Source organism: uncultured Serinicoccus sp., assembly GCF_947500995.1.
Classification (GTDB): domain Bacteria; phylum Actinomycetota; class Actinomycetes; order Actinomycetales; family Dermatophilaceae; genus Ornithinicoccus.
The window spans coordinates 1-57467 of the sequence record NZ_CANMUA010000012.1 but is presented as its reverse complement, the minus strand read 5'-3'; the positions used below and the strand labels follow the sequence as shown (position 1 = coordinate 57467).

Sequence of the window (57467 nt, the reverse complement as noted above, 5' to 3'; positions counted from 1 at the left end):
TGAGCAGCGAGCACTGCGCCGGTGTGGCGCAGGTCATGCCAGCGGAGATCAGGCCTGCCGGCGACCTCGCGCGCCCGGTAGAACACCGTGTAGAGCGAGGCGGGGGCCAAGTGTTTGGAAGGGTCCCCAGCAGCCGGAAACAGCAGGCCGTCCTGGCCCGTCACGTTCGCGGCAAAGTGCTCACGCACAGCGGGCAGCAGGTGCGGGGGGATCGCCACGTCCCGGATGCCTGCCTGAGACTTTGGAGTGCCAACGACAAAGTTCCCACCAACGCGGGTGACGGCACGGCGCACCTTGACAACGCCGCTCGTCAGGTCGACGTCCTTGCGGCGCAGTTCCGTCAGCTCCCCGAATCTCAGTCCGCACCACGCGGCGAGCAAGGTCATGACCTTGTATCGCTCCGGCATAGCGCCCACCAGACTGGCGAGCTGTTCGAGGGTTGCAGGCTCGGTCTTGGTGGCGCGCTTGGCGTTCCCGGCACCCCGGATGTGCACGGGGTTTGCCGCGATCTTCTCGTCCAGCACCGCGGTGCCCATGATGGTGCGAAGCAGGCCGTAGGCGTGTGCACGAATCGTCGGTCTCTGGGGATCGAGGTCTGCATACCAGTCGCCGACCACTTCGCGCGTGATCGCCGGAAGTGGAAGGGCGCCAAGGGCTGGGAGGATCTGCCGCTCCAAGAGCTGCGTATAGTGCTCGCGGGTGCGTGGCTTGAGCTCGCGATGCCTCAGCCATCTCTCGACGTAGGCTGCGAGGGTGGTGGCCTCGCGCTGGTGTCGGAGGCTCACGCGCTCCTTGGGCGACGACCACTCATCGCCCGTTGTCAATCGACGCTCGGCGGCCAGCCATGCCTCGGCGTCTTCAGCGGTCTCGAAGGTGGTGGGGGCGTAGTGCAACTTGCAGTCTGGCCCCGTGTAGAACGCTTGCCATCGCTTACTGGGGAGACGGCGCAACTGGCCGAAGCCGCGCTTCTTGCGACCAGGCATGTGCTTCCTCTCGTGCAGGATACGTGCAGGATCAGAGTACATCGGTGTCGATTTATGTCCTCCCACGTCATGCGATACTGTTCTCCGAACACGCAGGTCAGAGCCCCTTTCCGCAGGTCAACATCAGTATCGGGGTTTGGCGGTGGAACTTATTCGATCCCAGTATCGTCCACCAACTAGCCCCTGACCAGCAGGTATGCCGGTCGGGGGCTTTGGTGTTCCCGGCGCGCCCATCGACGCGTCGGCACCAAGCGCGAGGCCGTCCCACGGCCCCGTCCGCCGCACCGAACCGAGGAGATCCGTTGAGCCATCCGCACCCCGAGCTGGGCGCCCCGCCCTCCCTGCCCCGCAACGGCCTGAGGGTGGTGGCGCTCGGCGGCCTGGGCGAGGTCGGCCGCAACATGGCCGTGCTGGAGCACCGCGGCAAGCTGCTGATCATCGACTGCGGCGTGCTCTTCCCCGAGGAGCACCAGCCCGGTGTCGACGTGATCCTGCCCGACTTCACCTTCCTCCAGGACCGGTGGCAGGACGTCGTCGGCGTCGTCCTCACCCATGGTCACGAGGACCACATCGGAGGGGTGCCCTACCTGCTCAAGGAGCGGGGGGACATCCCCGTCGTCGGCTCGCGCCTCACCCTGGCCTTCGTGAGCGCCAAGCTCAAGGAGCACCGGATCAAGCCCCGGACCACCCAGGTCGCCGAGGGTGACCGGCTCAGCCTGGGTCCTTTCGACTGCGAGTTCGTCGCGGTCAACCACTCCATCCCCGACGGGCTGGCCGTCATGGTCCGCACCGCGGCCGGGTCGGTGCTGCATACCGGGGACTTCAAGATGGACCAGTTCCCCCTGGACGACCGCATCACCGACCTGCGCGCCTTCGCCCGTCTGGGCGAGGAGGGCGTGGACCTGTTCATGGTCGACTCCACCAACGCCGAGGTGCCCGGCTTCACCACCGCGGAGAAGGACCTGTCCCCGGCCATCGACACCGTGTTCCGCACGGCGCCGGGGCGGATCGTGGTCTCCAGCTTCGCCAGCCACGTCCACCGCATCCAGCAGGTCATCGACGCCGCCGCGGCACACCGGCGCAAGGTCGCCTTCGTCGGCCGCTCGATGGTGCGCAACATGAAGATCGCCCAGGACCTGGGATACCTCGAGGTGCCGCGCGGGCTGGTCGTGGACGTCAAGGAGCTCGACAACCTCCCGCCCGAGAAGGTCACGCTCGTCTCCACCGGCTCCCAGGGCGAGCCGATGGCCGCGCTGTCGCGGATGGCCAACCGCGACCACCAGATCCGTATCGGCGAGGGCGACACCGTGCTGCTGGCCAGCTCGCTGATCCCCGGCAACGAGAACGCCGTCTCCCGCATCATCAACGGCCTGACCCGCTGGGGCGCGAAGGTCGTCCACCAGGGCAACGCCAAGGTGCACGTCTCCGGCCACGCCAGCGCCGGCGAGCTCGTCTACTGCTACAACATCATCCGGCCGCGCAACGTCATGCCGGTCCACGGTGAGTGGCGACACCTGCGCGCCAACGCCGACCTGGCCATCGCCACCGGGATGGACCCGGACCACGTCGTCGTCGTCGACGACGGCATGGTCGTGGACCTGGTCCAGGGGCGGGCCACCGTCAGCGGCAAGGTCCGCGCCGGCTACGTCTACGTCTCGGCGGGCAACGTCGGCGACGTCACCGAGGACGAGCTGCGCGACCGGCTCACCCTCAGCCAGCAGGGCACCGTGACCGTCGTCGCCCTCGTCGACGCCGACACGGGCAGGCTCACCGAGGCGCCGGACTTCCTGGCACGCGGTCTGGGCACCGACGAGCGCATGTTCGGCGCCTCGGTCCCCGCGATCGAGAAGGCGCTCGCCGAGGCCGCCTCCCAGGGGATCGGGGACGTCCACGAGCTCGAGCAGCGGATCGCGCGGGCCGTCTCGCGGTGGGCGTTCCGCACGCACCGTCGCAACCCGTTGGTGGTGCCGGTGGTCATCGACGCCTGAGGGGCCTCTCCCTGCTCGTCCTGCGACCGTGGCAGACCGCGGCACCCGCCGCGCCACCCGTGGGGGACGCACCCGCTCACCCCGTGACGCCTCGGACGACCCGCACGCCTGTTGGCACCGACGCGAGCAGGGGGAGGGCGATGACGGTGCAGCTGAGCGCAGCCACGGTGACGGGATGGACGACGGGAGCGGTCGCACCCAGCAGGCCGATGCTGACTCCCAGGACTCCCGGCAGGACCGTCACGGCGCCGATGAGCCAGGCCGCGGTCCCCGTGGCGAGGGACTCGAGGAGCACCATGGCCACGAGCTGCCGAGGGGTCGCACCCGTGCGGTGGAGCAGGGCCAGCTCACGGCGACGGCCGGCCGTCGTGAGCACCAGGGTGTTGGCCGCCCCGAGCGCCACGAACGCCAGCAGCATGAGCAGCAGCCACGTCCCCAGGCGTTGCTGAGCCGTCCCTGGCGCGGTCGACGTCGCGACGACGTCCTCGGTGGTCGCCACCGGCAGGTCCAGGGCCTCGATCTCGGCGGCGAGGCGCTCGGTGCTGGTCGGCCCGCCCGACGGTCCGCCGACGAGGAGGGTCGTCGGTTGCTCCGGTGCGCCGTGGTCCCGGGCGGTGGACCCACCGATGAGGTACGGGCCCAGGCCCAGCCCCCGGTCGAAGACCGCGACGACCCGGAACGTGTGCTCACCGTCGGGAAGGCGCACCTGCAGGTCCTCGCCGACGCGGGCGCCGGTCTCGAGCGCGGCGTCGGAGCTGACCGCGATCGTGTTCGGGGCGGAGAGCGACACCAGCGACCCGTCGGACACCCCGGGGTCCAGCAAGGAGGCGGGCGCGTCCGGGGAGACCACGCGCATGGTCACCGTCTCCCAGGCCAGTCCGGCGAGGTCCTCGTCGTCGGTCCGGACCTGGGCCGGGGTGCTGGACAGCGCCGTGGTCTCGTGGACGCCCGACATCGCGGCGACGCGCTCGGCGGTGCCCGCGGGCAGCGGCGACCCTGCGCCGACGACCAGGTCTCCGCCGAGCGAGGCGGCGAGCTGACGGTGGGCGGCCCGCTCCACGGCGGTGTCCGTGCTCGTCTGGATGACGCCCGTCGACATGACGAGGGCGAGCGGCACGACGACCGCTGCGAGCCGTCGCGAGAAGCCCCGCAGGTTGTCCATGGCCAGCTGCGTCGGTGGATGCCGGTGGCCTCCCAGCAGGGGCGTCAGGGCGTCGACGGACCAGGCCACGAGAGCCGGGCCGGCGAGGGCGGCGGCGCCGAGGAGGAGGAGGGCCGACGAGGCCGCCACCGCGCTGCCGATCACCCCGGGGAGGACGAGGGGCGTGAAGGCCGTGGCCAGCCCGAGTGCCGCGGTGCCGATCGCAGCGATCCGACGTCCCGTTCCGAGCGGGCCCTCCTCGACGGCGGAGTCGCGGACGGCGGAGGTCGCGGTCTGGCGGAGGGTCTCGCGCGCCGCCAGCCATCCCGCGGCCAGTGCGGTGGGCAGGAGCACCACCACGGCGCCGAGGACCGGCAGCGGCGAGAGAGCCGGCCGCGAACCCGGCACCAGCAGCCCGGCGTCCACGAGGACAGGAGTCAGAGCCTGGGCGAGCGCCAGCCCGGGCAGGGCTCCGAGGGGCACGGCCAGCAGGCCGACCTGGAGGGTCTCCCTGGCGATGATGCCCCGCACCTGTGCGCGGGTCGCCCCGACGGCACGCAGGAGGGCGAACTCCGGTCGGCGCTGGCGCAGGGCCAGGGACACGGTCGTGGCCACGACGACGAGGACCACGACGAGCGCGGTTCCCGCGAAGGAGGAGGCGAGGATGGTGAGCTGGGCTCCGGCGAGCGCCCCGGGCGACAGCGGGTCGCCCGTGCCGGCGCGGACGCCGGTCTCGAGGAGGACGCCCGTGAGCGTGAGCAGGGTGGCGGCGAGTCCGAGGGCGAGAGCGGTGCCGATGAGCCCGCCGCGATGCGCGCGGGCGCCGGCCCTGGCGAGGGTCCACATGGCGCTCACCGGCCGATCGCGAGGAGGCGGGAGGTGACCTGCTCGGCACTGGCGCCGGTCTCGTCGTGGACGACCAGGCCGTCGGCGAGGTACAGCACCCGGTCCGCGGTCGCCGCGACCTGGGCGTCGTGGGTGACGATGACGACCGTCTGGTCGAACCGGCGCGCGGTGGCAGCGAGCAGGCCGAGGACGTGGGCCCCGGTGCGGGAGTCCAGGGCGCCGGTGGGCTCGTCGGCGAACACGACGGCGGGACGGGCCACGAGGGCCCGGGCGATGGCCACCCGTTGTGCCTGTCCACCGGACAGCTCACCAGGGCGCCGCCCCACGAGGTCGGCGAGCCCCAGGGCGTCGACGAGCTGGCCGATCCAGTCCGGGTCGGCCTCCCGGCCGGCGAGGACGAGGGGGAGACCGATGTTGTTCAGCACGCTCAGGTGGGGGATGAGGTTGTAGGACTGGAACACGAACCCGATGTGCTCCCGGCGGTACCGGGTGAGGTCGTCGGCGGAGAGGCCGGTGGTGTCGTGGCCGCCGATGACGACCCGTCCGGAGGTCGGCACGTCGAGGCCGGCGGCGACGTGGAGGAGGGTGGACTTGCCTGACCCGGACTGGCCCACGACGGAGGTCATGGTGCCCGACGCGAGGTCGAGGGTGACCCCGCGCAGGGCAGCCACGGGTCTGGCGCCGCCCGGATAGGTCTTGTGCACGTCGACGAGACGAAGCGCTGTGGAGGTGGTGACGTCGTACGGAAGGGTGGGCATGGCGGTGATGGCTCCTGGTCGAGGGGGATCGGTCACCATCGACGGTAGGGAGCGGGGGAGGGCGGGACGAGCCGCTAAGGATGGAACCGCGGGGGTTCATCCTTTGGATGGAGGGCCGGCCGGTCCGGGGTGCCGCCCACGGTGACGAGCCCGGTCTGGTAGGCCCAGACCACCGCCTGGAGGCGCGAGGTGACACCGAGCTTGGGCATCATCCGGGCGAGGTGGGACTTCACGGTGGAGATCTCCAGGACGAGGGTGCGAGCGATGTCCTCGTTGGACAGGCCCTCGGCCAGCAGCAGGAGGATGTCGGTCTCACGGGGGGTGAGGACGTCGCTGGCCCGCGCCGCGGTGACGGGGAGGGTGCGTCGGCGTCCACTCAGCTCGCCGATGACGCGGCGGGTCAGACCGTCGGCGATGGTGCCGTGCCCGGCGGCGACCGAGCGGACGGCCGCGATGACCTCGTCCGGCTCCGCGTCCTTGAGGAGGAAGCCGGAGGCGCCCGCGTCGAGTGCCCCGAAGAGGTGCTCGTCGGTGTCGAAGGTCGTGAGGATGAGGACGGGGATGGGGGGCGAGGCGTCGGGTCCGGCGAGCTCCCGGGTGGCGGCGACGCCGTCGAGACGGGGCATCCGGATGTCGAGGCACACGACGTCCGGATGCTCGGTCCGCGCCCGCTCCACCGCCTCGACGCCGTCGGCCACGGCTGCGACGACGTCGATGTCCGGCTCGGAGGAGAGCAGCGCCGAGAGACCGGCCCGCACCAGGGGCTCGTCGTCGGCCACGAGGATGCGGATCATCCTCCGTGCCCCGGGTCCGGGTGGTCGGTGCCGGCCTGCGCACCGGGAAGGGACAGGTCGACGCACCACCCACCGTCCTCGGTGGGGCCGTAGGAGAGGTGGGCACCCGTGAGGCTGGCACGCTCCCGCATACCCACGAGACCGTAGCCCGTGCCCGGCGATGTCGGAGCGTCAGCCGGAGCCGGGTGGTTGACCACGCGGACGCGGGTCGTCCGTGCGTCCCGGGTGTCGAGGACGACCTCGCACCGCGCGCCGGGGGCGTGCCGGGCGGCGTTGGCCAGCGCCTCCTGCACGGTCCGGTAGGCGCCGAACTGAGCGAGCGGACCCGACCGGCCGTCGAGGACGTCGCCGGGCCCGGGTCCGAGCACGGTGAGCTCGACGTCGGTGCCGGCTCGCCGCGCGTCCTCGACGAGGGCCGGGAGGGAGGAGAGGGTCTCCGGGGCGGTGGCGCCCGTCGGACCGCCGTCCTCCCGCAGCAGGGTCACGAGGCTGCGGAGGTCGCGCAGCATGGCCTTGCTCTGGTGCCGCACCTGCTCGACGGCCCGCTTCGCGCCCTCCGGATCGGTGTCGATCTGGCGGCCCAGGGCACCGGTCATGACGGTGATCCCGGAGAGATGGTGTGCGGCGATGTCGTGCAGCTCACGAGCGGTCGCCGTCCGTTCCCGTGCGACGGCGACCTGCACCAGGGCGTCGTGCTCGCGGACGACGGCCTGGGCCTGCTCCGCTCGGGCGGTGACGACGTCGCGGCGGGCCCGGACGAACACGGCGGTGGCCAGGGGGAGGCCCACCGTCCCGACCCCCTGCACCACCGACGAGCCCAGGACCGCGAGGACGGCGCCGGCCTCGCTCCAGGACACGAACGCCTGGGCCGAGCCCACGAGGAACGCCGCGGCAGCGGCTGCCGGCAGCGCCCGGACCACCCCCATGAGCAGGACGGCGGCGAACGCCGCGACGATGACCGCCACGGAGGTGACCCCGGTGCCCGCGTCCATTCCCGCGAGCGCCGCCGCCGGGGCGCCGGCGGCGACGAGCACCAGGACGGACCGGGGGGCCCGTCGCCGCCACAGCAGGACGAGCGCCTGGACCGACACGAGTGCGAGTCCCGCCCACCAGGCCGCGCCTGCCACCGCCGGGAGCGAGTCGGCGGAGGCCGGCTCGCCCGCAGCGAGGAGCGGGAGGCAGAGCAGCACCGTCACGCTGAGGCCCCAGGAACCTGCGGCGACGAGGGCGTCGACGGTGCGGACCGGGTGCCTCGTCATCTCAGCGCATCCCTCCCCGGCGGGGGCGCGCCCGGGGCATCGACCGCCACCAGAGTGTCGTCGTCACGACCTCCAGGGTAGGGGACGACGGTCCGGGGAGACCGGACGGCGCCGGCACCTGCAGGCCGACGCACACCGCGCCGCATCACCCCTCGCGCCGTCGATGGCGGGCCCGACCGGCTTCGCGCCACCGGGGCACGACGCGCACGGCCAGGATCGCGGCACCGGGGAGCGTGGAGAGCAGCGCGAGGATCCCGTAGCCGATGGAGACGGTGACCCCGGTGCCCATGTCGAGCCCCCGCACCATGAAGATCCACCCCGCGGCGGCCTCACGCGTCCCCCACCCGCCGACCGTGACGGGGACCGACATCGCCGCGACGGACACGGTGGCGAGCCCCGGTGCCAGGGACACCTCCACGTCGGGTGCCACGACGACGACGGCCAGCACGAACATCCCGACGAAGGCGGCCCACCCGGCGACCGACAGCAGCAGGACGAGGGCGAGGTCCCGCAGCGGCAGCACCCGCAGCCACCTCCAGGCCACGGCCGCGGTGACGACGCCGCCGGCCAGGCAGGCGACCCCGACCAGCGGGACCGGGCCCAGCAGGGCCACCGCCGCCGCGACCAGCACCACCGTGGTCCCCACCAGGCGCTCGGCGGCGACGGCGGCGAAACCGCTGGCCAGCGCGCGCCGGGCGTCCGGCGCCTCGGCGTCGCTGCTGTCGTCGGCCGCCCGGAGCGCGTCGCCGGCGACTCCTCCGGGCAGCACGCTGTTGAGGAAGGCGGCCTGCCAGCAGCGGGCGACGGCCGGACCCACGGGGAGGGAGATCTGGAGGTGCCGGGCGACGAGCCGCCAGCGCAGCGCCTGGAGCACCACGCCGGCCGCCCCCAGGCCGAGGCCGGCCACGACCGCCCACCAGGGCAGGGCACGGGCCGCGGAGGTGAAGGGGCTGAGCCCCCACTGCGTGACGACGAGGCCGAGCAGGCCCAGGGTGAGCCCGACCTGCAGCGTCGCACCGACCACGAGGCGGACGCGCCGGGGCCGTGGCCGGCTGGCGACCAGGGTGTCGCTCACCGGCTCCGCGGCGCCGCCCCGGCGCCCTCGTCGACGGGCTCGGGCGGCAGGCTCAGCAGGTCGAGGTGGCCGACGCGCGCCCGGAGCGAGCCGGCCTCGAGCTGGAGCGACCGCTCCTCGAGCCACCCCTGCACCACGGGAGCGAGCCCGGGGTCGTGCTCCACCGCCACCGCGGCGCGGTCGTGGAGATACCGGCGCAGGAGCGGCTCGTTCTCGGTGCCCAGGAGCCAGTCCGTCGCCCGCAACTCCACGCGGGCGCCGCGACGGCGCAGGGCGCGGGCCATCACCTCCGCGGCGTCCGGCCCGGGCCGACCCTCCCTCCGCTGGTGCGCGTCGAAGGCGGTCGTGACGACCGCGTCGGCGGGGTGGCCCGGCGTGAGCACGACCTCGCCCGTGACGGTGAGGCTCAGCAGTGCAGCCGCTCCGGGCGCCGCGTCCGGTGCGACCACGTGGGCGAGCGTCTCGATCTCTGCCGCGGACAGCAGGTCGAGCAGGGCTGCGCACGCGAGCAGGGCCGTGCCGTCCTGCGGGACCAGGGAGGGCAGGTCCTCCACGGTCGCGACGGCGCGCTCGGTCGTGATGCGGTCGTCGGCCCCGGTCGAGGTCTCGTGCTCGAGCAGGTCGGCGTCGTGGTCGACCAGGACCCACCGCTGGTGTCCGGGCAGGCGCGGTGCGAGCCAGGCCTGGTTGGAACCGGTGCCGGCCCCCACGTCGACCACCACGAGCTCGTCGACCCCGCGGGCGCGCAGGTGGTGGGTCAGCAGCTCCAGCAGGTCGAGGGCGTCCTCGCGGGCGCGGTGGTCGGCGCGGCGTCGCAGCGCCAGCCAGTCGGCCGGGACGGGACGGGCTACCACCGCAGAGCCCGGGTGAAGTCCGTCGCGGTCGTGGCCCACCCACGGAGTCTATCCCGGTGGGCCGACGCGCCCGCCCGCCAGGCGCGCCTCAGGCCCTCGTCGTCGAGCCACCGGGCCAGGGCCGTGGACCAGGCCTGCGGGTCGGCTCCGTCGACCGTGGCTCCGGCCGGGGGCAGACCGTCGCGCTCGCCCGACCCGTGCAGCGCCTCGACGGCCCCCGTCCGCGCAGGGACCAGCGCCGGTATGCCGTGCGCCAGCGCCTCGGTCACCACCATCCCGTAGGTCTCGGCGCGGGAGGGCAGGGTCAGGAGGTCGGTGGCGCCCCAGATCTCCTCGAGGTCCTCGCCGCGGCACGGGCCCAGCGCCCGGACGCGGCCCTCGAGCTCGGCCGAGCGCTCCCGTACCGTCGCGACGTAGCCCTCGTCCGGGCCCGGAGGCCCGACGAGGGAGGCGGTCCAGGGGCGGTCCATCAGCGTCCGCAGCGCGTCGAGCAGGACGAGCGGGTTCTTGCGGGCGGTGACCGCGCCGAGGAGGAGCAGGTGCGGGGGAGTGCTCCCGGCCGCCGGCGGCGCCAGGTCCACGCCGGGAGGCACGGAGCGCACCCCGGCGAGCCCGTAGCGGCGCAGCAGGTCGTCCCGGGCCCAGTCGCTGGTCGCCACCACCGTGTCCGCGGCGTGCAGCGCGGCCCGCTCCGTCTCCTCCAGAAGTCGGCGCTCCGGGGCGCTCGTGCCGCCCTCGGCGGGCAGCGGCAGGTGCACCAGCACCGCGACCCGGACGCCGTGCGCACGGGCCCACGCGAGCTCCTCGGGTGCGGCCGACCCGATGATCCCGTCGACCACCACGTCGGTATACCGTCCCAGCGCCTCGCGCAGCGCCGACCGGTCAGGCTCGGCCGGTCGGGGCCACGCCCCGGGCAGTCGCTCGACCGCCACCGCGAGCCCTCGGGCGTCGAGCTCGCGGACGACCCGGTCGTTGTAGTGGTTGCCCCCGCTGGGCCCGGCGAGGTCTCCGGGCAGGATCAGCGCCCGCGACGGACCCCGCTCACGAGCGGAGGTCGAGGTCATACGTCACCCAGGCCTGCGGATGCTCGCGCACGACGACCCCGATGCCGTCGATGGCGGGGTCGGCGCGGTCGGCCAGCGCGTGCGCGACGTGGGCCGCGACGGCCTCGGTCGTGCTGAGCCGGCCGGCGAACGCGGGGTGCTCGTCGAGGTTCTGGTAGCGCAGCGGGTCGAGCACCGCGGCGAGGTGGCCGCCCGCCTCGCCGATGTCCACCACCACCCCGTGCTCGTCCAGCTCGCGTCGGCGCCAGGTGGCCTCGACGACCAGGGTGGCGCCGTGCAGCCCCTGGGCCGGCCCGAAGAACGGGTCGGGCAGGCTGTGGGCGATCATGACGTGGTCGCTGACGGTCAGTCCGAACATCGTGCTCCTCGTGGGTCAGGGGTGTCGGGCGGGGGCGTCGGTCTCGGGGTCCTGCGCGTCGGGGTAGGACAGGACGACGCACCCGGAGAGGTCGTCGTCGTGCTCCAGCTCCTCGAGCGCTGCGGGCATGGCCGGGAAGGGTCTGACCCCGGCGAGGAGGGTCTCGAACGCGGGGTCGGACAGCAGGTCGAGGGCCGTGGCGAGCCGGGCCGCCGGGTCCCGCCGGTGGCGGCGGGCGTCACCGACCCTCGAGACCTGGCTGGCGACCAGCCGCAGCCGGCGGGAGTGGAAGTCCTCGCCGAGCGGCACCTGCGGTGCGGGGGAGCCGAACCACGACAGCTCGACCACGTCGGCGTCGTCCCCGGCGAGGGCGAGCGCCAGCGCGAGGCCCGGCTCGCTGGCCGAGGCGTGGAAGACCAGGTCGCAGTCGTCCAGCGCCTCCTCCGGCGGCACCGCGTCCAGGCCCGCGTCGACCAGCTCCCGGCGCCGGGTGGCGTCGGCCTCCACCACCTGGAGACGGCTCAGCGGGAAGCGGCGCAGGAGCAGGGCGAGGGCTCCGCCGATGAGCCCGGCGCCCACGACGGCCACGCGGTCGCCCACGCAGGGCGGGGCGTCCCAGAGGGCGTTGAGCGCCGTCTCGGTCGGGCCGGCGAGGACCGCGCGGGACGAGGGCACGTCGTCCGGGACCCGGGTGAGGGCCGACACGGGCACGACATACCGGTCCTGGTGCGGGTGCAGGCAGAACACCCGCACCCCGACCCACGCGCGCGGGCCGCGCTCGACCACCCCGACGGAGAGGTAGCCGTACTTCACCGGGAAGGGGAAGCCTCCTTCCTGGAAGGGCGCCCGCATCCGGTCGACCTGCGAGTCGGGCACGCCGCCGCGGCGCACGAGCAGCTCGGTGCCGCGGCTGATGCCGCTGAACGACGCCCGCACGAGGGCCTCGTCCGGGCCCGGCTCCGGCAGCTGCTCCCGGCGCAGCTCGCCCCGACCCGGCGCGGTGGCCCAGTAGGCCAGGGCCGTCCCGGCTCCGCCGCTCACCCGCGCGCCTCGAGGTCGACGACGTCGTGCGCGAACGAGGCCGTGAGCGCTGCCAGGGCGACGGCGGTGCCCGCTGCGGCGAAGGGGGCGGGCACGAGCGGCACGAGGGCGACCCACAGGGCGATGCCCTGGACGGCCGCGACGGTCCGTCGCGCCAGGCTCGGGGTCAGCTCTCCCCGCAGGGCCGGCCGCACCCAGGAGGCGAGCACGAAGAGGTAGCGCATGGCGCCGATCGCCACGACCCACCAGCCCAGCGTCACGGCCGCCAGCACCGACAGCACGAGGAGCAGGGCCGCGTCGGACTCCATGTCCAGCCGAGCCCCGGCCGCGCTCGCGGTCCCGGTCGCGCGGGCGAGCCACCCGTCGACCGCGTCCAGCAGCAGCGCGGCGCCGACGACCAGGGCGACGGCCCAGGTGCGGGCCGGCAGCTGGCCGGCGAGGACGAGCACGGTCGCGGTCCCGACCACACCCGTCAGCGCGACCCGGGCGAGGGTGACCACGTCCGGCGGGCTCACCGCCGCGGGACGACGCCGCACCAGCGCCCCGGTGGCCACGACCGGCACCACCAGGCCGGCGGCCACCGCGAGCACCCCCACACCGACACCGGGCCCCACCCGGGTGACCAGGCCCACGCACAGGGCCAGGGGGAGGAGGACGACGGCCGAGCCGACCACCCCGCCGCCGCGGAGCCGCGTGGCGGGCGCCTGCGCCGACATCAGCTGGCGTCCGGGACGTCGGCGGCCAGCGCCGAGGGCACGGCGCCCCGGCGCCGCAGCTCCAGCTCGGTGACCATGTCGTCGCCGAGCTGGTAGCGGCGCGCGGGCGGGCGCAGGGCGTCCGAGAGCAGGTCCTCGCCGGCGACGCGCAGCCCCGGTACGCCGTCCCCGATGAGCACGGGTGCGGTGGTGAGGTAGAGCCGGTCCACGGTTCCGGCCCGGACGAAGGCCGACACCAGCCGCCCACCACCCTCGACGAGCACCCGGTGGAGACCGCGCGAGGCGAGCAGGTCGAGCACGGCTCGGGGCTCCATCGGCCCGTCGTCGGGCCAGCGGAGCACCTCGACGTGCTCACCCACCGGGCCGAGGGGGGTGTCGCCCCCGAGGACCCACAGCGTCGGCGCCGCGCCGTCGGTGAGCACCGAGGCGTCGGCCGGGGTCACGCCGCGCGGGTCCAGCACGACGCGGACGGGGTTCGACCCGCGCACCGCTCGGACCGTGAGGCGGGGGTCGTCGCAGGCCACGGTGGCCGCGCCCACGACGACCGCGTCCACGAGGGCGCGCAGCCGGTGGAGGTGCTCCCGGTCCTGCTCGCCGGTGACGAACGCGGCGTCGCCGGTGCGGCTGGCGATGAAGCCGTCGAGGCTCTGGCCGAGCTGGGCCAGGACGAGGGGGCCGTCGGCCCGGTTGAGGTCGCCGTAGCGGTGTCCGAGCTCACCGGACGCCGGGATCCGCCCGGCGAGCAGCTGCTCCCACTCGTCCTGCTCCCACTCGTCCTGGTCCGCCTCGTCGTGCCCCATCCGCGTCCGCTTGGTGGCCAGGTAGAAGGCGTTCTCCTCGCGGTCCGGGACGACGAGCGGCACCCGCTCCACGACCTCGATCCCGAGAGCGCTGAGCGCCAGCTCCTTGGCCGGGTTGGACGACAGCAGCCGGACGCGTCGCATCCCGAGGTCGAGCAGCATCGCGGCGCAGTGGTCGTAGGTGCGGGCGTCCGCGGGGTGCCCGAGGGCGAGGTTGGCGTCGACGGTGTCGACCCCCCGGTCCTGGAGGGCGTAGGCCCGCAGCTTCTCGCCGAGGCCGATCGCCCGGCCCTCGTGCCCGCGGGCGTAGACGACGGCGCCCCGGCCGGTTCGGGCGAGGAGGTGCAGCGCCTGCTGGAGCTGCTCGCCGCAGTCGCAGCGGCGGGACCCGAGGGCGTCCCCGGTGAGGCACTCGGAGTGCACCCGCACGAGGGGCGGCGGGAGGTCGGGGCCGTCGTCGTCGCTCACGCCGAGGCTGAGGACGACGTGGTCCATCCCCGTGTCGTCGCGGTATGCCGTCATCCGGAAGGTCGCGTGGTCGGTCGGGAGCCGGGTGTCGGCCACCCGTTCGACCCGCCGCGGTGCGGTCCTCGCCTGCTCACCCATCCTCCACATTATGGTCGTGACCGGCGATCTTCTCCTGCGGAGGGGGGAGCAGGGTGTTGACGACAGGTGACGGAGGTGAGACAGGTGACTGGCTGGGTCCGTCGGAACCCCGAGGGCCGGAGCCGGCGAGAGCCGGCGCCGACGGCCGTCACGGACGAGGTCGAGTCCCTCGCGGGCCGGGCCGTGGGCGGTGTCTCGGACGCGTGGGCGCTGCTCGTGGTGCGCATGGTCCGTCGGCTCTGGATCCCCTGCCTCATCCTGGGCGTGGCGTGGGTGGTGTGGACCGGCACGACCCAGGACGTCTCCCAGCTGCACCTCGCCACGGTGCCGGAGATCGTCGCCGCCCTGCTGAGCCCGTTCGTGGGGGTGGTCCTGGCCCTCGGTCTGCGGGTGGCCTCCACCGCGCTGGGCGTGGTGGCGGCCCTGCCCGTCGCCCGTGCCGACCTGCACCACGCGCGTCGACGGATGAGCTCGGGCGTGCCGCACATCGTCTCGGTCGCCATCGGGCTGCGCTGGCTGCGGGCGACGACCGCCGCGAGGGACGTCGCCCTGTCGCGGCTGCGGCCCGCGGTCGCCCGCACGCTGCTGCTGGTCGACAGGGTGCAGACCGCGCTCATCCCGGTGGCGGCGCTCGTGCTGGTGGTGGTGGTCGCGGTGGCGCCGGGCTAGGGTCGGCGCGGCTGCCGCGCGGGGAGCAGGGCGTCCACCCCGGCCACGGCTCCCACCGCGCCCGCGGCCAGGAGCTCCTGACGACGGCTCTCCTCCTCGGCCACGCCGACCACGGGCACGCCGGACGCCTGCCCGGCCTGCACGTCGGTCACCGAGTCCCCGAGGAAGACCGACTCCTCGGGGCGGGCGCCGAGGAGGCGCATCGCCCGCAGCAGCAGGTCCGGCTCCGGCTTGAGGTCGCGGACGTGGCCGGCGGAGCGTCCGACCACGTGCAGCCGGCCGCTCGTGCCCGGTCGGGCACGGTCCAGCACACGCGACACCACCTCGGGGGTGTTGTTGGTGACGATGGCGAAGGAGGCGCCGCGCTCGAGGGTCCGGTCGATGAGGGCCAGCGCCCCGGGTCGGGGGGACACCCGGGAGGCGGCGTCGAGCTCGAGCTCGGTGACCAGCTCCTCCAGGGGGGCGAGCAGCCGGGGGGACTGCTCGTCGACCAGGCGCAGGCACTGCACGTGGTCGGCCTCGCCCTCCAGCCGCTGAGCCAGCTCCGCTCCACCGAGCCGGTGCGCCTCCGCCCGCACCCGCTCGCCCAGCTCGGCCCACGACGCACCGGGGAACAGGCGGGCGAGCGGGCCGTCGAAGTCGACGAGCAGCGTCCGGGCGTCCTCCACGAGGCGGCGTGCGGTCATCACCCGAGCGACCCTACCCAGGCCGCAGCGGCGCCCCGCCGCCGGCAGAGCCGACCACTCTGCGCGCCCTCGCACCCCGCCGTGCCGCTGCTAGATTCTGCGGATGGCTGCGGCGCCGCCAGAGGGTGCGCCGTCAGGTGGTCGTCTCCTGACGGGGGCCTTCGTCGCACTCGTCCTCGCCGAGCTCGCCTACTTCATCGGCATCGGGGCGCTCATCCCCCTCGTCCCGCTCTACGCCGCCGACCGGCTGGACGCGGGGCCTCTCGCCGTGGGCCTCACCGTCGCGGCCTTCAGCATCACCGCCCTCGTGCTCCGGCCGGCGGCAGGACGCGTGGTCGACCGCTGGGGCCCCCGTCGACCCTTCGTCGCGGGGGCCCTGCTCCTGGCCGCGGTGCTGCTGGCCCACACGCTGGTCGGCTCCCTGGCCGGCCTGCTGGCGCTGCGGGTGCTCACCGGGGTGGCCGAGGCGGTGGTCTTCGTCGCCGGCATGGCGGCACTGCTCGACATCACGCCCTCGACGCGCCGGGGGGAGGCGCTGAGCTACAGCTCGCTCTCGCTGTTCGTGGGCGTGGCGGTGGGGCCGGCCATCGGTGAGGGGCTGCTGGGGCTGGGCGGGTACCGGGCCGCGTGGCTCGGCGTCGCCGGGATCGGCCTGCTCGCCGCCGTCATCGGCAGTGCCCTGCCCAGCCGACCGGCAGACGCGGCTCCGGCGGGCTCGACGGCCCTGTTCCCACGCTCCGTGCGTCTGCCGGGGTTGGCGTTCGCAGGGGGCGTGGCCGGCTCGGCCGGTTTCCTCGCCTTCGCGGCGCTGCGCGCTCGCGACGTGGGTCTCGACGGTGCCGCGTGGCCCTTGGCCGTCTACGGCGGTGTGGTCGTCGTCGGCCGTCTGCTGCTCGCCAGGCTCACCGACCGGTGGGCCGCCACGCGCCTGTCCGCGGCCGCGCTCGGCCTCACCGGTGCCGGCCTCCTGCTCCTGGGTGCGGCCCGAGGTGCCCCGGCCTTCGGCGTCGGGACCGTGGTGCTCGCGCTCGGTGCCGTCCTGCTGACCCCGGCCTTCTTCCGGATGCTGACCGAGCGGATGCCGGCCGACCGGCCCGGGGCGGTGGGAGCGACCTTCGGGGTGCTCGTGGACCTCGGGCTGGGCGCCGGCCCGGTGGTCCTCGGTCTGCTGGCCCAGGGCCTGGGACTGCGCGGCGCGTTCGCGGTGCTCGGGGCCGGTGCACTCCTCGGCGTCCTGCTCCTGACCGGCGGCGGGCGAGGCACGATCGCCGCGAGGTGACCGGCGCGAGGGCCTGACGGGCCTCCGGACGTAAATTCACGCAAACCCTTGTACGGCCCCGTCGCGGTGACCTATACCTGTCAGGGCACGGCAACGCAAACGTTTACGCACCTTGAGGAGAGACAATGACGTCACGGCTCCGACCACTCCGGTCCCGGAGATGGACAGCCCTCACGCTCGCGACGACGGTCGGTGTCACCGGCCTCGCACCTGCCGCCCTGGCGGTCCAGCCGGCCACGCAGGAGGCCGGCGGGACGGACCAGCAGGCGGCGGACTTCACCGCCCTGCTCGACTTCGAGACCTACACCCCCGGCCCGCTCGACGGCCAGGACGGCTGGGTGGGTTCGGCGGCCGCCTCGGTGGTGCAGGACCCGCTCAACCAGAACAACTTCGTCGGCCGGCTCAACGGACCCGGCGAGAAGACCTACCGGGAGATCCCGCCCATCGAGGAGGGTGACACCGGCACGCTGTTCTTCCGGTTCCTGCGCACGGAGACGGTCGACACCTCCTTCGGGATCACCGACGTCGACGTGCCCGGCACCTACACCGACAGCCGGGCCTACGTGAACAACCAGAACGACGACATCCTGCGCGCCCGCGACGGAGGGGCGTTCGAGTCCGTCGGCATCTGGGGCAAGGACTCCTGGCAGTGCGTGTGGATCGTCGCCGACAACGACGCCGACGAGGTCGCCGTCTACAGCCAGGGCGGCCCCTACGAGGAGCAGACCCGCCTGCCCGACGGCGCCGAGGAGCAGTTCGACTTCCGCGCACCGGTCTCCGGGGCCCTGGACCGCTTCTTCTGGATCAACGGCTCGCGCAGCCCGGGTGACCTCTACCTCGACGACGTGGGCATCGACACCGCGGGGGAGAACCTCGCCATCCCGAGCGGCAACCCCGCCGACTGCGAGGCCGGGGAGGTCCCCGAGCAGCCGCTGCTGAACCCGCTGCCCGACCCCGAGCCCTCCGTCCTCGGCATCGAGGTGGAGGAGCTCGTCCAGCTCCCGGAGTCCTCGACCACCCCGGCGGCCAGCGACCAGCGGCTCATCCGGCACAACCGCATCACCCACCTGGACGAGGTGCCGGACGGCTCCGGCCGGCTGGCGATCCCGGACATGAACGAGATGCTCTACATGGTGGACAAGGAGACGGGGAACTACACCCCCTACCTCAACGTCCGCGACCAGTTCGTGGACAACTTCCACAACCACGCGGGGCTCGGCACCGGCTTCGGTTTCGTCGAGCACCACCCGGAGTATGCCGAGAACGGCATCTTCTACACCGTGCACACCGAGGCGGGCAGCGCGCTCACCGAGGACGAGCCGGACTTCCCCGCCTTCGGGGGCACCGGCTACCACAGCGTGGTCACCGAGTGGACCGCCGACGACCCCGCGGCCGAGGTCTTCTCCGGCACGAGCCGCGAGCTGATGCGGGTGCCGTTCGCGGGCCGCGTGCACACCCTGCAGCAGATCGCCTTCAACCCGACCGTGAGCCCCGGCGACCCCGACTACGGGATGCTCTACATCCTCTCCGGGGACGGCGGCAACGGCGTCGGCAACGACAACCCGCAGGACCTGGCGACGCCGCACGGCAAGATCTTCCGGATCGACCCGATGGGCGACGACAGCAGCAACGGGCAGTACGGCATACCCGCCGACAACCCGTTCGTGGACACCGAGGGAGCCCTCGGCGAGATCTACGCCGTGGGCCTGCGCGACCCGCACCGCATCAGCTGGGACCCCGAGGGCGAGAACACGATGTACCTCGGGCACATCGGCGAGTGGCAGGTCGAGTCGGTGTATGCCGTGGAGCCGGGCGACAACTTCGGCTGGTCCGACCGCGAAGGACCCTTCGTGGCGCAGAACCGGCAGATCTTCCCGCTGCCCGAGGACGACGCCGAGCAGTTCGACTTCACCTACCCGGTCGCGGCCTACGACCACAACCGCGACCCTGGGCAGACCGGTGACGCGGGGGTGGCGCTCAACGGCGGCTTCGTCTACCGCGGTGAGATCGAGGAGCTGCAGGGCAAGTACCTCTTCACGGACCTGGTCCGGGGCTGGGTGCTCTCCACCGAGGCCGACGAGATGAACCGCAACGACGGCGACCTCGAGGACCTCGCCGACATCGAGCAGCTCAAGGTCTTCGCCGACGGTGAGGAGACGACCTTCGCCGAGCTCGTCGGTGACAGCCGGGTGGACCTGCGCTTCGGCTCGGACGCGGACGGCGAGCTCTACCTCGTGTCCAAGGCCGACGGCAAGGTCTGGGAGGTGACCGGCGCCCGCGAGGACGTCCTGTCCTCGCCCTACGTCCTGGAGGGCATCGCCGCCGACGTCGTGGCCCGCTACGACTTCGCCCACCCGGTCGCGGGCGACGCCACGAAGGAGGCCGACCAGGGCCCGTCCGGGACCGACATCGACCTCGTCAACGGCGGGGTGGAGATGCGGGTGGCCGACGCGGCATACCCGGGTGCCGGCGAGGCGCTGCAGACGCAGCAGCTGAGCCCGGACCAGGCCTCCGACGACGACTGGAAGGCCGGGATCTACGACGCCGACGGCGTGCAGAGCCTGTCCCGGTTCGCCGGGGCCGAGCAGACCTCGGTCATGGGGTGGTTCAAGCCCACGGGTGAGCTGCCGGCACCGAACTCCAACACCAGCGACCCGGACGACCGCTACAACGCGATCGGCCTGGCCGGCGTCCTGTCGGGCGACTCCGACGGGCACGGCGTGCGCGCGCTGCTGGAGGTCATCGACGTGGGCGGCGAGCAGAAGCTCGTGGCCCTCGGCCGCCGGGTCGACGGGGCGAGCTCGTGGACCTATGCGGCGGACCTGCCCTGGGACGAGATCCTGGAGCAGGGCGAGTGGGTGCACCTGGCGGCCACCTTCGACTTCGTCGAGGGCGAGATGGCGCTCTATATGAACGGCGAGCCGCTCGAGGGCGACTACACCGCGTCCAACCGCTGGGGCTCGGGCGCCACCTCCGACACGAACCCCGCGGGGATCAAGATCGGTGGGAGCTTCCCCCAGGACACCCAGGAGCGGAACCCCTGCGACTGCCGGATGGACGACCTGATGTTCCTCGACACCGTGCCCAGCGCCGAGCAGATGGCGGCGCAGTACGCGCTGTTCGAGGTGCCGGAGGAGCAGCCGGTGTTCGACCCGGGTTGCACCCCGGGTGACACGGTCGTCACCGATGTCATGGACGCCTCGAACTGGGCGCCCCGGACCCCCGAGAAGTGGGAGTTCCCCGGTGACGCGGTGGTGCTGGCCGAGGCCGGCACCAACCCGGACGACGGCATCCGCCGGCCGTTCGAGTACGCCGTGCTCACGGAGGGCCCCGAGCTGGGCTCGGTGGTGATGGACGCGCAGGTGCGGCTCGACGAGCCGGTGTCGGTCAACAACAGGGACGTGATCCTCGTCTTCGGCTACCGGTCGGACACGGAGTACTACTACGCGCACCTGTCGCAGGACAACACCATCTACGCGCACAACGGCATCTTCAAGGTCGACGGCGCCGACCGGGAGCGGATCGACGACCAGTGGGACGGCACCATCGGTGCCCCGCCCGCGGTCACCGACGACGCCTGGCACGACGTCCGCCTGGTGCACTGCGCCGACACCGGCAGGGTGGCCGTCTACCTCGACGGGCTGGAGCGTCCGCTGCTCACCGCCACGGACGACACCTTCGACTCCGGCCGGGTCGGCTTCGGCTCGTTCGACAACGTGGGTCGCATCCGCGGCGTCACCGTCACCGGTGACAGTGCCGAGGTCCCCGTGGTGCAGCCCAGCGTCACCATCACCGGTGGTGGTGGTGAGGTCTCGACCGACGAGCCCGTCGAGGTGACGGGTGAGGCGACCCCGGGCAGCACCGGGTGGCGCAAGGACGTGGAGGCCGTGTATGCCGAGCTCCAGAACGCCGAGGGCCGCAAGGTCGTCGGTCGGGAGGTCCCGGTCACCGACGGCACCTTCGCCACCTCGTTCGACGTCTCCGGGTTCGCGCCCGGCGACTACACGATCAAGGTGTCGGTCCGGTCCAAGGGCCACGGGAACGTGTCGGACACCGCGGCGCTGACGCTGGTGGCTCCGGCAGCCCCCACCGACGAGGTGGACCTGCGGATCTCGACCAACGCCCAGTGCTCCAACAGGACCGCCGTGGTCGCGGTGCACGTCGTCAACGAGGACGGTCACCGGGTGGACATCCGGGCGACGACCGCCTTCGGCGACAAGAAGTGGACCAACGTCAAGGACGGCAAGGCCGTCTACCACGTGTTCCGCTCCGGTGAGGGCTCCATCGAGGCCGGGACCGTCACCGTGGCGGGCTACGCGTTCTACGACGGCGTGGGCCACTACGAGCGCTACGAGGTCGACCATGAGGCGGTGAGCTGCTCCTGAGTCGCGCCTGACCCGTCCTGACGAGGCCCCCCGGTGGTGGTGCTCCGCCCACCACCACCGGGGGGGCCTCCCGCGCGTGCGCCACCGGCGGTCCCCGCTCGGGGTGGATCGGGAGGTCCCGTCGAGCAGGCAGGATGGGGGGATGACCGATCCAGCTGCCCAGGACCGCACCCGATGAGCTCGCAGGACGGCGACCTCGACCAGAGCACCGAGCCGGAGGCCGGCGGCCAGGGCAACGAGTACGAGACCGTCGAGGTCGGGGGAGTGGAGCGCCGGCTCGAGGAGGAGCTGCACGAGGAGTTCAACGCCACCGTCTCCGAGGGCGAGGAGCGGCTCAAGCGCACCAACCGCGGACTGGTGGTGACCGGCCTCTTCGGCGGGATCGACGTCGGGCTGGGCATCATGGCGATGCTCGCGGTCATGCACGCCACCGGTAGCACGCTGCTCTCCGGTCTGGCTTTCGGCATCGGCCTGCTCGCGCTGCGGCTGGCGCACTCCGAGCTGTTCACCGAGGACTTCATGCTCCCGGTCAACGCCGTCCTCGCCGGCCATGGCACCTTCGCCCAGCTGGTCCGGCTGTGGTCGGTCACCCTGGTGACGAACCTGGCCGGGGGATGGCTGTTCATGTGGCTGGTGGTGTATGCCTTCCCCCAGTTCCACGAGGACCTCGTCAGCTCAGCCGTCGCCTATGTGACCGCCGGGTTCACCATGGAGACGATCGCCCTGGCGCTGCTCGCCGGGAGCACCATCACCCTCATGACCCGGATGAACCAGGGCACCAGCTCCGACGTCATGACGGCCGTCATCTCGCTCATCGGCGGGCTTCTCGTGGTCGGTCTGCAGATGCACCACGGGGCGCTCTCTTCGGTCCTCATCTTCGGCGCCATGGAGGCCGGTGCCGACATCTCGGTGGGCCAGTGGTTCGGGTGGTTCTGGTGGGTCACCCTGCTCAACATGGTCGGTGGCCTGGTCATCATGACCGCGCCACGGATCGTCCGGACGTGGGAGCTGGTGCGCGAGGAGCGCGGCCGGCGGCTGTCCGAGGGGCACGCCCGCTAGTCAGGACGGCACTCCGGGCGGTCTCGCGCCGTCCCGTGCTGCCGCCCGGACGGCTCAGGAGCGGCGCGGCGGCCCGCTGGAGTCCCGCTCCACCAGGGTGGCCGGCATGACGACCCGGCGGGGCCGCTTGGTGGCCGGGCGCAGCGCGAGCTCCAGCGCCTTCTCCCCCATCTGCTGCATGGGCAGCCGGACGGTGGTCAGCGAGGGGGAGAGGTCGGCGGCCACCGGGACGTCGTCGAAGCCGGTCACCGACATGTCGTCCGGCACCCGCAACGACCGGGACCGCAGCACGGACAGCGCACCGATGGCCATGTCGTCGTTGAGCGCGAGCACGGCGGTGCTGCCAGGGTGCTCCTGGAGCACCTCCAGGGTGGCCGTCTTGCCCCCGTCGCGGGTGAAGGGGGCCTCGACGACGGGCACGTCCTCGCGGGCGATGCCCGCCTCGGCGAGCGCCCGCTGCACGCCGGTGAGACGGTCCGCGACGGTGGTGAGCCCCAGCGAGCCGGTGACGACGGCGACGCGGCGGTGGCCGAGCGCCAGGAGGTGGCGGGTGACGGCCTGCGCCCCGTCGGTGTTGGCCGGGAGCACGGCGTCGGTGGCGTGCTGGTGGCGGCCGATCGCCACCACGCGGCCGCCCGCCTGGGTGAACCGGGTGAGCTCGCGGTGGATGCTGCGCTCCGCCTCGGGGTCGAGGTAGCCCGACCCCGCCACGACGATGACCCCGACCCGGTTGGCGATGAGGGTCCGCAGCTGCCGCAGCTCGATCTGCGGGTCCCGTCCGCTGTGGCACATCTGGACCGACAGCCCCCGCTGGCCGGCCACCCGCATGACGCCGCTGGCGATCTCGGAGAAGTAGGGGTCGGCCACCTCGTGGACGACCAGACCGACGCTGGAGCTCGTGCCTCCCGCGAGCGACCGGGCGTGGACGTTGCCGATGTAGCCCAGGGACTCGGCGATCTCCTTGACCCGCTCGGCGACGGCGGTGCTGACGCCCTGCCTGCCGCTCAGCGCACGGGAGGCCGTGGCCACCGAGACACCCGCTGACTGCGCGATGTCCACCAACCGTGGTGCCGCCGCTCCGGTCATCATCGACTCCTCGTCCTCGTGGTGCGCCTGGTGGTCCGCGGGCCCGGTGCGCGGTCAAGACCCGCACCGGTACCTCCTTGCCAACGCCCAGGACGCACGTTATCGTACAACGCAATCGTTTGTGCAAACGTTTGCGTAATCGGTTGACCTTCCCCCGTGGGCCGCAAAGGAGCGCCAGATGAAGCACAGCACCCGCCGATCCGTCCTGATGTCCGTCGACCAGGCCGGGGGGACCTCGACCAGGGTCAGCCGGCCGGGCCGCCGACGCGCCGCCCTGGCCGTGGCCGCCGCCGGAGCCCTCACGCTCAGCGCCTGCGGCCTCGGTGGTGGCGGTGGTTCCTCCGCCGAGGGAGAGGGGGAGGAGGGGGACGAGGGCCCGGTCACCATCGGCATCTCGCTCCCGCTCACCGGTGACTTCTCCGAGCCCGGGAAGGGCGTCCAGCGCGGCTACGAGGCCTGGGCGGAGTACACCAACGCCAACGGCGGCCTCCTGGGTCGTGACGTCGAGCTCATCATCTACGACGACCAGTCCAACGCCGACCGGGTCGCCTCCGACTACGAGAAGCTCATCAACCAGGACCAGGTGGACATCGTCGTCGGCCCGTTCTCCACCCGGCTGGTGGTGCCGGCGGCGCAGGTGGCGCAGGACTACGGCTTCCTCTTCGTCGAGCCGGCCGGTGCCGCCGAGGAGGTCTTCACCCAGGGTTTCGACAACCTCTTCTACGCCGCCCCCGCCATCGCGAACGACCACTACAACTACCTGGCCGAGCACATCCTGGCGATGCCCGAGGGGGAGCGGCCCACCACGGCCGCCTACGCCTCCATGGACGACCCCTTCGCCCAGGGCACGGCCTACGGGCTGAAGGAGAAGCTGGAGGAGGGCGGCATTGAAACCGTCGCGGACGAGGTCTACCCGCCCAACACCACCGACTTCTCCAGCATCGCCAACAAGATCGCCAACACCGGCGCGGACATCCTCGTCGGCGGCACGCAGTACCAGGACGCGGTGAACCTCATCGTTGCCCTGCAGCAGCTGGACTACCAGCCCCGCCTGGCGGCCTTCTCCACCGCGCCCACCAACCCGGAGTTCCCGGAGGCCATCGGGCAGACCGACGGCATCCTGTCGCCCACCGGCTACACCCCGGACGCGGACTACCCCTCGAACGCCGAGTTCGTGGACTTCTACACCGAGCAGCACGGCAACCCGCCCAACGAGGACGAGGCCAACGCCTGGACCACCATGCAGGTGGTCGCGGCCGCGGCCGAGGCCAACGACTGCGCCGACCCCAGCCCGGAGTGCCAGCAGTCGATGATCGACTGGCTGCGCGAGAACACCGTGGACACCGTGGTGGGCCCGCTGTCCTGGGACGCCGAGGGTCGCCCGCAGGCCGCCCACCTCATCCAGCAGTGGCAGGACGACGAGATCGTCATCGTCCTGCCCGAGGACGCCAGCGACGCCGAGCTGTCCTACCCCAAGCAGGACTGGTGACCCCCGCCCTCCTCCGGCCCCCCGCCCACGACCGCTCAGAAGGGAACCTCTCGTGACGGCCCTCATCACCCAGGCGGTGATCCTCGGCATCCTGCTCGGGGGCCTCTACGCCCTGCTCGCCGCCGGCCTGACGCTCTACTTCGGGGTGATGCGCGTGGTGATGATCGCCCACTCCGCGTTCCTCATCCTGGCGGCGTACCTGGCCTGGGCGTTCCACCGCGCCACCGGCATCGACCCGTTGTTCTCGCTCATCGCCACCGTGCCGCTGTTCTTCCTCCTGGGCGTGGTCATGCAGCGCTTCCTGCTGTCCCGGCTCAAGCCCGCCACCCTGACGATGATGTCGGTCCTGCTGACCTTCGCCATCGCCCTCATCATCGAGGGCATGCTCGGCTTCGTCTGGACCGGGACGCAGCGGCGGATCAGCCTCAGCTACTCGACCGCCAGCCTCGAGGTCTTCGGGGCCAACATCGCCGTGGTCAAGCTGGTGGCGTTCGGGCTCGCGGCGGTCAGCCTGCTGGCGCTCTACCTGCTCATGAAGGCCACCAGCTTCGGCCAGGCACTGCGGGCGACCATCCAGCACAAGGAGGCCGCCGCGCTGCTGGGCATCGACACCGAGAAGGTCGCCGGCTACGGCTTCGGCCTCGGGCTCGCCACCGCGGCGATCGGCGGGACCGCCCTGGCGCTCGACTCCACGATCTACCCCTCGCTGCACTGGCACTGGATCGGCCCGCTCATGGCGATCATCGTCGTCGGAGGGCTCGGGAGCATCCCGGGCGCCGCCATCGCCGCGCTGGTCCTCGGGCTCAGCCAGAGCCTGCTGCAGATCCCGCTGGGCACCACCTGGGCCCAGACCGTGTTCTACCTCGCCCTGTTCATCACCCTGATGGTCCGTCCGCAGGGATTCTTCGGAGGTCGCCTTGCCCAACGCTTCTGACCTCGCCACCCCGACCCCCACGGCACCGGACACCGGGCGCCCGGACGACAGCGCCGGTGAGCGTTTCGACCGGCGGCTGGGCCTGGCCAAGGCCGGTCTGGGAGTCGTGGCGATCGTGCTCGCGCTCATGGTGCCCTGGCTCGCGCCGGACGCCTTCATCCTCTCGGTGGCCGTCGTCATCGCCAGCTACGCCGCGTTCGCCGTCGGCTGGAACTTCGTCGGCGGGTTCACCGGCTACATCTCCCTCGGCCACGCCTCCTACTCGGGTCTGGGTGGGTATGCCGTGGCGCTGCTCACCACGCACACCGGGATCAACCCCTGGGTCGCGCTGGTGCTGGGAGCGGTCGTCGTGGCGCTGCTGGCGGTCCCGATCGGCATCGCCTCGTTGCGGGTCCGCGGCGCCTCCTTCGTCATCGTCTCCATCGCGCTCGTCCTCATCCTGCTCCTGGTGTTCCAGAGCTGGGCCTCGGTGACCGGCGGGTCGGAGGGCCTGCGCGTGCCTCGGCCGTTCGACAGCTCGGTGCTGCGGCCCGAGCAGCACACCAGGTTCTACTTCCTCTTCCTCGTCCTCATCGGCATCGCCCTGGTGGTGTGGTGGCTCATCGACCGCTCGCAGTTCGGGGCCGGGCTCAAGGCCATCCGCGAGGACGAGGACAAGGCCGAGGCCCTCGGGGTGCCGACGTTCCGCTACAAGCTGGTCGTCTTCGTCATCTCCGCGTTCTTCACCAGCCTGGCCGGCGGCCTCTACGCGCTCTGGTTCGGCAACCTGGACCCGGTCTTCCAGTTCTCCATCCTCACCGGCTCCTACATGGTGCTCATGTCCCTCTTCGGGGGTATCCGCTCGCTGGTGGGCCCCGTGGTGGGTGCGGTGGTCGTCGGCTACGCGATGGAGGTCTTCAAGGCGCAGTACGGCGACAGCCAGTTCCACCTCGTGGCGCTGGGCCTGCTGCTGGCCGTCGTGGTCCTCTTCATGCCGGAGGGGGTGGTGCCCGAGGTGCTCGGGCTAGTGCACCGCCTGCGCCCGGCGGCCACCTCGATCCGTGAGGAGAGCGCCGCCCAGCTGCTCGAGCGCAACCGGGCGATCGACGCCGAGCGTCGGGCCCAGACCGAGGCCACCTCCGAGCGCGAGCCGGTCGAGGACCCTCGCCACGCGACGACCGGGAAGGGACGATCATGAGCGTACAGCAGGACGTGCGCCCCAGCCTGCAGACCGAGGGCCTGTCCAAGGCGTTCGGCGGCGTGCAGGCCGTGAACGGCGCCACGGTCACCTTCCACGAGGGCAAGGTCAACGCCCTCATCGGCCCCAACGGGTCCGGGAAGTCGACCTTCTTCAACATCGTCACCGGCATGATCGCGCCGGACTCCGGCACGGTGCGGTTCCGGGGCCAGGACATCACCAGGCGGGCGCCGCACCGCATCTGCGCCGCCGGCATCGGACGCAGCTTCCAGCTGTGCCGCACCTTCCCCCGGATGACGGTGCTGGAGAACCTCCTCGTCGCCGTCCGTCCCACAGGGCTCGGACAGCTGGTCGGGTCGAGCCAGAACCGCCGCCAGGTGGAGCGGGCTCGCGAGCTGCTGCGCCGGGTCGGCATCGACCACCTGGAGGGCTCGTTGGCCCAGGACATCTCCTACGGCCAGCAGAAGCTGCTCGAGCTCGCCGGCGTGCTCATGGGCGAGCCCGACACCATCCTGCTCGACGAGCCGGCGGGCGGGGTCAACCCCGCCCTCATCGGGCGGATCGGCACCCTGGTGAAGGAGCTCAACGCCGAGGGGCGGACCTTCATCATCGTCGAGCACAACATGGACATGGTGATGAGTCTGTCCGACCACATCGTCGTGTTCGACCGAGGTGCCCCCATCGCGGAGGGCACGCCGTCCGAGGTCCAGCAGGACCCCCGAGTGCTGGAGGCCTACCTTGGCGTCTGACCACCTTCTCGAGCTCAACGACATCGAGGCCGGCTACGGCCGAGCGGCCCTGGTGCTGCGCGGGCTGACGGTCAAGGTGCCGGCCGGTTCGGTCGTCTGCCTCGTCGGCCCCAACGGTGCCGGCAAGTCCACCGTGCTCAAGGTCGCCAGCGGCATGCTGGCGCCGCGCTCGGGCTCCATCGTCGTCGACGGCGAGGAGGTCACCGGGGCCGGTCCGCAGTCGATGATCCGGCACGGGCTCTCGCACGTGCTCCAGGGGCACAGCGTCTTCAAGGAGATGACGGTGGCCGAGAACGTCTCGCTGGGGGCTTACACCGTCAAGGACAAGGCCCAGGTGCAGGAGCGCATCGAGTTCGTCAAGAATCTCTTCCCCGTCGTCGCCGACCGGTGGGCGGCCCTGGCCGGCGCGCTGTCCGGCGGCCAGCAGAAGCAGGTCGAGTTCGCCCGCTCGCTCATGGTCAGCCCCAAGGTCGTGCTCCTCGACGAGCCGAGCATGGGCCTGGACCCCAAGACGACCTCCGTCGTCTTCGAGCAGGTCGTGCGGATGCGGGAGGCCGGGATCGCGGTGCTCCTCGTCGAGCAGAACGCGCGGCGCGCGCTGGAGACCGCCGACATCGGCTGCGTCCTCGACCTCGGCCGGGTGCACATCACCGGCCCCGCCCCCGAGCTGCTGGAGGACCCGCAGCTCGCCGAGCTCTACCTCGGGGGAGGCGGCGCCCGCAGCGCCGACCCCGCCGAGGACCCCAACCCCTCCGGCGCGCGCTCACCCGAGCTGAGCAGCCCCGCCCCCGAAAGGACCTGACACCATGGCCACCCACACCACCCGCATCATCATGAACGGCGTGACCGGCCGGATGGGCTACCGGCAGCACCTCGTCCGCTCGATCCTGGCCATCCGGGACGCCGGAGGGGTGGAGCTGCCCTCCGGCGACCGCATCCAGGTCGAGCCGGTCCTCGTCGGACGCAACGCCGAGAAGCTGCAGGAGCTGGCCCGCCAGCACGACGTCCAGGACTGGACGACCGACCTCGACGCGGCGCTCGCCGACGAGAGCGCCACCGTCTACTTCGACGCCCAGGTCACCAGCGAGCGCAAGGGCGCCATCCTGCGCGCCATCGCCGCGGGCAAGCACATCTACACCGAGAAGCCCATCGCCGAGACGGTCGCGGACGGTCAGGAGATGGTGGACGCCGCCGCAGCCTCGGGCGTCATCAACGGCGTGGTCCACGACAAGCTGTACCTGCCCGGCCTCGTCAAGCTCAAGCGGCTCATCGACTCCGGCTTCTTCGGGACGATCCTGTCGGTCCGCGGCGAGTTCGGCTACTGGGTCTTCGAGGGCGACGTGCAGCCCGCCCAGCGACCCAGCTGGAACTACCGCGCCGAGGACGGCGGCGGGATGGTCCTCGACATGTTCTGCCACTGGAACTACGTGCTGGAGAACCTCTTCGGCGCCGTGGAGTCCGTCACCGCCCGCGCGGTCACCCACATCCCGACCCGGTGGGACGAGCAGGGCCGGGAGTACACCGCGACCGCGGACGACGCGGCATACGCGATCTTCGAGCTGGAGGGCGGGGTCATCGCCCAGGTCAACTCCTCCTGGGCGGTGCGCGTCGACCGCGGCGAGCTCGTCGAGTTCCAGGTGGACGGCACCCGCGGCTCAGCCGTGGCCGGCCTGTTCGGCTGCCGCATCCAGCCCGCCGTCAGCACCCCGAAGCCCGTGTGGAACCCCGACCTGCCGACCGAGGAGGACTTCCGGGCGCAGTGGGCCCAGATCCCCGACAACACCGAGTTCGGCAACGGGTTCCGGGCGCAGTGGGAGCAGTTCCTCATGGACGTGCACGCCGGCCGGCCGCACGCCTACGACTTCGCCGCGGGGGTGCGCGGGCTCCAGCTGGTCGAGGCGGGGCTGCGGTCGTCGTCCGAGCGGCGCAGCGTCGACATGGGCGAGGTCGCGACGCCTCCTGCGGACCAGGCGTCGATGGAGGAGCTGCGCGCCACGGAGCCGGTGGCGTGAGCACGGCCACCGCGCGGCGGGCGCCCACCACGACCGGGTCGGGCACGGTCGCGCTGCCCGGGGCCGACGGCCGCTGGCGCGAGGTCGCCCTGCACGCCCCGAGGGAGTGGCAGGAGCACCCGCAGCCGTACACCAGCCGGGTCGCCTTCGCGGCGGCCCACGTCGTGGCCGACCCCTACGGGGACAACACCCCGGGTGCGCCGGCCCGCGTCGACTGGGAGTCGACCCTCGCCTTCCGCCGGGGTCTGTTCCGGTACGGCTTCGGCGTCGCCGAGGCCATGGACACCGCCCAGCGCAACATGGGGCTGGACTGGGCGGCGGTGCAGGAGCTGGTCACCCGCAGCGCGGCCCAGGCGGCCGAGCTGGGTGCCCGCATCGCCAGCGGCGCCGGGACCGACCACGCCCCGGACGCGACGACCCTGGGGGCGGTGCGCGACGCCTACCTGGAGCAGGTGGACTTCGTGCAGGGCACCGGCTCGCAGGTCATCGTCATGGCCTCGCGGCAGCTCGCGGCGGTCGCCGAGGGCGAGACGGACTACCGCAGCGTCCTCGACCCGGTGCTGGACCGTGCGCAGGAGCCGGTGATCCTGCACTGGCTGGGGGAGATGTTCGACCCCGCCCTGTCCGGGTACTGGGGGAGCAGCGAGGTGCCCGCGGCCACGGAGGCGTTCCTGCGCCTGGTCCACGACCGGGCCGACGTGGTCGACGGGGTCAAGGTGTCGTTGCTGTCGGCCGAGCACGAGGTCGGGCTGCGGGCGGCCCTGCCCGAGGGCGTTCGCCTCTACACCGGGGACGACTTCAACTACCCCGAGCTCATCAGGGGGGACGGCACGCACCACTCCGACGCCCTCCTGGGAGCCTTCGCCGCCATCGCTCCCGCGGCCTCAGCGGCCCTGGCGGCGCTCGACGAGGGGGACCTCGAGACCTACGACCGGGAGATGGCGCCGACGCTCGCGCTGTCCCGGCACATCTTCGAGCGTCCCACCTTCCACTACAAGACCGGCATCGCCTTCCTCTCCTGGCTGACCGGGCAGCAGCCCGGCTTCGTCATGGTGGGTGGTCTGCAGTCGGCGCGCAGCGCGGTGCACCTGGCCACCCTCTTCGAGCTGGCCGACGAGGCGCAGCTGTTCCCGGACCCCGACCTGGCGGCGCAGCGGATGCGGACGTGGCTCGCCGGCGCGGGGCTGACGCCGTGACCGTGGCGCAGGCGGGGACCGTCCCGCTCGACGTGCCGTCGGGGCGCCCGGCCTCGGTGCCGACCCCGGAGCCGGGCGACCCCCGGCTGGCCCGGCTCTCGCTCAACCAGCGCACCTGCGCCGGCTGGTCGCTGCGCGAGGCGATCGACGGGTGCCTGGCCGCCGGGCTGCCCTCGATCGGTGTCTGGCGCGAGCCGGTGGCCGAGGTCGGTCTGGAGACGGCCGTCCGCTGGGTCCGGGACGCGGGTCTGCGTGTCTCCTCGGTCTGCCGTGGCGGCTTCTTCACCGGCGCCGACCCCGAGGCGGTCGCCGCCGCCCACGAGGCCAACGTGGAGGCCGTCCGGGAGACCGCCGCGCTTAGTGCGGCGACCCTGGTGCTCGTCCCCGGTGGCCTGCCCGACGGCGACAAGGACCTGCCCGGAGCCAGGGCGCGGGCCACCGAGGCCATCGGCGCGCTGCAGCCCGTGGCGGCCGAGCACGGCGTGCGGCTCGGCATCGAGCCGATGCACCCCATCTTCGCCGCCGACCGGGGCGTGGTGTCCACGCTGGGCCAGGCCCTCGACATCGCCGAGCACTTCGACCCCGAGACGGTGGGTGTCGTGGTCGACACCTTCCACCTGTGGTGGGAGCCCGGGGTCGAGCAGCAGGTCGCCCGCGCCGGCAGCCGCATCGTCAGCTACCAGGTGTGCGACTGGATCACGCCGTTCCCCGCGGACGCGCTGCTCAGCCGCGGGATGATGGGCGACGGCCACATCGACTTCCCCGCCTTCACCCGCTGGGTCGCGGACGCCGGCTACCAGGGCGACGTCGAGGTGGAGATCTTCCACGCCGACGTCTGGGCCGCCCCGGGGGCGGACGTCGTCGCGACGATGGCCCGGCGCTACGTCGAGCTCGTGCAGCCACACCTCTGAGACGCGAGCCCCGGCCCTGCGGGGCCTCCTCGCCCGCGACGCCGGGTATCTGACGGCGCCCACCCGACTCCTCTCATCATGCACCGGCGCAGGGGCCGGTGCGCCCGAGGAGGAGAAGAACCCATGTCACACGACGACATCAACCCGCACGAGCCGGTCGCCCCGGAGGCCGAACCGGTCGACGAAGTCGGCACCGAGGAGCTCACCGAGGACCCGGGGGCCGGTGACGGTGCGCCCGAGGAGGCTGCTGCCGGGCTGGACATCGAGCCGGTCGCGGCCGTCATGGCCCAGGCGCTCGACGCGGTGGAGCAGGCCCCTGACACGTCGGGCCTGCGACCGGTCGGAGAGGCCACCTACGGCCCCCCGATCGACGCGGAGACCGTCCAGGGCCCGGACAACCGGGTCCAGATCACCGCCACCGGCAGCTACCCGTGGCGCGTCCACTGCTCGCTGCTCATCACCGCCAACGACGGTTCCCAGTGGATCGGCACCGGGTGGTTCAACGGCCCGAGCAGCATCATCACGGCCGGGCACTGCGTGTTCATCCACGCCCCGGGCACCCAGCGGCACGGGTGGGTGCGCAGCATCGAGGTCATGCCCGGGCGCAACGGCGCGAGCCTGCCCTACGGCCGTTTCCTCGTGCCCCGTGCCCAGCTGCGCAGCGTCCACGGCTGGACCACCGGCCCGGACCACGAGTTCGACTACGGGGCGCTGCTGCTCACCGAGCCGAAGGGCAACGCCACCGGCTGGCTGGGCTTCGCCAACTGGTCGGACGCCACGCTGAACGCCAAGAGCCTCAACCTGTCCGGCTACCCGGGCGACAAGCCCTCCGGCACCCAGTGGTACCACTGGAGCGGCGTCGCCGCGCTGAGCGCGCGCAAGGTGTACTACACCCTGGACACGGCCGGCGGCCAGAGCGGCAGCGGGGTCTACGTCTTCCACGAGGGTGGCCGCTACGCCGTGGCGATCCACGCCTACGGTGGGTCCGGGAGCAACAGCGGCACGCGCATCAACAAGCCCGTGTTCGACAACCTCAAGCTCTGGAAGGGCTGACCGGCCGGATGACCCTACGGATCCGTGGCGTCGTGCTCGACGCCGTCGGCGGCCCCGTCCCCGGCGCCCGGGTGGCGCTGGAGGCGGGGCCCGTCCCGGTGCCCGACGTCGCCCTGCTCACCGGCCAGGACGGCACCTTCGAGCTGGACCTGCCGACCCCCGGGGAGTATGTCGTGGCCGTCCACGGCGACGACGCGAGCGCTCAGGCGCGGCTGACGGCGCCGACGGAGAGCGTCGTCGAGGTCCGGCTGGACCGGCCCGGCAGCTAGCGGGGTCGGCCGGTCGGGGGCCGGCTCAGAGCTCGGGAGGTGCCTCGAAGAGGTCCACCCGCGCCGGCGCCAGGATGGACCGCGAGACGTTCTTGAAGTCGAAGCGGTCGAGGATCCGGGCGGCGTCCTCGTCGCTGAGGTCGTAGGCGTGGGCCAGCATCCGCACGTGCTCGGTGTAGAACGCGTGCAGCTTGTCGACGCCCTTGATGAACTCCAGCTCCTTGGCCACCGCAGCGACGCTAACGAGGCGACGTTGCGACCGGGTGGACGAGACATGAACGTTGGGTCCACCCTTCGACTGGACACCGGCGGCCCCGGTGCAGTGGGGTGGGGCGGTGACCTCGTTGCTGCACCTGCGCGCCGCCGGCACCTCCCTCGTCCTCGACCTCGCCGACGACCTGCTCCCGGTGGTCCGCCACTGGGGCGCCGACCTCGGCGACCTGGACGAGCAGGACCTGGAGGCGGTCACCACGGCCGGGCGCGTCGCCCGCGGTGACAGCCCCTTCGACCTCGCCGACCAGGTGAGCCTGCTGCCCGAGCACGCGCGGGCCTGGCTCGGCCGTCCCGGAGTCGAGGGGTCGCGCGAGGGACGGGACTGGTCGCCCGCCTTCCGCACGGAGGGGCCCGCCGAGGTCTCCTCGGCCGCGGACGGCACCCAGCGGGTCCGGGTCCGCGGGACGGACGACACGGCATACCTCGCCGTCGTCCTCGAGCTCGAGCTGCACCCGGGCGGGCTGCTGCGCACCCGGGCCACGCTCACCAACACCGGCGAGGAGACGTATGACGTGGGTGCCGTCCGCGTCGCGCTGCCGGTGCCGGAGCGGGCCGGGGAGCTGCTGGACTTCGCCGGACGCCACACGATGGAGCGGGTGCCGCAGCGCCAGCCGTTCGCCGTCGGCGTGCACAGCCGGGAGGTGCGCACCGGGCGCACCGGCCTGGACGCGGTACATCTGCTGTGCGCGGGGGAGCCCGGCTTCGGCTTCGGGCACGGCCAGGCCTGGGCGGTGCACCTGGGATGGAGCGGCAACCAGACCACCTACGCCGAGCGGCTCTTCAACGGCTCGCGCGTCCTGGGGTCGGGGGAGCGGCTCGAGCATGGCGAGGTGCGCCTGGGCGCGGGCGGGGAGCTGACCACCCCGTGGCTGTACGCCGCGCACGGCACCGGGCTGGACGAGGTCGCCGGGCGCTTCCACGCCTGGCTGCGCGGCCGGCCGCACCACCCCGACCGGCCCCGCCCGGTGACCCTGAACAACTGGGAGGCGACCTACTTCGACCACGACCTGGACCGGCTGAAGGACCTCGTGGACCGGGGTGCGCGGGTGGGGGCCGAGCGGTTCGTGCTCGACGACGGGTGGTTCGGCGGGCGCCGGGACGACACGAGCAGCCTGGGCGACTGGGTGGTCTCGCCGGACGTGTGGCCGGACGGGCTGGACCCGCTGATCGAGCACGTGCACGGCGCCGGGATGGAGTTCGGCCTCTGGGTGGAGCCGGAGATGGTGAGCCTGGACTCCGACCTGGCGCGGGAGCACCCGGAGTGGATCTTCTCCGCCGGGGGCCGTCGCGGTCTGGAGTCGCGCCAGCAGCACGTGCTGGACCTCGGCCACGACGGCGCCTACGCCCACGTGCGCGACCAGCTGCGGGCGCTCCTGGACCGCTACGACATCGCCTACCTCAAGTGGGACCACAACCGCTACCTCAACGACGCCGGCCACACCCCGGGCGGCGAGCCGGGGGTGCGGGAGCACACGCTCGCGGTCTACCGGCTCATGGACGAGCTGCTGGCCGCCCACCCCGGCCTGGAGATCGAGTCCTGCTCGGCCGGCGGCGGTCGCGTCGACCTGGGGATCCTGGAGCGGACCGTGCGGGTGTGGGCCTCGGACTGCATCGACCCGCTGGAGCGGCAGCAGATCCAGCGCGGCACCATGCTCCTGCTGCCACCCGAGCTCGTCGGCACGCACATCGCCTCGGGCCGCTCGCACACCACCGGCCGCCGCCACGACCTGGACTTCCGCGCCGGGACGGCGCTGTGGGGCCACCTGGGGATCGAGTGGGACCTGGCCACCTGCACCGAGGCCGAGCTCGCCGAGCTGGCGGCGTGGGTGGCCTTCCACCGCGCCCACCGCGAGCTGCTGCATACCGGTGAGGTCGTCAACGGCGACCACCACGACGAGGTGACCTGGGTCCACGGGACGGTGGCGCAGGACCGGTCCGAGGCGCTCTACCAGATCGCCGCCCTGGCCCGGCCCGCCACCACCGGTCCGCACCGGGTGCGGCTGCCCGGCCTCGACCCGGACGCGCGCTACCGGGTGACCCTGGAGCGGCCCGGCCAGGAGCCGCTGCGCGCGGGCCCCGGGGTGGTGCCGTGGGCGGTGGACGGGGTCGTGCTGCCCGGCCGGGTGCTCGCCGAGGTGGGCCTGCCGATGCAGCCCCTGCACCCCGAGCACGGACAGGTCTGGCGCGCGGCCCGGGCGTAGGCTGAGCGGATGGCACCAGCACCGGGACGGACCTGGGCCGGCAACCTCGCCTACTCGGCCCAGGAGCTGGTCGAGCCCACCAGCACCGGTCAGCTGGCCGAGGTCATGGCCGGGGCGCGGCGCGTCCGGGTCCTCGGCTCGCGGCACTCGTTCAACCGGATCGCCGACACGACGGGCACCCTGGTCGGCCTGCGCCGGCTGCCCACCGAGCTGGAGCTCGACGGCGACCGACGTGTCGTACGCGCCGGGGCGGGCCTGACCTACGGCGAGGTGGGGGCCTGGATCCAGGAGCAGGGGTGGGCGCTGCACGCCATGGCCTCGCTGCCGCACATCACCGTCGGGGGAGCGGTGGCGACCGGGTCCCACGGCTCGGGCGACGGCGCGGCGTCGCTGGCCGAGGGCGTCGCCGCCGTCGAGATGGTCACCACCGAGGGCGAGCACGTGCGGCTGGAGAGGGGGGGCGCGGACTTCGGTGGCGCCGTGGTGTCGCTGGGGATGCTCGGCGCCGTCACCGTGGTCGAGCTGGAGGTCGAGCCGACCTACGACGTGGCGCAGACGGTCTACGAGGGCCTGACCTGGGACCAGGTGGTGGAGGACCTCGACGCCGTCACCGGGCTGGGCACCAGCGTCTCGGTCTTCACCGACTGGCGGGACCCGGACCGGACGACCCAGGTCTGGGTGAAGGACCGGGTGGACGGGCCCCGGACCGGGTCCGGCGCCCCGGGCGTCGACGGCCTCGGGCTGCGGCCGGCGGACGGCCCGCGGCACATGATCCGGGGCGGGCGGCCCGAGCACTGCACGCAGCAGGGTGGTGTGCCCGGGGCCTGGCTGGACCGGCTGCCGCACTTCCGTCTGGGGTTCACCCCCTCGGCCGGCGAGGAGCTGCAGTCCGAGTGGCTGCTGTCGCGCGCGTCGGTCGGCCCGGCCCTCGACCTGCTGCGGGGGATGGCGGGCCAGCTCGCCGAGCTGGCCCTGAGCGCGGAGATGCGCACCGTGTCCCGCGGGCGGCAGTGGCTCGACCCCGCGCAGGAGGACAGCATCGCCTTCCACGTCACCTGGCGACGGGTCCAGCCCGCCGTCGAGGCGCTCCTGCCCCGGATCGAGGACGGGCTCGACCCGCTCGGGGCGAGGCCGCACTGGGGCAAGCTCTTCGACGAGCGCGCCCTGGCGGGGCGCCTGGAGGATCTCTACCCGCAGCGGGGCCGGATGCTCGAGCTGGCGGCACGCCTGGACCCGCGCGGTGCGCTGCGCAACGACTACCTGGAGAGGGTGGGACTGTGACGGACGAGGTGATGTGGTCGCCGGCGGCGGCCGACGAGGACGTCGAGCCGGGCCTGCGGGCGGCGTTCGCGGTGGAGATCGGCGGTGCCCCCGACGGCGTGTGGGCCGCTCCCGGGCGGATCAACCTCATCGGCGAGCACACCGACTACAACGGCGGGTGGTGCCTGCCCTTCGCGCTCGCGCACCGCACCTACTGCGCCGTGCGGACCCGGCCGGACGGGCGGCTGCGGGTGGTGTCCCGGCAGGCGCCCGGACAGGCCTGGGAGGGCGAGGTGGCGCAGATCCGGGCGGGGTCACCCGGGGGCTGGGTGGCCTACGTCGCGGGTGTCGTCGCCATCCTGGCGGAGCAGGCGGGCGGGCCGGTCGGCGCCGACATCCTCGTGGACGGCCGGGTGCCGCTCGGCGCGGGCCTGTCCTCGTCGGCCGCGCTGTCCTGCTCCGGCGCCCTGGCCCTGGCGGAGCTGGTGCCGGGCCTGGCCGCGGTGGACCGGGCCGAGCTCGCGCAGGTGTGCGTGCGTGCGGAGAACGACTACGCCGGCGCGGCCACCGGCGGCATGGACCAGACCGTCTCGCTGCGCGCGGTGGACGGGCACGCCCTGCTCATCGACTGCGACGACTTCTCGCTCACCCCGGTGCCGTGGACGCTGCCGGACCACGAGGTGCTCGTCATCGACACCCGGGCTCACCACAGCCTGGCCGACGGGCAGTACGCCGCGCGCCGGGAGGCCTGCGAGCGCGCCTGCCGCAGCCTCGGGGTCGCCAGCCTGCGTGAGCTGCACGGCGCGGACGTGGACGGGGTGCTGGGCCGGCTCGAGGGGGACGAGGAGGCGCAGCGCCGGGTGCGGCACGTGCTCACCGAGAACGTGCGGGTGCTCGACCTCGTCGCGGCCCTGGGCGCGGAGGACGCCGAGGAGGTGGGCCGCCTCATGGTGGCCTCGCACGTCTCGCTGCGCGACGACTACGAGGTCTCCTGCCGTGAGCTCGACCTCGCGGTGGACGCGGCGCTGCAGGCCGGGGCGGCGGGTGCGCGGATGACCGGTGGCGGCTTCGGGGGCTCGGCGCTGGCCCTGGTGCGGCGGGGCGACGTGGAGGACGTCGCTGCCGCGGTGCACGGGGCCTTCCTCGCCGAGGGGCTGCAGGCGCCGCACCTCCTGCGAGCCACCCCGGGCGCCCCGGCGCACCGGGTGTCCTGACCGACCCGGCCCGGCGGCATACCCACCGGGCGTCGTGAATGGTTGTCCCTGGTGCCACCGGGCGTCATGAATGGTTGTCCCTGGTGCCACGGGGCGTCATGAATGGTTGCTTCTTGCGTCGTCCGGGCGCCCACCTCATGGTGCGAGGACGCCATCTCGTCTCAGACGGCGGTCATCAGGCGTGTGCCAACCATTCAGGGCGCTCGGTGGGTGGTGGCGCCAACCATTCGCGGCGCTCGGTGGGGGAGGGAGGAGGGGTCAGGGGCGGGCGACCAGGGCGGCGGCCTGGCGGGCGATCTCCCACTCCTCGGCCGTCGGTATGACGTAGCCCGCGACCCGGCTCTGCGCGGTGGTGATGAGGGTCTCGCCGTCGGCGGCGGCGTTGGCGGGTGCGTCCAGGAGCACGCCGAATCCGGCGAGCCGCTCCAGGACGGCCGCGCGGAGCTCGGCGTTGTTCTCGCCGACCCCCGCGGTGAAGACGAGGGCGTCGAGCCCGCCGAGCACGGCGGCGAAGGCCCCGACGTAGCGCAGCAGCCGGTGCACGACCACCTCGAAGGCCAGGACCGCCGCCGGGTCCCCGTCCGCCCGCCGCGCCATGACCCCGCGGAAGTCCGCGGACCCGGTGAGCCCGAGCAGCCCGGACTCCTTGGAGAGCGCGCGCTCGACCTCCTCCGTGGACAGGCCGGCCACCCGGCCCAGGTGCCCGGCGACCCCGGGGTCGAGGTCGCCCGGGCGCGTGCCCATGACCAGCCCCTCGAGCGGGGTCATGCCCATGGAGGTGTCGACGCTGCGGCCGCCGTCGATCGCGGCGGCGCTGGCCCCGTTGCCCAGGTGCAGCACGATGCTGCGCACGTCCTCCAGCGGTCGACCCAGCAGCTCGGCGACCCGCCGGGAGACGTAGGCGTGCGAGGTGCCGTGGAAGCCGTAGCGCCGAACCCGGTGCTCCTCGCGCCACGACAGCGGCACCGCGTAGGTCGCGGCGGCCTCCGGCATGCCCTGGTGGAAGGCCGTGTCGAAGACCGCCACCTGGGGCACGTCGGGGAAGGCCTCCTGGGTGGCGGCGATGCCGGCGAGGTTGCCGGGGTTGTGCAGCGGCGCGAGCGGCACCAGACGGTCGATCGTGGCGAGCACCTCCGGGGTGATGAGGGTCGGGTCGGCGAACTCCGCGCCGCCGTGCACGACCCGGTGGCCCACGGCGAGCAGGTCGACGTCGGCCAGGGTCGGACCGTGCTCCTGGAAGGCGCGGGTCGCCAGCTCCAGCGCCGCCGCGTGGTCGGGCACGTCCAGCACCTGCTCGTGGGTCGTCCCGCCCACGGTGTGGCGCGCCACGCCGTCGCTCAGGCCGATGCGCTCCACCAGCCCCTTGGCCTGCGATGCCCCCGTGCGCGGGTCGAGCAGCTCGTACTTCACCGACGAGGAGCCGGCGTTGACGACGAGCACGACCGGGGCGCCGCCCCCAGCGCCGCTCCCGGCGCCGTCCCCCGCGCCACTCCGGGCGAGCGCCCCAGCGCCGCCCCGGGTGCCTCCGGCCTGCTCGTCGCTCATCGGTCCGCCCCCGCCTGGATCCCGGTGATGGCGACGGTGTTGATGATGTCGCGGACCGTCGCCCCCCGGGACAGGTCGTTGACGGGGGCGTTGAGGCCCTGCAGCACCGGCCCGACCGCCACCGCGGAGGCGCTGCGCTGCACCGCCTTGTAGGTGTTGTTGCCGGTGTTGAGGTCGGGGAAGACGAGCACGGTGGCCTGGCCGGCGACAGGGGAGTCCTTGAGCTTGGTGGCGGCGACGGCGGGGTCGACCGCGGCGTCGTACTGGATCGGCCCCTCCACCAGGAGCGAGGGCTCCCGCTCGCGGACCAGGTCGGTAGCCGCACGCACCTTGTCGACGTCGGCGCCGCTGCCCGACCCGCCGGTGCTGTAGGACAGCATCGCCACCCGTGGCTCGACGCCGAACTGCGCGGCCGTTGCGGCTGAGGAGATGGCGATGTCGGCGAGCTGCTCGGCGTCCGGGTCGGGGTTGATGGCGCAGTCGCCGTAGACCAGGACCTTGTCGGCCAGGCACATGAAGAAGACCGAGCTGACGACCGAGACGCCGGGGGCGGTGCGGATCACCTCCAGCGCCGGCCGGATGGTGTGCGCGGTGGTGGTGATCGACCCGGAGACCATGCCGTCGGCCCTCCCGGTCTTGACCATGAGGGTGCCGAAGTAGGCCGGGTCGGTGACGATGTCCTGCGCCTGCTCCAGGGTGACGCCCTTGTGCGCCCGCAGCTCGGCATACGTCCGGGCGAAGTCCTCGCGCCAGTCACTGGTGAGCGGGTCGACGACCTCGGCGGCGTCCAGGCGCAGGCCCAGGGCCGCGGCCCGCTCGCGCACCTGTGCCTCGTCGCCCAGCAGCGTCAGCCGGGCGACCCCGCGGGCGAGGACGGTGTCTGCCGCCCGCAGGATGCGGTCCTCCCCGCCCTCGGGCAGCACGACGTGCGAGCCCGTCTCGCGGGCGCGGGCCATGATCCCGTGCTCGAACATCAACGGGGTCACGACGGCGGACCGTCGGTCGACGTCGTCGCCGACGGGCAGCAGCCGGGTGATGTCCACGTGCTGCTGGGCCAGGGACCGGGCGTGCTCGATCTTGCGCTGCGAGCGGGGGGTGATGCGGCCGACGACGTCGTGCATGGTCATCGCGGTGCGCATGGTCCCGCCCTCGCAGCCGATGATCGGCAGCTCGACCGCGAGGCCCTCGACGAGCCGGGACACCTGCTCGCTGGGGCGCAGCCCGCCGTTGAGGACGATCGCCCCGAGCGAGGGGAAGGTCGAGGAACGGTGCGCCAGGATGGCGCCGAGCAGCACGTCCTCGCGGTCGCCGGGGCAGATGAGGACATTGCCCTCGCGCAGCCGGTCCAGGACGTTGGGCATGGTCATCCCGGCGACGATGAGCCCGGTGGCCTCGCGCTCGAGCAGCGACTCGTCCCCGGCCCGGAGGATGCCGTCGGTCGCAGCCATGAGGTCGCCCACCGTGGGGGCGGCGAGCAGCGGGTCGGCGGGCATCGCGAGGACGGCCGGGTCGCTCCCGGTGCCGGCGGTCTGCTCGGCCACCGCGTCGCGGACCGCGGCGGACACCTCGTCCAGGTCGTCGTCGACCCGGTTGGCGAGGACGCCCGCCACGGAGGCGTGCCGGCTGAGCGCCTCCTGCACGGCGACGGCGGCCGCGGTGGCCGTGTCCTCGACGCTGCGGCCGGCGGCAGGGATGATGAGCAGCATGGGCGCGCCGAGGTGCGCGGCGATCCCGGCGTTGGTGGAGAACTCGGTGGGCGCGGTGACCCCGGTGTAGTCCGAGCCGACGACGAGCACCCGCTCGTGCTCGGCGGCATACCGGTGGAAGCGGTCGACGATCTCGCCGATGGCCGCGTCGTGCTGGTGGTGCAGGTCGTCGTAGGTCACCCCGACGGCGTCCTCGATGGCCGACGCCGACGTCGACAGCGGGTGCAGCAGGTGCAGCAGCGGGTCCTGCTCGCGGTCCTGCACGACGGGACGGAAGACACCGACCCGGCCGCCGAGGGCGCACAGCTGGGCGAGGAGCCCGACCGCCACCGCCGACTTGCCGGAGCGGGGCTCGGCGGACGCGACATACAGGGAGGTGCTCACGGGTCCCACGATAGCCACGCCTTACGCTGCGTCCATGGACACGTCGAGCTCGCTGACCGCTGCCGGTGGACTCTCCGCGGTGCGGGTGTGGGTCGATGGTGCGCTCGTCGGGCCGGAGGGCTCGGTGCGGGCGCTGGACCACGGGATCACCGTCGGCGACGGGGTGTTCGAGACCTGCAAGGTCGTCGACGGGGAGGTCTTCGCGCTCACGCGGCACCACGACCGCATGGACCGCTCGCTCGCGGCGCTCGGCCTGGAGCCCCTGGACCGCGAGCGCGTCGAGGAGGGCATCGCCGCGGTGGTCGCCGAGGGAGGTATGCCGTTCGGCCGGTTGCGCTACACCGTCACCGCCGGCCTCGGCCCGCTCGGCAGCGACCGGGTCCCGGGTGCGGCGACGTATGTCGTCACCGCGGTCGAGCAGGACCCGATCGCTGCGACGACCTCGGCGCTCGTGGTGCCGTGGGTCCGCAACGAGCGGGGGGCGCTGACCGGGGTGAAGTCGACGTCCTACGCAGAGAACGTCGTGGCGCTGGCGGCGGCGAAGGCGCGCGGGCACTCGGAGGCGATCCTGGCCAACACCGCGGGGATGCTGTGCGAGGGGACCGGCACGAACGTCTTCGTCGTGACCGACGGCACCGTGCGCACGCCGGACCTCGGCTCCGGGCCGCTGGCCGGGGTCACCCGCGGGCTGGTCGTCGAGTGGCTGCGAGAGGACGGCGTCGAGGTGGTCGAGGAGCCGTTGCCGCTGTCGGTGCTCGCCGAGGCCGACGAGATCTGGCTGTCGAGCAGCATCCGCGACATCACCGCCCTGCACCGGCTGGACGTGCACGACCCGGTGCTGCTGACCAGCGGGGAGGAGCTGGCCGTGCCCGGCCTGGCGCCCCGTGAGCTGGGGGAGGAGCCCGGTCCGGTGGCGCAGCGGGCCCTGAAGGTCTTCGCGGAGCGGGCTGCCAGGACCCTCGACCCTTGACCCAAACTTTGCCGAGGCTTGACCTGTAAGCGGTTACATCCGCAGCGCGACGTGGCTACGTTCGAGAGAGGACGCCAACGACGGCGTCCGTCCCTCTCACAAGGAGTAGACGTATGCGTCCTGCTGGAAAGCGCACCCTGGCCCTCATCGGCACCGGTGCCGTGGCCCTGTCCATGGTCGGTGCCACCGGTGCGGGAGCCGCACCCGGCAACGGTGAGGGAGACGGCCAGGACAAGGCCGTCGCCCGGCACGCCGCCGCCGCCACGACGACGGCGCAGGCCGAGGTGCGGGCCTACTGGACCCCCGAGCGGATGAAGAACGCCATCCCCCGGGAGATGGCCAAGCCCGACGGCAAGGGGAAGCCTGGCCGGTCGGAGAGCTCGGCGCAGGCGGTGCAGGCGCCTGCGCAGGCCGAGCTCGGCAAGGTCTTCTTCACCCTCGGCGGCGCCAACTACGTGTGCTCGGGAACCGCGACGGACAGCGCCAACGGCGACGTGGTGACCACGGCCGGCCACTGCCTCAACGAGGGCCCGGGCTCCTACGCCACGAACTTCGCCTTCGTCCCGGCCTACGACAACGGTGCCCGGCCGTACGGCACCTGGGTCGCCGAGTCGCTCGTGGCGCCCGCGGCGTGGGTCAACAGCGGCGACTTCAACCACGACGTGGGCTTCGCCGTCATGGCCGAGCAGGGGGGCCAGAGCCTCACCGACGTCACCGGCGACTACCCGATCGCCTTCAACCAGGGCTACGGCCTCACCTTTGACGCCTTCGGCTACCCGGCCGCCAGCCCCTACGACGGGGAGGAGCTGTGGCGCTGCTCCGGGGTCGCCGGGCAGGACACCCGCGGCACCACGGACCACCGGCTGCCCTGCTCCATGACCGGCGGCTCCAGCGGCGGCGGCTGGATCACCGGCGGCGTCCTGAACTCGGTGAACTCCTTCGGCTACCAGGGGGAGAGGGACGTCATGTACGGCCCCTACTTCGGGAGCGTCGAGCAGCAGGTCTACACCGCCGCCAGCACCAGCTGAGGCGATTTCGCCGCTCGGGCACGGGGAGGCTAGACTGCCTCCTCGTGCCCGCGGGCACGTCCGGACGTGTAGCTCAGTTGGTTAGAGCGTTCGCTTCACACGCGAGAGGTCAGGGGTTCGAGTCCCTTCACGTCCACTCCCATCGCAAGTCTCTGAGCTGCAAAAGGCCCCCCCGAGGCCCCCGTCTCGTCGCAGGCTGTGCAGGAAGCGCTCTTCCATGGGGTGTTGAGCAACCGCCGACCCGGGAACTGGGCACTCGAACTGGCCACTCCCGGTCTCGCCCAGCGGGTGAACGCCGTGCGACGGTATGGCGGGCGCGGAGGTGGCCCTGCTGGTCAGCGGACGACGTTGTTGCCGGTCCGCACTGAGCTGGCACCTAGACCATGCTGGCGTTGGCCGTCCGCAGTCGGCACACACGTGCCGACTGCGGAGACGGGTCGCCAGGGCCAGGTGGCCCCGACTCGAAGATGGTCGTTGCCGGGCCAGGCCGATTTCGTCCCCCGCACTCAGAAACAGCGCGTTGTACCCCGAGCCGCGTGCTGCGCCCCTTGGCGCAGAGGTTGTGACGGGCCGACGCCGCCGAACCCACCGGGGTTCACCCGGACCGCAGACCTACCCCGACGAAGCGCAGGACCAAGATGGCTTCGGCGGCCCGAACGAGGTCGCGCCGACAGCGGGCTTGTGGATCGAGGCTAGTGCCCGGCCAGCGGGGTGTTCTGGTACGCGGCGAACAGCCAGCGTCCCTCGAATCGCTGGGCGACCAGGGAGTAGACGGTGCGCTTGTTGCCGTCGCTGGACCGGTTGTCCAGGTACTCGATGTGCCCGCGGGCGATCAGTAGGGCCACGTCATCGGTGATGAAACGGATGCTCTCGATGCGGCCGATCAGGCGGCTGTTGCGCGCCCACGCCGAGAAGATGATGTTGTGGCCGTCAACGATCTCCTTCCAACCGTGCTCGATCATCCCGTCCGCGATGATGTAGTCCGCCTCGGGGGTGAAGCACTCGGCGTAGGCGACCGAATCGCCCCAGCAGTCCAGCATGTGCTGGTAGTGATCGCGGATCGCCGCCTCGTCGGCGTAGCTGACATTGACAGACACGGAATGCCCTTCGTCTCGTAGGGCCAGACAGGCCCCCGGCGAAGGTCGTCGCAGGAGCCGCAACACGGATCGTGTGCCTGGCGGAAATCCTGCGAGGCGAGCACACGGCTCGCTAGAGGATCGAAGACTCGACCCCTTCGGAGCCGACTAGACATTGGTTTCCAAGCCCCAACTGTAGCGGGCCGGCCAGCGAACTGGCTCAGCGCTCGTTCGATGACCCCGCGTCTTTCCATCTGACCAGGAGGTCGAGCGCGGCGATCGCCTGTGACGGTCGAACCCCGCTGCCTCACGCAGTGATCTGCTGGCTCGGCGTCATGCCGTGGATGGGGTCGGCGACCCAGCCAGGTTCAAGGCCCATGCGCCACTGCACGAACTGTGACGCCGGTCGGGGGCCGGTGCCGTTCAGGAGCGCGGGGGAGGGAGCGGGTCGTCCGGTGATCCGCTCCCATCGGGCGACGGCTGCGATCGCGCGCCGTCGTCGGCGAGCCACGGCTCGGCGTCCTCCGAGAGCAAACCGAGTCCCCCACGTCCACCCCGTTCGAGGTGAGGTATGAGGCCCCTGGTCTGCGCAGACGCAGACGAGGGGCCTTCTGCGTCGGCGGCAGGGCCGTCGGTTCCAGGGACGGCTAGCCTGGGTGGGGTGAACGAGGCGAGGGAGCCGGTACCCTTCGAGGTCTACCAGGAGGGTGTATACCTGCACGGCACCAAGGCGGACCTGGCGGTGGGCGACGTCCTGACCCCCGGCCGGGAGTCCAACTTCGAGGCCGGACGGGTCATGAACTACATCTACTTCACCGAGACCCTGGACGCGGCGACCTGGGGTGCCGAGCTGTCTGCCGGTGCGGGCCCGGGGCGGATCTACGTCGTGGAGCCGACCGGCGCCGTCGAGGACGATCCCAACGTCACCGACCAGAAGTTCCCGGGCAATCCGACCCGGTCCTTCCGCTCGAGGGAGCCGCTGCGCGTGGTCGGCGAGGTGGTCGGGTGGATCGGGCACACTCCGGAGTCGCTGCAGGCGATGCGAGCCGGGCTCGCTGCCCTGCAGCGAGAGGGCAGGGCGCAGATCGACGACTGAGGGCGAGGGTGCAGGTGAGCTGGAGGAGGACGACGTGGATCATCGAACCGTGATCTGGCAGGCCGTGCACGAGGAGCGGCGCGCGCTGGTGTCCGACCTGGAGGGCATCACCCCGGACCAGTGGCAGACGCCGTCGATGTGCCGTGGGTGGTCGGTGCACGACGTCGTCGCCCATCTCACCGACTCGGCACGCACGACCCGGCTCGGATTCGCGCGTCAGATGGTCCTGGCCCGCTTCGACTTCGACCGCGCGAACGACGACGGAGTGGCGAAGCACAAGGCTCCCGACCCCGCCCAAACGCTGGACGCGTTCCGAGCGGCCACAGACTGCAGGGACCGCCCGCCGGGACCTCTGGCGACGAGGCTGGTGGAGGCCTACGTGCACGGCGAGGACATCCGTCGTCCCCTGGGCATCCACCGCACCTATCCGGTCGAGCACGTGACGACCGCGGTGGCGTACATGGCGAGGACCGGCGCTGGTCTCGGTGGGGGCAGAGAGCGTGTGCGCGGCCTGCGTCTCTGCCCCGATCCCGGAGGACGCCACATCGGGGACGGCCCCGAGGTCCGCGGCCCTGCCATCGCCCTGCTCCTCGCCGTGTCCGGTCGACCGACCGCTCCCGGCGAGCTCACGGGTGATGGCGTCCAGATCCTGGCCGCTCGAGACTGACGGCTGCGCACCGTCCTGCAGCTGCCGCGGCGGATCGGACCGGAGATCCAGAGATGGATACTGGGACCGTGACCTTGCCGGTGTGGTTCCAGCGGATGGAGAGCGCCGCCATCGCGCTGCTGGCGCTGGGGTATGGGGCGGGGGTCACTCCCAGGGCATGTCCCGCAGGATGTCCTGCGGGCGGGCCAGGACGGTGTAGAAGAACAGCGACGCCGCGGCGCAGACGACCATGATGGCCGCCATCGGCACCGCCGAGTCGACCCCGAAGAGCCCGGTGACCGGTGAGATGAGCGCGCCGAAGACGAAGTTGGTCGCCCCGAGCAGGGCGGCAGCCGCTCCGGCCCGCTCGCCGTGGTCGGCCAGCGCGATGCTCGGGCTGTTCGGCATGACGAATCCCACCGAGCCCATGAGCAGGACGATGCCTCCGACGATGGCCCACACGCTCAGGTCCACCAGTGCGGCGGTGAGCAGGGCCAGGGCGATGCCCAGCATGGAGGGCAGCGCCACCCGCAGCACCGAGGCCGGGTGCACCGTGCGCACCAGGGACCCGTTGATCTGGCTGGTGACGGTCAGCGCTCCGGCGCCCGCGGCGAAGACGAAGGCATACTGCTGGGTGCTCATCCCGTACAGCCCCTGGAAGACGAAGGTCGCGCTGGAGATGTAGGCGAACAGGCAGCCCATCGCGGTGCATGCCGTCAGGACCAGGCCGACGTAGCGTCGGTCCGAGAGCAGCACCCGGTAGCTCGCCCAGAGGGTCCGCGGACCGAAGTGACGGCGTCGCTCGGGCGGCAGGGTCTCCTTGACGAAGACCAGCGCCAGCAGCGCGAGCAGCAGCCCGAAGGCTCCCAGCGCCCAGAAGATGGTCCGCCAGCTGCCGAAGATCAGGAACTGGGCGCCCAGCGTGGGCGCCAGGATGGGGGCCACGCCGACCACCAGGAAGAGCCGGGAGATGAAGGTCGCCATGCGGGAGCCGCTGTAGAGGTCGCGGACCATGGCCTGGGACAGCACCATCCCGGCCGCGCCGGTCAAGCCCTGCACGAAGCGCAGCAGCAGCAGCACCTCGATGGAGGAGGAGATCGCGATGGCCGCCGACACGACGACGTAGAGGCTCAGCGACGCGATCAGCGGTCGGCGCCGGCCGAAGGAGTCCGACAAGGCTCCGATGAGCAGCTGGCCGGTGGCGAGCCCGACCAGGGTTGCTGTCAGCGTCAGCTGGACCGTGGCCTCGGTGGTGGACAGGTCGTCCACGACGGCCGGGAAGGCGGCGAGGTACATGTCGATCGTCAGCGGCCCGATCGCGACGAGCGCCCCGAACAGCAGCAACCGGCCCAGCGGGGAGGGTTCGGTGCTGGGCCGGGAAGGGGCGGGGGGCGCGGCGACGGGGGCTGATCTCACCACGGGAGCAAGAGGGATGTCCTCCGCGATATTCCCAAAGGCGGGCGCGGGTGGGTCGGGCGCCAGACCGTCCCTCCGGTCGACCCGCTCGCGTGTACGAGGTCCTGTCCCTCGCCCGGATGGGTGGCCTACGCCGCGTGGCTGGGCAGTCGAAGGGTTGTCAGGAGGTGGGGCCAGGCCATCGCGCCGAGCGTGCGATCGGCATCGGGGGTCCCGCCGCGCGCCATACGTCGTCCGCCGACCGGTGCGTCCTCCCCTGGAAGGATGGTGCGGTGCCCAGCCTCGGGCAGGTGCACATGGCAGGTGTCGAGGCGGTGCGACGTTCGCCGACTCGTGATGGCGCGGGCGAAGTCGGCGGAGGGCCAGACCTGGTCGTCGCCGCCGCTGACCACCAGCACGTCCGGGATGTCCTCGACGCGGATGGTGGCCTGTGCGAGCGTTTCGGCGGTGGCAGCCTCGATCGACGCTCGGTACAGCGGCAGGTAGCTCGGCGGACCGTGGTCCGGTGTGCGGGTGGAGGGTCCTGGGATGGGGACGAAGGGCAGGGGGCGGCCCTGCCAGCTCCAGTGGGAGACCCACTGTTGCTGCGCTGGGTCGTAGGCGGGCCAGGTCACGTGCGAGGGCGCGAAGGCGGCGACGGCTCCCACACGCGGGTCGAGGGATGCGGTGACGAGCGCCGCCTCGGCCCCGAAGGAGACCCCGACGATCGCGAGGAAATCGGCTTCTTCGGCCAGGAGGTCCAAGGCTGAGGTGAAGGTCTCGACAGGGACCTGCCACGGGCCGGGTGGTTGGTCAGGTCCCCCGAACCACTGCATGGGGAGTGCGAGGGCTCCATGGTTCGCCAGGAGCTTGGCGCGTTGGGTATCGACGCGGCCACTCGAGCCGGCCAGCACGAGCACGCCCGTGCCGGTCGGGCGCGCCGGACGGAAGACTTCCACGGCGTCACCGTAGCCACACCCCGGTCTGGCAGCGCCGCCCGCCCGAACAGGGCAGCGAAGGAGCGGACTGATCTTCGCCGGCTGTCGTTGTTGGTGGCCGAGTTCATGCCTCACACCCCGAGCCCGGGGCGAGCATCCGTGTGTTGCCCAAGGTGTTTGGTCCCCCCGTTGGTGGCCAGCGGGTGGTGCGCATCCGGCAGGAATGCGCGGTATGCCCTATCTTCAGCACAGATCAGCACGCCCAACGGTGGGGGAGGACGACATGGCGGCGAAGGTGACACGGCCGATGGCCAGGTGGGGGGTGACCGTCGTGACGCTCGTGCTTCTCCTGCTGACGGGGTTGTCGCCGGTGCAGGCGCTGGACCGGGGCCAGAGAGGCGTCCAGGGCGATCACTCCATCGCCGGTCCTGCGTCAGCGGCAGTCACCGATGTCGCGGCGGCGTCCGCGTCCACCGGCAGGGTGGGTGGTTCGGACCGTTACGCCACCTCGGCCGCCATCTCCCGGCGCGCCTTCCCGAAGGGTGCCGAGGTGGTCTACCTCGCCCGGGGTGATGAGTTCGCGGACGCGGTGGCGGGGGGCATGCTGACCGACGGGCCCATCCTGCTCGTCCGCCCCTGCGGTGCCGTGCCCAGCGCCGTGAAGAGGGAGATCTCCCGGCTCGCACCCCGGCAGGTGATCGCGCTGGGCGGGGTCGGTGCCGTGTGCGAGAAGACGCTGCGCGCCGCAGCTGCCGGACGGAGCACCGACCGGATAGCGGGTGAGGGCCGCTACGACACCGCGGCCTTCATCAGCGAGCGTGCCTACCCGGCGCACACCGAGGAGCCGGTCTTCACCGAAGAGCCTGTCTACATCGCCAGCGGCACCGCCTACGCCGACGCGGTGGCGGCAGGATCGCTGACCGACGGTCCGGTCCTGCTGGTCCGTCCCGACGGGTCCTTCCCGAGATCCGTCTTGATCGAGCTCTCCCGGGTTCTGCCCAACACGGCGGTCGGTCTCGGCGGCTCGACGGTCGTCGCCGACGCCACCCTGGAGCAGCTGCCCTACGCCGACCAGCGTCCTGACCGCGTGCACGGGAGGAACCGCTACGAGACTGCGGCGACGATCGCCGGTCGCGCCTTCCCTGAGGCGCCGTCGACGGTATACCTCGCCCGCGGCGACACGCTGGCCGACGCGGTTGCCGCTGGCGTCCTGACAGACGGCCCGGTGCTGCTGGTCAACCGGCGTTGTGGCGCGCTTCCCGCCAGCGTCGCTACGTATCTGTCCCTGGTGACCCCGGACCGCGTGCTGGCACTCGGTGGCCCCTCAGCCGTGTGCGACGACACGCTGCAAGCCGCCTCGGCGGCCGCGCGGCCAGGGCAGGAGCCGGTGAGCACCCAGGTGGCGGCGAGCGGCGGACAGTCGTGCGCGGTGACCGCAGCTGGAGCCGTGCGCTGCTGGGGGTCCAACAGCTCGGGCGCCCTCGGGGACGGCACCACGACCGACAGCGCCACCCCGGTGTCCGTGACGGGGCTCGGACCCGGCAGCGCTCGTTCCGTCGCCCTGGGCGGTGCCTTCGGGTGCGGCCTGACGACCGACGGTGCCGTGCGGTGCTGGGGGTCCAATCACGACGGGACGCTCGGGGGCCCCTACGGGTCGCATTCCACGGTGCCGGTCGACATCCCCCGGCTCGGGGCGGGCACGACCGTGCAGCTCACGACGGGGCGGAAGCATGCGTGCGCGGTCACCATCACCGGGGCCACGCGGTGCTGGGGCTCGAACTCCTCCAGCCAGCTGGGAATCGGTATGGAGAAGGGCGGCTCCACGATCATGCCTTCTCTGGTCTCGGGGCTCGGGCCGGGCACCACCCGGCAGGTCGACGCCAACCACCTCAGCACCTGCGCCACCCGCACCGACGGTGCTGCCCAGTGCTGGGGCGCCAACGTCGTCGGCGCGCTCGGGGACGGCACCCAGGTCGAGCGCAACCGTCCCAGCCAGGTCAGCGGTCTGGGGACCGGCACCACGGCCCAGGTCTCCGTTGGCGTCCACGGTGGCTGCGCGGTCACGGCCGGGGGCGCCGTCCGGTGCTGGGGCGACAACGCCCAGGGTGAGCTGGGTTATCCCCATGAGGGCGGCGGGCAGTACTGGTCGCTGGTGCCGGTGGAGGTCGCCACCCTGGGCGCGGGCAGCACGATCGCGGTCGACGCCAGCGGCTCGGGCTTCAACTGCGCGCTGTCCTCCCTGTCGGCCACCGTGTGCTGGGGCGCGAACTCCGACGGCACCCTCGGGACCGGTAGCAGCGGTGCTTCCCGCCCCACGCCGGGTCCGGTCGACGGTCTCGGCCGGGGGACCACGGTCCGGGTCGCCACCGGGTATGCGCACGCCTGCGCGGTCACTACCGAGGGACAGGTTCGGTGCTGGGGCGACAACTCGTACGGCCAGATCGGCGACGGCACCTTCGACCAGCGCGTCTCTCCGGTGCGGGTCGTGCCGTGACGCCCGTAGGACCTGAGCGGCTGTGACTCGTGCTGTTCTCCAGTCGTCTTCCTGTCCAAGGCGTTCGTCTTCTTTCGGCGCGTGGCGATCGACATACAAGAGCACCGTGGTGTCCGCGCCTACGACGGCTTTCGAGCGAAGCATGTGACGTGGGCTCAGATCGAGGGTGTGCAGGTGCACAGCCGTCATGACCAGATCGTCCGGCTGCGACTGACGCAGGGGGAGCATCTTGTCCTTCCCGGCGTGCACCGGGAGGACCTCGAAGAAGTCGCTCATCTCATGGCAACGCGAGGCCGTCACCCGGCTTGACGGACCGCGCTGGCGAGAGGCGTGCCTTCGGTTCCTCTGCTCCCAGCGACGTCCTAGGAGACGTCCTGCCGGCCGCTCGGTGACGATCGATCGAGAAGCCACCGCGGACCCTTCACGCTGGCACCGGCGGCCTGGACCCGTTCGCGCAGCGCCCGGTCGGCGGTCACCACGGTGACTCCGCGTCCGTTACCGGTGGCGTGCTCGTTCTTGACTTCCTCAACGATCGCGTCGTCGCCCGCCTGCGCGGCGTGAACCGTTCGTAGGCGTCCGTGCTGGCCGGGACGCCAGCCTCGCCTCGCATCACCCTCGAGGACCAACACGACCTCGTCCCAGCCGCTCAGGTCCGCGGCCGTGAGAGCACCATGAAGCCTCCGGGCCGCGCCCGCCCGATCACGCCACCACCCGTCCGGGCGACTGCCCACGACATTGGCCCCGTCGACGATCAGCACCTGCATCACACAAGCCTACGGATCCGCCAACTTGTGCTGGTGCCATCAGACAGTTGAGGCCCTCGTAGGCGGCGTGACAGTCAGCCTTCTCGCCCGCCGAGCTGCCATCCTGCATTCGTCATGCCCGACTGTGCCGTCTTTGCGTCGACCGGCGGGGCCCTAGTAGGCCAGCGTCACGTTCAGACGCTCGCGCCTCTGCGCGCCAGGGACTGCTCAAGGCTCTGTGGACAGTTCGACCGTGGCCACGTATGCGGTGGGATCACATAACGGCCCATTCGGTTGCGTTCTTCGTGGGTACTTGAACGGAGGTGGGTCCGCTGATCGGGGTTTCGTCCTGGCTCACCGTGACCTCGACGTCGAGCGGGGTGGTGGAGTCGACTCCTGCGCGGTGGCAGTTGGCGCATCCGCCAAGGGGCCTGCGACCAGCAGGAGACCGCCGAGCACGAATGCCGCCAGTGGGCCGCTCGAACTGACGATCAGCAGACCGAGCACCGCGGCTCCGAGGATCGCGACGAAGGTGCCCATCGACCCATGCTGATCGGGCTCCCGCCGCATCGCCATCGGCATACACCAGCCGTGCCACGCGACAACCCTGCGAGACGACGGAAACTCCCAGCCACACGGGGTCGTGACGCCGCGTGAGCGGGTGACCGGTGAACGAAGGCTAACCTCGGGTCGGGAAGGGTTCGTCTCGTCCGGGAGGGATCAGTCTCGTGTGCTCGCCGCACGTGGCGCATCGGTACTCGAGCCGGACGACCATCCCGTGATACCCGCCCTCGAGGACCGCGCCACGCGCCGACTCATCCTCGACGCGCTCGAAAGCGCCCTCACCGCACGTGAAGCATCTCGCTCGTTCCGGCTCCGTCACCCGGTCCATGATGGACCGCCCTCGCATCGTGGGCCAAGGGGGGGTGATGGTTCTGCCGACCGTGCCCAACAGCGCCAGGCTGCGGACATGCGCCACGCGGCAGCACAGTCCGCCTTGTTGCGTGACCATCGGGGGAGTCCGGTACAACAGGCTCTTCGACTTCCCATCTGGTCCGCCCGTTCGCTACAGCTCGTGGTCGCCGTCTCTCACAGTCTGGGATCGACGGGCTCGGACTCCAGCGCGAGGACGCTGAAGACGGCTTGGTGCACCTTCCAGAGTGGAGCCCGTTCGACGAAAGCGGTGAGGGCTTCGAGTCCGAGGCCGTGCTCGCGTCGGGCCAGCTGCCGCTTTTTCCCCAGGTTCCGGTCGCGCAAGAGTGAGAGCGAGTCGGTGTAGTCGGGTCCGTAGATGATGCGCAGGTACTCGCGGCCTCGGACCTTGATGCCAGGTTGCACCGAGGCGTCAGTGAGGTGAGCCGGTTTCACGACCATTCCTTCTCCGCCGCCTGCGGTCAGGTCGTTCCACCAACGGGTCGCCTCTCCACGCTCCTGGATGGAGGCGAGGTCGACGAACTGGTGGCGGGTCGGGGTGATGAGGTCGCTGCTCAGCTTGGCCAGCTCGGCGAGGTGCCAGTCGTGGGGTTCGGTCGTGGCCAGGGCGCGTCCCTCTGCGGCCAGGATCTGGAAGGGAGCAAGCGTCACGCCGTCCAGACCCTGCGTCGGCCGTACGTAGGCGGTATACGCCTCCCGGAACCTCGTGGCGTTGGCCAGGCGGCGCTCCGACCGTTGCGTGAGGGCCTCGACGTCGAGGCCGCGTGCTCCGGCTTGCTCAAGGACATCGAGGGCTTCGGGCAGGGCGTGGGTGGCGGCCGCCCCGACGGATGCGTACTGCGTCTTGATGAGGTCGAGCGCTTTGGCTGACCAGGGGAGGAGTTCGCAGTCGAGAGCGAGCCAGTCCGTGTTCAGCGACTCGAACAGCGGCGCGGCCGAAAGGCGGAGGCGTTCGAGTAGCTCGGTGGTGTCCGCGAAGAACGGCCGTCCCGTGCGGGTGTAGAGGGCGCCGGTGGTGCCGTCGCTGACGCCGAATCGCCGCTCAGCCACCTGCGCGTCCTGCGCCATGACGGCGATGGCGCGTGAGCCCATGTGCTTCTCTTCGCACACGACGCGCGTGACGCCCCAGCGGGCGTACTCCTCGAACGCTTGCTCGGGGTGCTCCAGGAACTCCTCGCTCGTGGAGGTGGAGACCGGTGACATGGTGGGGGGCAGGTAGATCAGCCAGCGCGGGTCGACGGCGAACCGGCTCATCACCTCTAGGGCGGCGGCGGCGTTCTCTGCGGGAATCTTGATCTTGCCGGCGTGAACGGTCTCGAGCCAGCGGGTGCCGTCGACGTCGCCGATCCGGAGCGCCGTGGGCTCGCGGTCACCGGCCGCGGGTGCGAGCGGTCGGACCGGCTCGTACCACTGCTGCTCGGCCGGTACGGACACGATCTGGCGCTCGGGGTAACGCAGCGCGGTGAGCGAGCCGCCGAAGACGACGCCGGTGTCCAGGCAGATGGTGTTGTTCACCCACTCCGCCTCCGGCACGGGAGTGTGGCCGTAGACGACCATGGCTCTGCCGCGGTACTCCTGCGCCCAGGGGTAGCGCACGGGCAGACCGAACTCGTCGGTCTCCCCGGTGGTGTCGCCGTAGAGCGCGAAGGCGCGGACCCGACCAGAGGACCGGCCGTGGTAAGCCTCTTTCAGCCCGGCGTGGGCGACCACGAGCTTCCCCTCGTCGAGGACGTAGTGGCTGATGAGCCCACCGAGGAAACTCAGCGTCCGTGCTCGGAAGTCTTCGGGCTCCTGCTCGAGCTGGGCGAGCGATTCGGCCAGGCCGTGGGAGACGGTCACCTTCGACCCGCGCAGGGCACGCAGCAGCTTGGCCTCGTGGTTGCCGGACACGCAGAGGGCGTCGCCGGAGGCGACCATGCCCATCACCAGGCGTAGCACGCCAGCAGTATCCGGGCCGCGGTCGACCAGATCGCCGACGAAGACGGCCTGCCGGCCTTCTGGGTGGGAGGCTCCGACCGCGGCGCCGGTGTCGTCCAGTCTGATGGTCCAGCCCAGCCTGGTGAGCAGGGTCCGCAGCTCCGAGGCACACCCGTGGATGTCGCCGACGATGTCGAAGGGGCCGTGCACGTCCGTGCGGTCGTTCCACGGGCGCTCACGCACGATCTGCGCCGCGTCGACCTGGTCGGTGTCATCCAGCACGTGGACCCGCCGGAACCCTTCCTTCTTGAGCTTCCCCAGGGACCGCCGCAGGTCCCGGTGCTGGCGGGCGATGACGTGGCGGCCGAAGTCGCGGTCCGGCCGTGCCGTGGTGCGCTCGACCGCGACGGACTCAGGCACGTCCAGCACGATGGCGTCCACGAGAACGTCATGGCTCTTGGCGAGCCCGACCAAGGAGGCCCGGGCGGCCCGTTGCACATTGGTGGCGTCGACCACGGTCAGCAGCCCGCGGCGCAACCGTGTGCCGACGATGTAGTGCAGCACGTCGAACGCATCTGGAGTGGCTGACTGGTCGTTCTCGTCGTCGGCGACCAGGCCGCGGCAGAAGTCGCTGGAGAGGACCTCGGTCGGCTTGAAGTGGGTCCGGGCGAACGTCGACTTTCCACTGCCTGACACGCCGATCAGCACGACCAGACCCATGTTCGGCACGGTGATCGAGAGTTCCTGCGAGTCATCACTCATCTCGGCCCTCCTGCCGGGTGAAGACGGCCATCTGCGTGGGCGCGCCAAGTGTCTGGTCGACCTCTCCGACGCCGCGCCGCTGCACCGTGTAGCCGTAGGCGGTGGCAACATGCTCGGACCATTCAGCAAACTCCGAGCGGGTCCACTCGAACCGGTGGTCAGGGTGCCGCATCCCCACAAGCCCTTCGTACAGGACGTTGTACTCGCTGTTCGGGGTCGTCACCACGACAAGCCCGGGCCGGGCGGCGCCCCACACAACCCGCTCTACAGCCTCTAGCCTCGAGGGGTCCACGTGCTCGATGACCTCCATCAGCACAGCGGCGTCGAACCCGGCGAACCGGTCGTCCTCGTAGGTCAAGGCGCCGTGGAACAGGTGGATGCGGTCGGCCTGCCGCTCGTTCATCTGCTCCAGCCGCAGACGCCCGGCGGCGTACTGCAGCGACCGTGCCGACACGTCCGACCCAGCGACCCGGGTGAACGCCCCGGACTTGACCAGCCGGTCGAGGAACTGGCCTGAACCGCAGCCCAGGTCGATGACCGAGTGTGCGCCAGTTTCGATCAGCACTTGGATCACCGCGGCGTACCGCTGGGCGTTCAACGGCAGGCGGTTCTGCTCCGGCAGCCGCACCTCCTCGTCCTCGACCGGGTCCACCATCTCGACGTCGTCATCTCCAAGCTCAGCCAACCGCGCCAGGGCGACACGCTTCAGGGCGCCGGCGCGACCGAGGTAGCGGCGCGCAATCAGTTCCTTTTCCGGGTGGTTCGGCAGCCAGCCAGCCCCGGACCGCATCAGCTTGTCCACCTCATCAGGCCCCTGCCAGTAGTGCTTGGACTCATCCAGCACCGGCAACAAGACATGCAAGTGGTTGAGCATCTCGGCCAGGCGCACCTCGCCGGTGAGGCGAAGCCGGACGTACCTGGAGCTTCCCCACTCAGGAAACCCTTCATCCAGCGGGATGGGGAGCGCCTCCACGGTCCAGCCCAGCGGCTCGAAGAGGCGGTGCGCGATGGGAGGCCCGCCGCGGCACGGCAGGACCGGGATGGTGACCTCCAACGGGATGGGCCGGTCCGCCAGCTCCTGTCGGGAGCCCCCACGCCCGCTACGGGCGGTGCTGAACACCTTGGCCAACGCAACGGCAAGCAACGAGGACGCCGCATACGGACGGTCGTTCACGTACTGCGCCAGGCTGAAGTCCGGAGAGCCTGAACCGCCCCGGGTTTGGTGGAGGGTCTTGATCTCTACGGGAGAGTGGAGTCATGCCTGCACCGAGGAAGTACAGCGACGAGCTGCGTGAGCGTGCGATACGCGCGGTGAACGAGACGATCCGGGAGAGTCCGGGGTTGCCGGTCAAGCGCGCCTGCAACCAGGTGGGTGAGCAGCTGGGCATCCCGGGTGCCACGTTGCGGAACTGGTTCCGTGGCCCAGCACCGGCAGCGGGGTCCTCGACGACGGCGACCGATGCGCACGAGCGGCTCGTGCAGCTGGAGAAGGAGAACCGGGAGCTACGCCGGGCCAACGCGATCCTGCGGTCGGCGTCGGCTTTCTTCGCGGCGGAGCTCGACCGCCCATCGAGTCGTTGATCTCCTACATCGACGAGCACAAGGACCAGTTCGGGGTCGAGCCGATCTGCACCGTCCTCACCGAGGCC

49 protein-coding genes, 1 tRNA gene and 1 other annotated feature (1 of these 51 running past the window's edge) are annotated in these 57467 nt (G+C 72.3%); of the genes, 26 read left to right on the top strand and 24 right to left on the bottom strand.

What is annotated here, in order from left to right:
- Positions 1-983, bottom strand: the 5' portion of a protein-coding gene (locus tag Q0967_RS16590) for a site-specific integrase (RefSeq protein ID WP_299451174.1). 142 nt of this gene lie to the left of the window's left edge; the window shows 983 of its 1125 coding nt (coding positions 1-983); its start codon is at positions 981-983; its stop codon lies off the left edge, out of view.
- A 302-nt stretch (positions 984-1285) separates the two neighbouring features.
- Between Q0967_RS16590 and Q0967_RS16585 the strand changes: the two genes are divergently transcribed.
- Entirely contained in the window at positions 1286-2971 is a 1686-nt protein-coding gene (locus Q0967_RS16585) for a ribonuclease J (protein WP_299451171.1), read from the top strand.
- Positions 2972-3047: 76 nt separating this feature from the next.
- On the opposite strand, the gene Q0967_RS16580 is transcribed toward Q0967_RS16585, so the two are convergent.
- The 11 genes from Q0967_RS16580 to ribA form a co-directional block, all read right to left on the bottom strand.
- Positions 3048-4958 carry an FtsX-like permease family protein gene (locus Q0967_RS16580; protein WP_298747122.1) on the bottom strand — a complete coding sequence of 637 codons (1911 nt, stop codon included), beginning with the start codon at positions 4956-4958 and terminating at the stop codon, positions 3048-3050.
- Positions 4959-4963: 5 nt separating this feature from the next.
- Positions 4964-5716, bottom strand: a complete 753-nt coding sequence (locus Q0967_RS16575) for an ABC transporter ATP-binding protein (protein WP_022923821.1) — start codon at positions 5714-5716, stop codon at positions 4964-4966.
- A gap of 74 nt (positions 5717-5790) precedes the next feature.
- A complete protein-coding gene (locus Q0967_RS16570) occupies positions 5791-6510 on the bottom strand; it encodes a response regulator transcription factor (protein ID WP_298746811.1) in 720 nt (239 codons plus the stop codon).
- Entirely contained in the window at positions 6507-7769 is a 1263-nt protein-coding gene (locus Q0967_RS16565) for a sensor histidine kinase (protein ID WP_298746813.1), read from the bottom strand. The genes Q0967_RS16570 and Q0967_RS16565 overlap by 4 nt, the downstream gene beginning before the upstream one ends.
- Before the next feature lie 145 nt (positions 7770-7914).
- A complete protein-coding gene (locus Q0967_RS16560; protein WP_298746815.1) occupies positions 7915-8844 on the bottom strand; it encodes a lysylphosphatidylglycerol synthase domain-containing protein in 930 nt (309 codons plus the stop codon).
- Positions 8841-9698, bottom strand: coding sequence for a class I SAM-dependent methyltransferase (locus Q0967_RS16555; RefSeq protein ID WP_022923825.1), 858 nt, complete (start codon positions 9696-9698; stop codon positions 8841-8843). The genes Q0967_RS16560 and Q0967_RS16555 overlap by 4 nt, the downstream gene beginning before the upstream one ends.
- The gene (locus Q0967_RS16550) at positions 9692-10762 is read right to left on the bottom strand and encodes a glycosyltransferase family 4 protein (protein WP_298746827.1); all 1071 of its coding nucleotides are present in this window, start codon (positions 10760-10762) and stop codon (positions 9692-9694) included. Before Q0967_RS16550 ends, Q0967_RS16555 begins: the two co-directional genes overlap by 7 nt.
- Entirely contained in the window at positions 10740-11120 is a 381-nt protein-coding gene (locus Q0967_RS16545; protein ID WP_022923827.1) for a 6-carboxytetrahydropterin synthase, read from the bottom strand. The genes Q0967_RS16550 and Q0967_RS16545 overlap by 23 nt, the downstream gene beginning before the upstream one ends.
- A gap of 15 nt (positions 11121-11135) precedes the next feature.
- Positions 11136-12161, bottom strand: a complete 1026-nt coding sequence (locus tag Q0967_RS16540; RefSeq protein WP_022923828.1) for a zinc-binding alcohol dehydrogenase — start codon at positions 12159-12161, stop codon at positions 11136-11138.
- Positions 12158-12877 carry a CDP-alcohol phosphatidyltransferase family protein gene (locus Q0967_RS16535; RefSeq protein ID WP_298746833.1) on the bottom strand — a complete coding sequence of 240 codons (720 nt, stop codon included), beginning with the start codon at positions 12875-12877 and terminating at the stop codon, positions 12158-12160. The genes Q0967_RS16540 and Q0967_RS16535 overlap by 4 nt, the downstream gene beginning before the upstream one ends.
- Positions 12877-14283: a GTP cyclohydrolase II gene (gene ribA, locus Q0967_RS16530; RefSeq protein ID WP_298746835.1), complete on the bottom strand. Its 1407-nt coding sequence runs from the start codon at positions 14281-14283 to the stop codon at positions 12877-12879. The genes Q0967_RS16535 and ribA overlap by 1 nt, the downstream gene beginning before the upstream one ends.
- A gap of 84 nt (positions 14284-14367) precedes the next feature.
- Between ribA and Q0967_RS16525 the strand changes: the two genes are divergently transcribed.
- Complete coding sequence (locus Q0967_RS16525) at positions 14368-14952, top strand: hypothetical protein (protein ID WP_298746838.1); 585 nt, start codon at positions 14368-14370, stop codon at positions 14950-14952.
- Here the strand turns inward: Q0967_RS16525 and Q0967_RS16520 are convergent.
- Positions 14949-15638 (bottom strand): HAD family phosphatase, encoded by a 690-nt coding sequence (locus tag Q0967_RS16520; RefSeq protein ID WP_298746840.1) that lies wholly within the window; start codon positions 15636-15638, stop codon positions 14949-14951. The two genes, Q0967_RS16525 and Q0967_RS16520, sit on opposite strands and share 4 nt — an antisense overlap.
- A gap of 103 nt (positions 15639-15741) precedes the next feature.
- On the opposite strand from Q0967_RS16520, the gene Q0967_RS16515 reads away from it, so the two are divergent.
- From Q0967_RS16515 to Q0967_RS16505, 3 genes are all read left to right on the top strand, one after another.
- Complete coding sequence (locus Q0967_RS16515) at positions 15742-16917, top strand: MFS transporter (protein WP_298746843.1); 1176 nt, start codon at positions 15742-15744, stop codon at positions 16915-16917.
- Positions 16918-17042: 125 nt separating this feature from the next.
- Complete coding sequence (locus Q0967_RS16510; protein ID WP_298746846.1) at positions 17043-21302, top strand: PQQ-dependent sugar dehydrogenase; 4260 nt, start codon at positions 17043-17045, stop codon at positions 21300-21302.
- Between the two features lie 174 nt (positions 21303-21476).
- Positions 21477-22361 (top strand): formate/nitrite transporter family protein, encoded by an 885-nt coding sequence (locus Q0967_RS16505; protein ID WP_298746858.1) that lies wholly within the window; start codon positions 21477-21479, stop codon positions 22359-22361.
- A 54-nt stretch (positions 22362-22415) separates the two neighbouring features.
- On the opposite strand, the gene Q0967_RS16500 is transcribed toward Q0967_RS16505, so the two are convergent.
- Positions 22416-23450, bottom strand: coding sequence for a LacI family DNA-binding transcriptional regulator (locus Q0967_RS16500; RefSeq protein WP_298746862.1), 1035 nt, complete (start codon positions 23448-23450; stop codon positions 22416-22418).
- Positions 23451-23625: 175 nt separating this feature from the next.
- Here Q0967_RS16500 and Q0967_RS16495 point away from each other — a divergent pair, with 175 nt between their 5' ends.
- The 10 genes from Q0967_RS16495 (at position 23626) to Q0967_RS16450 (ending at position 33237) form a co-directional block, all read left to right on the top strand.
- The gene (locus tag Q0967_RS16495) at positions 23626-24936 is read left to right on the top strand and encodes an amino acid ABC transporter substrate-binding protein (RefSeq protein WP_298746865.1); all 1311 of its coding nucleotides are present in this window, start codon (positions 23626-23628) and stop codon (positions 24934-24936) included.
- A 52-nt stretch (positions 24937-24988) separates the two neighbouring features.
- Positions 24989-25870 carry a branched-chain amino acid ABC transporter permease gene (locus Q0967_RS16490; RefSeq protein ID WP_298746867.1) on the top strand — a complete coding sequence of 294 codons (882 nt, stop codon included), beginning with the start codon at positions 24989-24991 and terminating at the stop codon, positions 25868-25870.
- The gene (locus Q0967_RS16485; protein WP_298746870.1) at positions 25854-27047 is read left to right on the top strand and encodes a branched-chain amino acid ABC transporter permease; all 1194 of its coding nucleotides are present in this window, start codon (positions 25854-25856) and stop codon (positions 27045-27047) included. The genes Q0967_RS16490 and Q0967_RS16485 overlap by 17 nt, the downstream gene beginning before the upstream one ends.
- Positions 27044-27796, top strand: coding sequence for an ABC transporter ATP-binding protein (locus Q0967_RS16480; protein ID WP_298746872.1), 753 nt, complete (start codon positions 27044-27046; stop codon positions 27794-27796). The genes Q0967_RS16485 and Q0967_RS16480 overlap by 4 nt, the downstream gene beginning before the upstream one ends.
- Positions 27786-28598: an ABC transporter ATP-binding protein gene (locus Q0967_RS16475; protein WP_298746876.1), complete on the top strand. Its 813-nt coding sequence runs from the start codon at positions 27786-27788 to the stop codon at positions 28596-28598. Before Q0967_RS16480 ends, Q0967_RS16475 begins: the two co-directional genes overlap by 11 nt.
- 4 nt (positions 28599-28602) lie before the next feature.
- The gene (locus Q0967_RS16470; protein WP_298746879.1) at positions 28603-29808 is read left to right on the top strand and encodes a Gfo/Idh/MocA family protein; all 1206 of its coding nucleotides are present in this window, start codon (positions 28603-28605) and stop codon (positions 29806-29808) included.
- On the top strand, positions 29805-31004 hold the full coding sequence (locus Q0967_RS16465; RefSeq protein WP_298746881.1) for a dihydrodipicolinate synthase family protein: 1200 nt from the start codon (positions 29805-29807) through the stop codon (positions 31002-31004). The genes Q0967_RS16470 and Q0967_RS16465 overlap by 4 nt, the downstream gene beginning before the upstream one ends.
- Positions 31005-31090: 86 nt before the next feature.
- Complete coding sequence (locus Q0967_RS16460; RefSeq protein WP_298747124.1) at positions 31091-31915, top strand: sugar phosphate isomerase/epimerase; 825 nt, start codon at positions 31091-31093, stop codon at positions 31913-31915.
- 123 nt (positions 31916-32038) lie between these two features.
- Entirely contained in the window at positions 32039-32968 is a 930-nt protein-coding gene (locus tag Q0967_RS16455; RefSeq protein ID WP_298746884.1) for a serine protease, read from the top strand.
- Between the two features lie 8 nt (positions 32969-32976).
- Positions 32977-33237, top strand: coding sequence for a carboxypeptidase-like regulatory domain-containing protein (locus Q0967_RS16450; protein ID WP_298746886.1), 261 nt, complete (start codon positions 32977-32979; stop codon positions 33235-33237).
- Between the two features lie 25 nt (positions 33238-33262).
- Here Q0967_RS16450 and Q0967_RS16445 read toward each other — a convergent pair whose 3' ends face one another.
- Positions 33263-33466, bottom strand: a complete 204-nt coding sequence (locus Q0967_RS16445; RefSeq protein ID WP_130012290.1) for a hypothetical protein — start codon at positions 33464-33466, stop codon at positions 33263-33265.
- 106 nt (positions 33467-33572) lie between these two features.
- Between Q0967_RS16445 and Q0967_RS16440 the strand changes: the two genes are divergently transcribed.
- Genes Q0967_RS16440 through galK form a run of 3 tightly spaced genes read left to right on the top strand, consistent with a single transcriptional unit; the run spans position 33573 to position 38185 of the window.
- Positions 33573-35711 carry an alpha-galactosidase gene (locus tag Q0967_RS16440; RefSeq protein WP_299451160.1) on the top strand — a complete coding sequence of 713 codons (2139 nt, stop codon included), beginning with the start codon at positions 33573-33575 and terminating at the stop codon, positions 35709-35711.
- Between the two features lie 9 nt (positions 35712-35720).
- Positions 35721-36992 carry an FAD-binding protein gene (locus tag Q0967_RS16435; RefSeq protein ID WP_298746903.1) on the top strand — a complete coding sequence of 424 codons (1272 nt, stop codon included), beginning with the start codon at positions 35721-35723 and terminating at the stop codon, positions 36990-36992.
- A complete protein-coding gene (gene galK, locus Q0967_RS16430) occupies positions 36989-38185 on the top strand; it encodes a galactokinase (RefSeq protein ID WP_298746906.1) in 1197 nt (398 codons plus the stop codon). The genes Q0967_RS16435 and galK overlap by 4 nt, the downstream gene beginning before the upstream one ends.
- A gap of 258 nt (positions 38186-38443) precedes the next feature.
- Here the strand turns inward: galK and Q0967_RS16425 are convergent, their stop codons facing one another.
- Positions 38444-39730 carry an acetate/propionate family kinase gene (locus Q0967_RS16425; RefSeq protein WP_298746909.1) on the bottom strand — a complete coding sequence of 429 codons (1287 nt, stop codon included), beginning with the start codon at positions 39728-39730 and terminating at the stop codon, positions 38444-38446.
- Positions 39727-41820: a phosphate acetyltransferase gene (pta, locus tag Q0967_RS16420; RefSeq protein WP_298746910.1), complete on the bottom strand. Its 2094-nt coding sequence runs from the start codon at positions 41818-41820 to the stop codon at positions 39727-39729. The genes Q0967_RS16425 and pta overlap by 4 nt, the downstream gene beginning before the upstream one ends.
- A gap of 34 nt (positions 41821-41854) precedes the next feature.
- Here pta and Q0967_RS16415 point away from each other — a divergent pair, with 34 nt between their 5' ends.
- The 3 genes from Q0967_RS16415 (at position 41855) to Q0967_RS16405 (ending at position 43954) form a co-directional block, all read left to right on the top strand.
- On the top strand, positions 41855-42790 hold the full coding sequence (locus Q0967_RS16415) for an aminotransferase class IV (RefSeq protein ID WP_298746911.1): 936 nt from the start codon (positions 41855-41857) through the stop codon (positions 42788-42790).
- Between the two features lie 113 nt (positions 42791-42903).
- Positions 42904-43818, top strand: a complete 915-nt coding sequence (locus Q0967_RS16410; RefSeq protein ID WP_298746914.1) for a serine protease — start codon at positions 42904-42906, stop codon at positions 43816-43818.
- A gap of 62 nt (positions 43819-43880) precedes the next feature.
- Positions 43881-43954, top strand: a tRNA-Val gene (locus Q0967_RS16405).
- Positions 43955-44510: 556 nt separating this feature from the next.
- Here the strand turns inward: Q0967_RS16405 and Q0967_RS16400 are convergent.
- Positions 44511-44915, bottom strand: a complete 405-nt coding sequence (locus Q0967_RS16400; RefSeq protein ID WP_298752955.1) for an SgcJ/EcaC family oxidoreductase — start codon at positions 44913-44915, stop codon at positions 44511-44513.
- A 640-nt stretch (positions 44916-45555) separates the two neighbouring features.
- On the opposite strand from Q0967_RS16400, the gene arr reads away from it, so the two are divergent.
- Together arr and Q0967_RS16390 are read left to right on the top strand one after the other, a co-directional pair.
- Positions 45556-45990: an NAD(+)--rifampin ADP-ribosyltransferase gene (gene arr / locus Q0967_RS16395; RefSeq protein WP_298752956.1), complete on the top strand. Its 435-nt coding sequence runs from the start codon at positions 45556-45558 to the stop codon at positions 45988-45990.
- A gap of 34 nt (positions 45991-46024) precedes the next feature.
- Positions 46025-46657: a maleylpyruvate isomerase family mycothiol-dependent enzyme gene (locus Q0967_RS16390; protein WP_298752957.1), complete on the top strand. Its 633-nt coding sequence runs from the start codon at positions 46025-46027 to the stop codon at positions 46655-46657.
- A 144-nt stretch (positions 46658-46801) separates the two neighbouring features.
- On the opposite strand, the gene Q0967_RS16385 is transcribed toward Q0967_RS16390, so the two are convergent.
- Entirely contained in the window at positions 46802-48052 is a 1251-nt protein-coding gene (locus Q0967_RS16385; protein WP_298752958.1) for a multidrug effflux MFS transporter, read from the bottom strand.
- 128 nt (positions 48053-48180) lie between these two features.
- Positions 48181-48990 carry an acyl-CoA thioester hydrolase/BAAT C-terminal domain-containing protein gene (locus Q0967_RS16380; RefSeq protein WP_298752959.1) on the bottom strand — a complete coding sequence of 270 codons (810 nt, stop codon included), beginning with the start codon at positions 48988-48990 and terminating at the stop codon, positions 48181-48183.
- A 310-nt stretch (positions 48991-49300) separates the two neighbouring features.
- Between Q0967_RS16380 and Q0967_RS16375 the strand changes: the two genes are divergently transcribed.
- Together Q0967_RS16375 and Q0967_RS17460 are read left to right on the top strand one after the other, a co-directional pair.
- Positions 49301-51463 (top strand): cell wall-binding repeat-containing protein, encoded by a 2163-nt coding sequence (locus Q0967_RS16375; protein WP_298752960.1) that lies wholly within the window; start codon positions 49301-49303, stop codon positions 51461-51463.
- Positions 51464-51544: 81 nt separating this feature from the next.
- Entirely contained in the window at positions 51545-51772 is a 228-nt protein-coding gene (locus Q0967_RS17460) for a PH domain-containing protein (RefSeq protein ID WP_363322005.1), read from the top strand.
- Positions 51773-51825: 53 nt separating this feature from the next.
- Here the strand turns inward: Q0967_RS17460 and Q0967_RS16370 are convergent, their stop codons facing one another.
- The 4 genes from Q0967_RS16370 to Q0967_RS16355 form a co-directional block, all read right to left on the bottom strand.
- Entirely contained in the window at positions 51826-52227 is a 402-nt protein-coding gene (locus Q0967_RS16370) for an NYN domain-containing protein (RefSeq protein ID WP_298752961.1), read from the bottom strand.
- Between the two features lie 333 nt (positions 52228-52560).
- Positions 52561-52746 carry a hypothetical protein gene (locus tag Q0967_RS16365; RefSeq protein ID WP_298752962.1) on the bottom strand — a complete coding sequence of 62 codons (186 nt, stop codon included), beginning with the start codon at positions 52744-52746 and terminating at the stop codon, positions 52561-52563.
- Positions 52747-53295: 549 nt separating this feature from the next.
- A complete protein-coding gene (locus Q0967_RS16360) occupies positions 53296-55818 on the bottom strand; it encodes a polynucleotide kinase-phosphatase (RefSeq protein ID WP_298752967.1) in 2523 nt (840 codons plus the stop codon).
- Positions 55811-57055 (bottom strand): 3' terminal RNA ribose 2'-O-methyltransferase Hen1, encoded by a 1245-nt coding sequence (locus Q0967_RS16355; RefSeq protein ID WP_299451194.1) that lies wholly within the window; start codon positions 57053-57055, stop codon positions 55811-55813. Before Q0967_RS16355 ends, Q0967_RS16360 begins: the two co-directional genes overlap by 8 nt.
- Positions 57056-57075: 20 nt before the next feature.
- Between Q0967_RS16355 and Q0967_RS16350 the strand changes: the two genes are divergently transcribed.
- The gene (locus tag Q0967_RS16350) at positions 57076-57399 is read left to right on the top strand and encodes a transposase (protein ID WP_299451155.1); all 324 of its coding nucleotides are present in this window, start codon (positions 57076-57078) and stop codon (positions 57397-57399) included.
- Positions 57357-57453 (top strand) — a sequence feature (AL1L pseudoknot). Its footprint overlaps the gene before it by 43 nt.
- The last annotated feature ends 14 nt before the right edge of the window (positions 57454-57467 follow it).

Excerpts from the sequence above, each read along its gene's own strand:
- Q0967_RS16580 (WP_298747122.1), bottom strand. The coding sequence starts at position 4,958 with ATGTGGACCCTCGCCAGGGCCGGCGCCCGCGCGCATCGCGGCGGGCTC.
- Q0967_RS16575 (WP_022923821.1), bottom strand. The coding sequence starts at position 5,716 with ATGCCCACCCTTCCGTACGACGTCACCACCTCCACAGCGCTTCGTCTC.
- Q0967_RS16570 (WP_298746811.1), bottom strand. The coding sequence starts at position 6,510 with ATGATCCGCATCCTCGTGGCCGACGACGAGCCCCTGGTGCGGGCCGGT.
- Q0967_RS16565 (WP_298746813.1), bottom strand. The coding sequence starts at position 7,769 with ATGACGAGGCACCCGGTCCGCACCGTCGACGCCCTCGTCGCCGCAGGT.
- Q0967_RS16550 (WP_298746827.1), bottom strand. The coding sequence starts at position 10,762 with ATGACCTCGACCTCCGCTCGTGAGCGGGGTCCGTCGCGGGCGCTGATC.
- Q0967_RS16545 (WP_022923827.1), bottom strand. The coding sequence starts at position 11,120 with ATGTTCGGACTGACCGTCAGCGACCACGTCATGATCGCCCACAGCCTG.
- Q0967_RS16535 (WP_298746833.1), bottom strand. The coding sequence starts at position 12,877 with ATGTCGGCGCAGGCGCCCGCCACGCGGCTCCGCGGCGGCGGGGTGGTC.
- ribA (WP_298746835.1), bottom strand. The coding sequence starts at position 14,283 with ATGGGTGAGCAGGCGAGGACCGCACCGCGGCGGGTCGAACGGGTGGCC.
- Q0967_RS16520 (WP_298746840.1), bottom strand. The coding sequence starts at position 15,638 with ATGACCGCACGCCGCCTCGTGGAGGACGCCCGGACGCTGCTCGTCGAC.
- Q0967_RS16515 (WP_298746843.1), top strand. The coding sequence starts at position 15,742 with ATGGCTGCGGCGCCGCCAGAGGGTGCGCCGTCAGGTGGTCGTCTCCTG.
- Q0967_RS16510 (WP_298746846.1), top strand. The coding sequence starts at position 17,043 with ATGACGTCACGGCTCCGACCACTCCGGTCCCGGAGATGGACAGCCCTC.
- Q0967_RS16505 (WP_298746858.1), top strand. The coding sequence starts at position 21,477 with ATGAGCTCGCAGGACGGCGACCTCGACCAGAGCACCGAGCCGGAGGCC.
- Q0967_RS16500 (WP_298746862.1), bottom strand. The coding sequence starts at position 23,450 with ATGATGACCGGAGCGGCGGCACCACGGTTGGTGGACATCGCGCAGTCA.
- Q0967_RS16495 (WP_298746865.1), top strand. The coding sequence starts at position 23,626 with ATGAAGCACAGCACCCGCCGATCCGTCCTGATGTCCGTCGACCAGGCC.
- Q0967_RS16480 (WP_298746872.1), top strand. The coding sequence starts at position 27,044 with ATGAGCGTACAGCAGGACGTGCGCCCCAGCCTGCAGACCGAGGGCCTG.
- Q0967_RS16470 (WP_298746879.1), top strand. The coding sequence starts at position 28,603 with ATGGCCACCCACACCACCCGCATCATCATGAACGGCGTGACCGGCCGG.
- Q0967_RS16455 (WP_298746884.1), top strand. The coding sequence starts at position 32,039 with ATGTCACACGACGACATCAACCCGCACGAGCCGGTCGCCCCGGAGGCC.
- Q0967_RS16450 (WP_298746886.1), top strand. The coding sequence starts at position 32,977 with ATGACCCTACGGATCCGTGGCGTCGTGCTCGACGCCGTCGGCGGCCCC.
- Q0967_RS16435 (WP_298746903.1), top strand. The coding sequence starts at position 35,721 with ATGGCACCAGCACCGGGACGGACCTGGGCCGGCAACCTCGCCTACTCG.
- Q0967_RS16425 (WP_298746909.1), bottom strand. The coding sequence starts at position 39,730 with ATGAGCGACGAGCAGGCCGGAGGCACCCGGGGCGGCGCTGGGGCGCTC.
- Q0967_RS16415 (WP_298746911.1), top strand. The coding sequence starts at position 41,855 with ATGGACACGTCGAGCTCGCTGACCGCTGCCGGTGGACTCTCCGCGGTG.
- Q0967_RS16410 (WP_298746914.1), top strand. The coding sequence starts at position 42,904 with ATGCGTCCTGCTGGAAAGCGCACCCTGGCCCTCATCGGCACCGGTGCC.
- Q0967_RS16370 (WP_298752961.1), bottom strand. The coding sequence starts at position 52,227 with ATGCAGGTGCTGATCGTCGACGGGGCCAATGTCGTGGGCAGTCGCCCG.
- Q0967_RS16365 (WP_298752962.1), bottom strand. The coding sequence starts at position 52,746 with ATGGGCACCTTCGTCGCGATCCTCGGAGCCGCGGTGCTCGGTCTGCTG.
- Q0967_RS16360 (WP_298752967.1), bottom strand. The coding sequence starts at position 55,818 with ATGAGTGATGACTCGCAGGAACTCTCGATCACCGTGCCGAACATGGGT.
- Q0967_RS16350 (WP_299451155.1), top strand. The coding sequence starts at position 57,076 with ATGCCTGCACCGAGGAAGTACAGCGACGAGCTGCGTGAGCGTGCGATA.